Here is a 54,470-nt window from a genome sequence, read left to right as displayed (position 1 = left end):
CTTCTCCTATTTTTCCTGTCTTTTCCCACGCATTCTAAGAAAGATCAGACAATCAGAGATTATGGCAAGTTCATGATCAGTTGTGCAACGGCCACGGTGGTGGCTGTTGCGGAACTACCCTGATATTTTAGGTTTTGGTAATTATAAGATCTGGCTTCGGAGAACTTCAAAAATTCAGTGTAAAAGCATTCAGAGACTTCGAAAGTGCACTCGATAAGTGAACCACAGTCTCAATTGCTTCACTTTTTACCAGTTTTCCTTTAAATGTTTTGAGATACTTTTTAAGGTTGAAGCAGGTCGCTGCCATTAGCATCACCTTATGTGCTGCGGCTTTCCCTAAAACATTGATTTTACTTAATCCGTAATAATGGACCAGGCTTCCAAAGACCGGTTCTACCGTACTTTGCCGGACTTGTTTCATCCGTTTCCCGCCCCTGCTTAGTTGTCTCTCATAGGCTCGGTGATAATAATCTTCATAAGCTGTCGTAAAAATTCTTTTAAACAGGGACTTAGGCGTGCAGGATTCTTTTAGAACACAGGGAATGCAATCCTTCTTTGAAGCTCGGTAGTTTTTTATAGGCTTTCCGTCAGAGGTTCGATCGAAGCCCTTGAAAGGAATCGTCTTGCCCATGGTACAGGTAAAGGCATCTTCTTTCCTGTCATAGGTAACCCATTCCCTTTCTGGTTTATACTTGCCAAAAACAGGGATCCATGGTGTGACATTTCTCAGTTCCAGGAACTCGTAATTAAAACCATTTGAGTATCCTGCATCTGCTAGGAGCTCAGTCATGCGAAGGTCATTAGCCTTTAGTCGTTTTTGAACTTGCACAGTCATTGCTGGCAGATACTGACTGTCTCTTCCATCTGCAAAGTCGGCCTGTATATGGCTGATTATGCCTTGCCCTGTATCTACTGCCATACTGCAGTGATAGTTAAGTTTTCTTGCCTTGCCAGGCTTTACCGAAATACGAGCATCCGGATCATGCGGATTATAATGCGTTTTGTTACTGAATAACTGAGCTTTTTCATGAGAAGCGCCACTGGCACCAACCGGATTTTTACGTAGCTTATCATGAATATGTTTAACACGCTTCAAATGATGCTGCGGAGCAGTGATCAACCCTGCCGTGGAAGTTACAGCAGTGCTTGCTTGATTTTCGTTTTCGGTGTCTACGGCTTCAAAGTGCCTTTCGATCGATTGAAAAGGCCTCTTTACTTCAAGACTTTCCATTGAAGCATTCGCTTTAATGGGTGCCGAGTCCATGGCCTGCGTATGTCCACTGACCATGCCCTTATCAACGCACAAGGTAAAGACCTTGTTAAATAAGCTTTCGAAAACAGCTGTGGGGTACAACTGGCGCGTGCGACTGATTGTCGAATGCCAAGGTAGCTGCTCATCAATATCATAGCCTAAAAAGTAAAGAATGTCCATGCGCATTGAGCAGTGATCTACCAGTTTACGGTCAGAGGTTATGTTTTCCAGGTAACCTGTAAGCATAAGCTTAAAAAAGACCACTGGGTCAATGGACGGGTTTCCGGTGCTTCCATAAAGATCTCTGGTTTCTTTGTAAATGGAATTCAAATCCAGCGACTCTTTCAACTTTCGATAGAAATTATCCTTCGGAACCCGGTCAGATAATTGAAAGCTGGTGAACAGTTTTTCCGTGTAGTTTTTTCTTCCTTGCATTCCTGAAGTTACAAAAAAGCAACCTGTTTTGGAAGAAAATGAAGTTGTTTTTGTTCGAGTTCTGCAACGGCCACGGTGGTTTAAGTGAAATTTGGAAATCTCACCTAAATCTTGCCGTCTGCCGCTTAAAGGCATGTTTATAGTTCATTTCAAATTAGATAGCATACCTTAAGCTGTAATTTATCTCATGCGCGAAGCGTCTGCATCCAAACGGTCGTATGTAGCTCAGCAAATACTACCTTTAACTGGTCTTCACAGCTATAAAATTAAGATTTGATTGTGGTTCAAACGAAATTCCTAACTCCTGCAACGTCAGGAACGGAGTTTTTGCTTAACTGCACGAAGTCTGCCCTTCTGCCGCTTCTGTAGGTGCCAAGATGATGCGGTGGATGACATCATCACTGCGCTAGAAAGCGCGCCTGTTCTGTGCAACAACATACCCGGAATGTAAATGTCAATAATCTTACTATCTTGGCTAGTAACCACTGAGTTTTTCATAGGCTATTATTACAATGAGACCAATATTAACACTGGGGGTAGGGTTATGGGCGCTGTTGTTGAGTGTGTATGGACGTGGACAAGTTCCTGACTATCACTTTGGACCGGGTTTCGATCCCCGCGAATGTCTCGATATGCTCCGTTTAAACCAAGCTTTTGGAGACTCGGTCGGAGCTAACAGATTCTCTGATTATCGACCAGGGTATCAGTTCTTGCATCGTTCCCAGGCCTTTGGCTTGGATAACGTTTGGGATTTGTGGCTCCGTAAAGACTCGACCGTCGTTCTTATGCTGCGGGGGACCACCGGCAATGGTAAGTCACTGTTTGCCAATTTTTATTGTGCTATGATTCCGGCTCAGGGAAGCGTTGTGCTTCATAAATCCGATACTCTACACTATCAGCTAGCGACTGAACCTCGTGCCGCCGTTCACGCAGGCTGGTTATTAGGATTTGCTTTCCTGGCAAAGGACATTGCTCCCAGACTGGACTCTTTATATAACCGCGGGTATCATCGGTATATGGTGGCAGGACACAGCCAGGGAGGTGCACTCTGTTATTACGTCAGTGCCTGGCTTTGGCAACTTCGAAAACAGGCCCGTTATAGCGATTTGCAGATCAAAACGTACGCTACTGCACCTCCAAAGATGGGCAATATGTACTTTGCTTACGACTATGACAACCTCACCAGAGGCAATTGGACATTCAGTATAATTAATGCTGATGATGCGGTGCCCGAGATGCCACCGACTATTCAGCAAATGGAATCCGACATGAACCAACCCAATCCCTTGCTCGATCTGGGCAAGCTCTTCAAGAAGCTGCCCTTTATTCAGCGCTTGGTACTCACTCGTGCTTTCAACAAGATGCGTAAAGGGGCTATCAAATCATCGGAAGCCTATCAGCGGTATCTGGGTGGATATGCTCAGCGGTTTCTAAGACAGGCCGCCCCCGACCTGCAACTTCCCGACCCGGTTAACTCTACCTATTTTGTGCGGCCTGGCAACCCCATTGCTCTATTACCGAATAAAGCATATTATGCCTATTTCGAACCGATCAAAGACGGACCGTACTACCATCATGGTATGGATCCCTATGCGTTTTTAATTCGCCAATATTTTCATGTAGAATAAGTAACAGCTCCTTGCTCGTTAGAGTGGCGTCAATATCATAGACATCTAAAAGCAGTATCCCACTAATACGTCGATATTATTATCACGGTGAACCAGCGATTGATCGTAAGAAATGCCTAAGCGAAGGCCTTTATACGGATTGACAGTTAAGGAGTAAATGCTTCGAAGTTCCCATACCCGAAACTGATAGCTCAGCCATGCCCGGCGGAACAAACCAACATAAGTCCCTATATCGGCGTCAAGACCCCGTTCCAAACGGATCAGCGTAAAAGGTGCTATGGTTACCCGTTTGCTCAGATGAAAGGCATAGGCCAGCGAGAGATAGAACTCCCGCTGATTTGTCAGCAAATTCTCCCCATTATAGCGAACCGAGTAACCCAATAGATTTTTAGCGGACAGTCCTACCGCCAGGCTTCTTCCCTGATAGGCCAAGCCCAAATCTATATCTGGTGTCAGCCGGGTACTGTTTCGCGAGCGAAAAGCAGGCTGCCAGTTGTTCCAGCGAATGCAGTCCAGATTCAAAACGGCTCGTACCCCTAGTGATAGCGTCCTCGTACCGAATAAGGTAATTTGTTGGCTGTACCCCGCATAGATGGCCTGGCGATTGAAAAAGGAGTACGTGTCGTTCAGATAACCGACGTTGTATATTCCTTTCAACTTTTTAAGATGGCCCAGATAATTTGCAAATACGGTAACCGGTTTGTCCCAAACATCGTTATCTACAGACTTGTATTTCCCGTAGAGTAGTAGCGATTGGTTGGCCGTAGAGTCCGGCAAGCCGGCCGCCACGTTATAATAATTGAGGGCCTGGTTGGGGCCATACAAGTTCGGGCGGAGCGTATTTTGACCTTGAACGAGCATGGTTTGGGAACACCCAAGGAGCATAAGTAGCCATCGATTCATATCAGAGCTCGTTGAAGTCAGTCAGCGTTGTCAGTACAAATTTGCTAATTTCTGTGTCGTGCTTTCCACCCTTATATGTGTACAATTTGATATCGGCGCCCTCGTTCCTTAGCCCCTGGTATGCTTTGAGCGAATTGAAATACGGCACGACGTTGTCTGCGTCGCCATGATGTAAAAAGACTTTCCCCTTTGGCTGCCAGTTTTGATGAAATGAATTCTTTTGAAGTACCTGACCAAAGGCCTGGTCAGACCCGTCGGTGAGGCCCGCTAAAAACTGATGATTAAAGATTTTTTCGGGAACGGTCGAAGGTGGTAGTGCCGCTGAAATCTGATCGTAAACCGGATATGACCAAATTTGATCGGTCGATCGTTTCAGGCCTGTAAACCGATTCAAGGCGTAGAGCGACCAGGACGTAATCAGCACGACGGTCTGGGCACGGCTGCGCTGACCAAGAACGGAACGTATGTAATCGGTAAAATTATACGGGCCAGCCAGGCTAGAACTAGCTAGTACTGTAAACTCCCCGGCGTATTGTTCCTGCAAAAACCGATGGGCAGACAATGCTGCCCCACCCCCCTGAGACCATCCCGCCAACAGCAGGCGGTTATCTGCCGGGTAGCCTTTGCTGGTTAGGAAGGCCTTGGAGGCCAAAAGGCCATCCACATTGGATTTGAACATTTCTTCAAAGCACATGTAAGGATGTTCCTGATCTGTCGTCGATCCGTACCCGATATAGTCGGGTAGAAACACGGCGTATCCTGCCGATGCCCAAGTCAGTCCCATTGCTCTCACTTCATAAAAATCCTTTGCTTCCCCTTTATAGTGAGAAGGTATGGTTGATTTGTCGACCAAGGAAATTGGGGGCTGAGTACCGTGGAAATAAGCCAGCATACGTGGAGAGGCCACACCGTTAGGCAGTATAAGCAGACCTCTGGTGGCGATGGGCTCGCCCTTGTATTCGGTTTGGTAGGTCAGCACGTAACACGTCAGGTCATAACGGGCGACAGTCTGAATGGAAAACTCCGGAACATTAGCAATGACCTGCATTTTTGGTAGTACTTGTCCCGGGCTAACTTGAAGTATGCTCCCCCTGTTCTTGGTAGGAGCCGGATTGTCGCTGTCTGTTTTTGAACAAGCTACTATCCATACGAGTAGCCCAACCCAAATGGCTGCAGGTGTTTTCATCTCAAGACTTTTAAGGACTCGTGCTAACGAATCGTAATGATACGAGGCATACTCAAATTATCCGTTACTCCAAACGACCGGGTAGAAGAATTGCTATGTGGTAGCTTATCCGCGTACATACAATTATACGCTTTAAGACCAAATATTAAGTACTATACCTAATTTTTGATGAATGTATTTATGCTGCCGATTCACCGAACTGATTTTCGTGTCCATACTAAGAAGCTTGATCATAATTTCAACCGTCATACGCAGTCGTCCCAACTTTTCCAAGGTAGAAGCGCCACCCATGCACTCCTGTTTAAAGGCCGCGTCTTTGTCGGTGCTGCGCAGTTTCAACATTGTGATATTAGAGAAATTCGCCCTGAGAAATACACTCCTAAAAGGTTTTATAGAAAACACAATGAGAAAAGCTGCTACCGCAAACCCATACCTGAACCGATAATAACAATAAGGTTTTATGTGATGTACATCTTCATAACATTGGATCCAGTAAGAGAGATTATTTTTGAATATCAATAGACTTAATTATCATTATTATAAGTTCCGAAAAATGAATCATTTATGATCCCGAATTTTACCTCCGTAGAAAAAGCCGTTCGCTATCCTTCCGACCGCAGATCTTATCTAGGCTTAAAAAAAGAAGTGTGGTGCATAATAGGTTTGGCCCTATTGGGATCAATAGGAGTTGCATGGCTTCAATATGCTATCTGGGGGTTACCGGCCGATCCGGCGGTGACCAATTTGCCGCATCCAAACCCCGTTTCCGGCTTTCCCTGGTGGTTGCGGCTGAGCCACTGGGTCAATTTTTTTTTCCTCGTTACCATCATACGCAGCGGACTTTCAATCCTAGCGGATCACCCCAGGTTGTACTGGAATAACGGCAGCACCCCGGGGACCGAGTGGGCTAAATTTACACCCGTCGATATTCCGGCCAATAAGATATTTACTGCCAAAGAAGACGCCAGATACATCAGCCCGATCTGGGGACTCCCTGGGTATCGGCACACAGTTGGATTGGCGCGGTGCTGGCATTTCATCAATGTTCCATTTTTCCTGCTCAATGGAATTATTTTTGTTATACTTGTTTTCGCTACGGATCATTGGGTCAGGCTTGTGCCGGATTCCTTTCAGGTTCTGCCGGACGCATGGAGCATTTTTGTTCATTATGTAACATTGAATATGCCGATTGAGCCAAATGGGTTTTACCAATACAATGCCCTTCAACAACTCTCTTATTTTACCGTTGTATTTGTGCTGGCGCCCATCTCTATGCTCAGTGGCATGGCGATGTCGCCTGCCATTGCAAACCGGTTTCATTGGTTTCCCAAAATGTTCGGCAACAGGCAAGGAGCGCGTTCTGTCCACTTTCTTGTGATGGTTGCTTATGTCGCATTCACTATCGTGCATGTAGTGATGGTGGCTGCAACCGGGTTGGTAAGAAACATGAACCACATTGTGCACGGGACTGACAATGAAAATGACCTCTCCGGACTATATACCGGCATAGGAATCCTCACTTTTATGATCTTGTTTGCTGTTTCTGCACATTGGCTTTCGTGGAAACGCCCACGGCTTTTACAACGGGCAGAGCAGCTATTGAATGGTACATTGTGGGCGCTGACCATCAACCGATTAGAACCAAAACTTTTTCATAAAAAAGAAGACATATCGCCATATTTCTGGCCTAATGGTAAACTGCCGGAATCTGAGGAATGGCGGGCATTGGCGGCAGACAAATTTGAGAATTTTAAGCTGAAAGTCGGGGGACTGGTGGAAAATCCTGGTGAATTTTCATTGGCTGAACTTAAAGCATTGGGTAAAGAGGAAAATATCACCATGCACCATTGTATACAAGGCTGGTCGGGGATTGCAGAATGGGGCGGCTTGCCAATTAGTAAATTAATTGAGGTTGTGAAGCCTGACCCTTCCGTGAAAACCGTGGTTTTTTATTCTTTCGGAGAAGGATTGTACGGAGGAGTTTATTATGACACGCACACGCTGGATAATTGTATGAAGCAGGGTGCATTGCTTGCCTGGGAGATGAATTACAAGCCATTGCCTGAATTATATGGAGCGCCGATCCGTCTCCGCATTGAGAACCAGCTGGGCTACAAAATGGTCAAATGGATCGAACGCATTGACTTTGTAACGTCACATACCACTGTTGGTAAGGGCTATGGCGGAAAAAATGAGGATGACGAATATTTTGATCTTTTAGCCAGCACTTAATATTCTTCAATGAATTTACGGCACAGTACCAAGACTATGCTGCCTTCCTATTTCGCGATGGCGATGGCTACGGGCATTTTAGGTGTTGCGTTTTCATTGAAGGGTTGGGACCTCCTCGCTAAGGCTATGCTCTTTCTTAATCTGACGATCTTCACGTCTCTGGTTTTTGCCTTGGTATATCGCATTGCAGCTTATGAAAAAGATGTCATTGCGGATTTCCAAAGTTATCAGCGTGGGCCCGGTTTTCTGACGCTTGTAGCAGCCTGCTGCATTATTGCCAACCAACTGATCCTGGTGTTTCAACTATTGTCGGTCGCAAAAGTCCTGCTCGTTATTGCTGCTGGTTTATGGCTGTTTCTCGCTTACGGATTTCTCTTCTCCATAACTATAAAGGAAGAAAAACTGAGCCTGAAAGATGGCATCAACGGAGGCTGGCTGCTGCTCGTTGTTGCAATCCAGGCGATTTCCGTACTCACCGCGCTGGTAGCTGCGGGCAGCAATACATTTCTTTTCGTCTCTTTGTGCCTTTTTCTAGTGGGATGTGTGTTTTACTTATACATTATGTCCCTGATTATTTACCGAATTTCCTTTTTTATCCTTCATGCAGACGAACTGGGCGCGCCTTACTGGATCAATATGGGAGCCACAGCTATTACGACCTTGGCTGGTTCGATACTCATCACGCTTTCTGATCAATTTAATCTTCTAATTGAAATTCGTCCTTTTTTAAAAGGGTTCACTTTACTGTTCTGGTCCGCGGGAACCTGGTGGATTCCGTTGCTGATCATTCTGGGGATCTGGAAACATGCTGTCAAAGCAATTAAAACGCCGGTCACAGCCGAAGGCTACGATCCCAGCTATTGGTCACTCGTTTTCCCACTAGGCATGTATACCGTATCCACGATCAGATTAAACGAGGCTTTGCATTTACCGTTTTTGGAAATCATCATATCAGTTTTCATTTTCATCGCACTGTTTGCATGGTGCGCCGTAATGCTGGGCTTCATCCGACACCTTCTAAACCTGCTAGCTCCATCCAAGCGATAACATAGGGTATTTCTTTATCGCTCCATTAACTAGCATAGCCAATTATTTTACTAAGTCACTTCGCCCGACAAAGTAGCAATTAATTACTTTAACTGGCAGTCATTACGGATCGGCAAATAGGGGAAGTATAAGTGATCGCGTCAATCAGTAATAACCGATCTTCTGCATCATCATCAGCAAGATATATTTTTTAATCTTAGCCATATAGGGGTTCTTTTGGTAACTGGACAAAGAATAGCGCTAAGAGTTCTTCAGATGCACCCGGGTTGTTTTCAGGTACGTGTCCACATAATAGAGTTGGCATTATGATTCCAATGAATACTTTGAAAATCAACCTGCTTGAGAATATATTCTCCGGATAAATTTTTTAACCATTTAGCCTGGGCATTTCTGGCATCTTCCAAATTGTCATATGTATTGAAATCACTGCTACAAGTTTCGTTAGTGGGTCTACATTGCCGGATTGAAAAATACTTATACTGCTGTGCGATTTTTTTAAGATTACTGTCATCAAGTGGAATACTTTTGATTGAAGTGTAAAAAGCATGCGGTTTATTTGGAGCCCCCTTTTTAACTGATTCTTTCGATAGTCCCCAATAGTAATAATGTGTACTTGTTGATCTGAAAAGGTATAAAAGATCTTGTAAGCTGGAAAGGGGTGCAAGGTATTTCTCTTCAAAAGATGTAAAAACTTGTTCGTCAACACCGCTGTCAAGTATGCTCTTTTTGAAAAACTGATAGTTAGTAACTGGGTGTTGTGAACGCAGCACCGTACTGAGCCAATTCCATATTTGTTGTTTTCCTATCTGCTGCTCCAGAGCCGTTAATAGTAATGGAACATAGTTATAGCGATAATCCTGATTAATTTGACTTCCAATCGTTATGTTCTTAAGTGGCACAAAATCTTGCATCTTTTTACTGGCCCCAGCATAACGCTTAATCTGTCTGTCATAGTAGTCTTTACCTACAAGGTCCCTTATGGCTTGCAGGGAAAGATACTCTGTAATCCCTTCAAGGAATGCCCATTGCAAAGTTGAGTTTGGCGAGATTACAGAACCAAAGTAATAATGACCTAATTCATGTGCCATAAATGATAATCGCGAAGAATCAGACAACGCTAGATATTCCTGTGAAAGTACTCCAGTGTTCCTGGGCAAAAGACGCCGTTAATTCCTGCGCAAACTACGCCACCTAAAAGTGGCTAACGGCACTGAGCGAGAGTGATAATTTAAACTTAATGATTTTTTCTTTTTCTCAATGATTTTCCTGTTAAAGCAATTCTGTGAGCGGATGCTGAGAGTCGGTCCATGGTGGCATCTGCAAGCGTTGGCTCGTCTATAAAGTTATGCCAATTGTCCACAGGCAGTTGCGAAGTGATAATCGTAGAGCCATTTCCGTAACGGTCTTCCAATATGTCCAGCAGTGCGATCCTGGCATCGTTGCTTAGCTGTTTTAACCCAAAGTCATCCAGCACCTGTTATCAAGATATTCTCCCCCTTTTCGATGAACATTCCGTCTGACAATCTCAGGACCTGTTCCCTTGTAATTCCCCTTTCAGGTGTACACAGGATATCTTCCGGAAGGGCGTGATAACGAAGTTTGCTAGCTTTCAGATACTTTGACGTCCTGACGTGCTGCCGATATTCTATTTCAGCCTGCGTGATAATGGCGACCAGGGAATGGACATCGACCAGCTCGTGGACGGGCAATGAAAGAACGGCCTCATAGCGTTTTGCCATACCGGCCAGTTTGAGCGACCTTAACAGATCTAAGGTGTTTTGTGTATTCATTTTGAACAGGTTATAGTGATTATTCTTTGTAGGTAGCTGGTCCTCTCAGGTTAGAGTGTTCAGGATACGGTATTCTTTGCTGTCCAGATCCTGGATCAGGTCCATGTTATGGTCCAGGATGTTTTTTACAGCGATGTAACTGAACTTATAACCTGTTAAAGCCCGCTTGCAGGCATTCTCCATCCGGACGGCCCCATAGGACTTAATCAGTCTTAGCAGGCCCAGGCAAGAGGAGTACGATTGATCGATAATTCGTTTGCTATCCATGACTTTTTTGAAGAACTCGTAGGTGCTGGGGCCGTTCTCGCTGGCTTTTCTCAGGTAATATTCCGGGTCCCAGCCCTGTTGTCTGGACACAACCTGGTGGGCCTGTGGCATATGCTCTTTCAGGGTAGTATATCCGTGGCTCCGGTAATTCCTGCTGTGCAGGGCAATCCGCTGATTATCATGGCGGCCGCCGCGCGGTAAATCTCAACCGTATCTTCGCAGTAAGCGATCCGCACTTCTTTGCCGATGTAGCGGAAGGGGACGCTGTAAAGTGCCAGTCTTCTCCGATGACCACATGGTAGTTCTTCTGGACTTTGGCTTTGGTGTAGTGCCGGACTTGATAGGGCGATTCCGGTAAAGGTTGAAGATGCGGGGCTTCCTGGCTAGTAAATAATTCCAGACGGCTGAATGTCTTTTTCTGGAAGTTCATCTGATGGTGTAGTGCCAACTTCTCTTTAATGGCTGCATTCAGGCTGGCCAGATTATGGAAGGTGTCATTGCGTAAGTGGGCGTAAATGCGGCGGTAGGTGATTTTAATAAAGTTCTCTACCGCGGCCTTATCTTTGGGTTTATGTGGCCTGGCTGCATACAGGGCAATATGATTGTGGTTGGCCCATTGTTCAAGCATGTCGGTAAATGCAGGTTCGTAACGAGAGCTACGCGATACCCACTGCTTCATGTTATCAGACTTTGCTCCCAGTGGTACACCTCCAAAATAGGCCAGCGCGTTGTTTAAGGCCTTTACGACCTGGGCCAGTTTCATGTTCGGCAATGCTTCCACATATCCGTATCCGCTAAAAGGCAGCACCGCCACGAAGACAGGGCATGCGATGAGCTCACCGCTTGCAGTATCCACATAGTATAGCTGGTCACCAGCAAAATCCACCTGCATCACCTTTCCTGGATGGTGCTCAAAATGCATGGAGGCCTGGGCGATTTTGAGGTGATCCTGCAAAAGTTTACAAAACCTGGAATACTGAAGGCCACCCGGATTTTCCCTGATATATTCCTTCCAAAGGAGTAATCGGGTAACGCCGGTATGTTTTAATTCATGGGCAAAATAGTCGACCTGACCGTAGAAATGGACTTTCCTGGGGTCAGTATCTTCCGGTACATCTGTCTTTTCCTGATTGATCAAGTATTCCAGCTGCTGGTCCTTGACTAACAGAAGCTCTCGGAACCCTAAACCTGTTTGCAGGAATTTCTGCTGGTAAAGCCCAATGGTCTTCCTTGATATTTTTACTTCTTTTTCGATGTTGCGAATTGATACCCCTCGTTTCAGAAAAATGAGTATCTGCCGTAATTTATGCATGCTCAGAGGTCTATTGGCCATTCCATAAGCGGTTAGGTAACACGTACCTAAACTTATGAGAATGGGCGGTTAAACTCTCTGCTCAGTGGCGTACTTTGCCAAGGAATAAGTGGCGTACTTTCAAGAGGAATCCATGCTTTTACGGGATCTCTAACATGGAACCCAACACAAAAAACCTATCAAAATCCGGCAACTTTCATCAGATCGGTGGCGTACTTTGCGCAGGAATAATTGGCGTCATTTCAGAGGAATCGTGGAGTGCTTTGGAGAGGAATATCCATAAATTAACAGATCTTTCAACTTGCATATAATGTAGATGGCAACTGACGACAATAATAATATATTTTTCAAAAGACCCTGGGTAGTAAATTATATTATAGGTCAGATATTACTGAATTGATTGGAACCACATCCATGTCATCCCTACAGGCGTTGCGATGGCTAGAGGTTTAGCGGCGCCAGGGGATAGGGCAACTTGAACAATCAACCCATACCAGCAGCAAAGTGACTGATTATCGGAGTTTTCACGTCGAAGTTGCGATAGCAGTGAAAATATTTTGTACTTACTCATAAAGGATGTTAGGTCAAATTCCTTTTACGACAAAAGACGCATTTTATATTGAAAGGGCCTCAGCAGGCGGGTTGCCTGCAATGTTGTGACAAATTGACTTTTTTAATTAAGCAATCTTTAAATTAATGAGTACGCAGAAGATGAGTATACAGTTGGAATGGCAAAAATTCAGCCACTTATTTAAGCGAGAAGAGATTTCGGCAAAAAGTATTTTGCTAGACGAGGGAGAAATTGCTAAAAACATCTATTTCATAGAGAAAGGTTGCCTTAGACTTTCTTTCAATAATGACGGGAAAGATATTACTTTTCAATTTTTCTTTGAGGGTGAGGGCATTTCATCGGCTGAGAGTTTTAGATACGATCAACCCAGCCTATATTCCATTGAGAGCCTAGAACCATCTGTGGTACATACCCTTACCAAAACAAACTATTTCACAATTATTGAAAATTCGCCACTGATTAAGCTGAACCTAGAAGAACAGACCATTCAACGGCTTCTATACATCGAAAGACTCTTTCTGTCAAGAATAAAAAACAGCCCACAACAACGATATATGGAATTATTAGCGCAATACCCAAAAATCCTTCAAAGAGTGCCCCAGCACTATATAGCGTCTTTTTTGGGTATAACATCCGTTTCTTTAAGCCGAATAAGGAACAGGCGATAGCGATTATTAACAATTGTTATCGTGGGACAAATGCGTGATGGCGAATTTTGTTTAACATCCATTAACAATAAAATTCTCAGACCATGCAAAAGTTCACAATTCAAATTCCGGATAGCGATATTGCTTATCTTTATCATAGGCTTGCAAACACCCGCTGGCCTAATTCAGCGATTGACAATAGCTGGGAGAATGGTGTGCCATTAGACTATTTAATAACACTAGTAGATTATTGGCTCAATAAGTTTGATTGGAAGAAACAAGAGGCAATCCTAAATCAATTTCCTCAATTTATCTCGGAAATTGATGGACAAAATATTCATTATCTGCATATCAAATCCCCAAGGGCAAATGCTACACCACTAATGCTGGTTCATGGTTGGCCGGGTTCATTTGCGGATTTTATCAAGGTTATTGAGCCGCTTACCAATCCGGAAAGTGATGACCAAATCGCATTTGATTTGATTATACCTTCCATTCCTGGCTTTGGTTTTTCAACACCGGTAAAAGATAAAGGTTGGAACATGGTTAGGATTGCAAGTGCATTCACAACATTGATGAAGGAGCTTGGTTATGAGAAATTTGCTGTTCATGGTGGCGATATGGGCGCTGGCATTGTTGGTATCATGTCGGGCGTGGCGGCCTACAACTTGATTGGTACCCATATCAATTCAGATTTTTTTGCAGTTGCAGGGCTTGGAATGTTCCCTTCTGATAATTCATTTTTTACAAATGAGGAAACCCTGAGTTTAGAACGAATGAAACAATACAAAAAAGATGGAACGGCATATTTGGAAATTCAGTCCACAAGACCGCACACTATCGGCCTTGCGTTATCAGATAGCCCAGTCGGGCAATTGGCGTGGATAATTGAAAAATATAAAGAATGGTCTGATCAGGACAAAACTTTGCCGGAAGACGCTATCGATATCGATCAAATTTTAACGAATGTCTCCCTATACTGGTTCAACCATATAGGAGCATCAAGCGCAGCGATTCTCGCAGAAAATATGACTATGGCTTTCGATTGGGGCGGTGATAATTCGCAAGACTCAAATCAATGGACCGCTCCCAAAGTTCAATCGGCGATAGCGTGTTTTGGGAAGAAAGAAGATGAATCTTTATTGAAAAAATTAACTTCATTTATGGGCGAACCGGATAGATGGACTTTTTATGATGAAGGGTGCCATTTTCCGGCCATGGAAGTACCTGCCTTGCTGGTAAGTGATATTAGAGATTTTTTTCAAAATAGATGAATAGAGAAGAAATCATACAGCTGCGCTTATTTAATCACGGTTTATTAACGAATCGTTTTGAAAGTCCTGGTGAAGTTGTAGCTCATTTTGGAGCAGTGCAGGCCCAAGATTATTCAATGGCACTCTGGGCGCTGGGTTTGCGTACGGAATCTTCTAAGCGAAGTGTGATTGAAAAGCTCATTAACTCAGGCGAAATTATTCGGACCCATGTTTTGCGACCGACATGGCATTTGGTGCATCAAACAAATATCCGTTGGATGCTGGAACTTTCAGCACCTCATGTGAAAAAAGCAACGCAATATGTTGATAAGAAAGAAGGGCTGACAGATGAACTATTCTTAAAAACATGGAAAATAATTGAGCAAAAATTCAGAGAGGTTGCTCATCTTACCAAAGACGATATAATGACTTGCCTATCGATGGAAGGTATGACGGTCGGTAACTTGCTGGCAACGCAGATCATTATCAGAGCAGAGTTGGAAATGCTTTTATGTAACGGAGCAAGAACCGGAACGTATGCTCTGTTTGAACAACGAGTACCCAGGGCCGGCCAAATTTCAAAACCCGAAGCCATAACCAAACTTGCTCAGTTATACTTTGGATCACGAGGCCCTGCGACTCTAAAAGATTTTGCTTGGTGGAGTGGTTTGAGTATGAGTGATTCGAAAATAGGGGTTGCTGAACTGGGTGAGCAGCTAGTATATTTTGAATTGAATGATTTAAAATATTATCATTTCGAGATTGAAGCTAAGATTCCCCCAAAAAATACTTTCGCTTTATTACCGTGTTATGATGAGTACACAGTTGGATATTCAGAAGGAAGGGATATCGCTTTACCGATTGGTTTGGATAATTCAAAAATTGCGAATGGTATTTTTAAACCTATAATCTTATCAGGGAATGAAATTGTTGGGACTTGGAGAAAAAGCAAAAAGAGCCCGTTTGTGGAAATTCAGGGATTTTCAGACAATAAAGAAATTTTGACCTCGAATATGAAAAAATATACTGAAAAGATTAACAAATTCTATGAGTAGGTCAGCATATTGCCATTATATAATGATATAAAGTGAAATACATTCGGCTTGGCGATAACCCTTAAAATAGATGGGAGCATCTTTGATGTAGTACTTCCGACAACCTATTCCAGTAGCATACGCTATACTGTTATTGACAAACGCTTGACCAATCCATTTTTTTGAAACTGCTTCAAACGGGTTAACGGTTAAAACCTCAAAACTGAGGTGCAGTTTTTTTTACTCACTGGCCTATCATATTAAGCCTATCAATACTCACTATACTACACAGCAAATTCCTTCACGAGCTTAGAAACTGCACTAGAAAATTTGACTATTTGGGCGCGAAATTTTCGCTTGCTGACTATTTTTGTGACTCCGGACGGTTCATATTGACTTGTTGCCGATGTTCCAGGTTTTTTAAAATGTCTTTCCGTTCCAGCAAAGCTGGGCGCAGTCGTTTAGCAGACATATCTTCCCACTGGTCGCCGTTATGCTTGTGACCTGGCTGCGTAGCATTTCCATAGCTTAGCGAAACTTGCGCGCGGACCTTCGCCCCAAACTCTGTGACGGCCACATAAGTATCACCGGAAGTGGCGCGGTTTCTGGCCGGTTGCTGACGGTCCGGCGTAAAGTAAATCGTGCGGTAGATGCCATATTGCTCTGAGCCGCCGTTGGCCGGGTAATTCTTGTCATCCGGCCCAAAGCGGTTTACTTCGCCCCAGGCAACGTCCAGCCTTCTGTATTTTTCCTGGACCTTTTTAGCTGCCTTACCAAGCAGCTCAACCGCCTGCTTTGGATTTTTTAGTCCCCGCGGCGTGCTGACAGGTTGCTTCGGGTCCCAGCCGGTTGCCGCCATTCCAGGATTGAATTGATCAAACCAAGCCGTAAAAAGAACGGCACCCTTGCTATCTGCATTCGTTGTCCGATCCCACGAGCTGAGTACCCTGCCGGCGGCCGCAGTCAACGAATCCGGGTGCTGGTCTACGGCTTTCAGTAAATCATCCAGGAACCGGTCCGCTGCTTCCAGGCCCGTATTCATCTTATAGTTAATCAATTCGTCAAAAGTAATAGCGGCATCATCCTTAATCAGATTGATCGAGCGTTGGGGACGCAGTCGCAGCGGAAGGCCAATGGGCGACATGTAACTTGCATATCTTGCCGGATCGATAAGGGCAGGATAGGTACAGCTCCAAGGCACATCATTTGCATTCTGGACAAAACCGGTTGGCGGGTTGAATAGCTTGGGCAGATCATCGTAGCCGTGGGTTTGCGTCCAGATCAATTTGGAAGAAGAGCCGTCAATGGCGCCTTGCCAAAATAGCCAGTCGCCCTCACTGCGCTTTGGAATACTTCCCGCAAATAAATAAAAAATATTGCCCGCCTTATCCGCATAAATGACATTGAACATGGGCAACTGCATCTGTTTGAGCGCAGTTTCAAACTCCTTCCAATCTCTGGCGGCAGCCATGGCATGATGCTGGGCGGCCAACCCAGCATTGTCCAGTCCGGCAAACCGCATGGCGTAGGTCTTGCCATCCTTGCTGTTCATCACCGGGCCATGTTTGCTGTAACGACAGGTGATGGCTTGTTCTTTCAGGCTTCCATCCGGCTGCCTTACTTTCAGTAGTATGTGCTTGGTTTCAAATGCTTGTTTGATGCCATCCAGCATATATCCATCGTCTTTCAGGGTGAGCGCATAACGGTCGGCTGCATCGATGGTGTTGACTGTATGAGTCCAGCCCAGATTGTTGTTGAAAGCAATGTTCAGCACCGGCTGACCAACCAGCGATGCACCGTATGCCATGAAATCAGGCCCATTAAGATGTGCTTCGAAAAACAGGAACAACCCGTCCCAGGGTAAATGAGGATTGGCAACCAGCATTGCCTTTTTGGATGCAGACTTTGATGGTGCAATGGCATAGGCATTTGAACCGGGAGGGCTTACCTGCGCCCTTCCCGCCTCACCTGCCCCTAGAAATTCAAGGCAAATGACCCGGCTAATATGCGCAAGGACATCGGTGCCTGTGACGGGCAAGACCTGGGCGAATTCGTTGCCGATGGATTGGGGGTTTGCCTTCGCATAGGCATTCAAACCGTTAACAAACGCTTCTAAATACCGGCGGTAGGTGACATCCTGCTGAGCGTAATGCGTCTTCGCACGCTCGGGTACGCCAAAAAGTGTCACAATCTTATCCGAGTCGAGGAATGCCGGCCCCCAGTACTCAGCAGCGCGGCCGCGCGCCTGGCCGTAAAGCCGCAACAGCAAATCTGCATGGTTCGCCATCTGCGCATAACCAAACCCATAATACATGGCTTCCAGGCTTTGTCCATAAATATGCGGCACACCATCATTATCCCACAAAATCTCCGCATTTGTGCCATTGCCCGGATGCTCTCTCTTGCTGGCAGGCTGCGCATTGACAATAGTATTGAGGGTTAGAAAAAATATAGTGATGATCCTTTTCATAAATGTAAGACTACCAAATGAGTATAATTGCTAATATATAAAGTAAAATTATATATCATAAATTTGCTGACAGATATTCTGATAATATTCGGTTAAAGCCTAAGCAGAAACGATACTTCTATGGGTAGAAAAGCCAATCACAAATAACGTCGGGTTTTTGAAAAGCCCTTGCATATCCGGATGACGATGATGAGCAACATCTTAATCTAATGTGATCCCTCAAGATTTCTGAATGAGTATGGCAGTGGTCGAACATAAGTATGATCAGTTTAGGTTGTCGGGGTGATACATGTAAGGTCGGTGCAGTAAGGCAGCTCTTAGCTACTTTTAGCAGTTTCAGCAATCTGAGAGCTTATTTTAGTATGTTTATGTGCTTGACAACGTTAATCGTACTATTGTCAGCTACTAGGTGGAGCCACCCTTGTATCCAATACACAACAATGTTTCCCCTTCATCAACTTGTGGATCTGGTTAATACGAATAAAGAAAGCCCTTGATCGGCTAATGAATTTAGCCCACAACAACTCATTTCATCAGATAGTGAAGTTGGACAAGTCCGGTATCAAAATGCTTGGCTGATTGGAGCTTAACAATTTGCTCTGGACGGAAGTCTTTGAATAGCCTTATACCATCGCCAACAAGGATAGGGATGACTGATAATATCATTTCATCAAACAGCTGATCTTTCAGCAGCCGATTGACGATCTCGGAGCCGCCATCGCAAAAGATATTCTTCCCTTGCCCTGCCTTCAAATCTCGTATTAGAGAGGGCAAGTCACCGTTGTAAAAGGTGATGTTTCCGTCTTTGGGCATGTTCTGGCTTGTGATCACATAGCAGTCTTTGTCACGATGCGGAAAGTCGAAACCCGAGTTTTTAACCCAATCATACGTTTTCCGACCAAGGATCACTGTGTCAACACTCGTTACAAATTCTTTGTAACCATAGTCTTCACCTTCTTTGTGGACAATGCTTAAAAAGTTCAGGTCATCCCCGGGTTTTGCAATGTATCCGTCCAGGGAGCATGAGATATAAAGTATTAGCTTACGCATAGGTTTTCTTGATTGCCGCAACACTCCATTAATGTCAATGCCCAAGGTTTAAATATTACACCATATGTCCAGTGCTCTCCATTTGATTCGATAGCTTGGGCGGTGGGGTGGTTCCGGTAAAACTCGACAGGTCCTTGTTTTACTTTACTGAAGACTTTGTCTCCAATCTTAAATTCATCTCCCAGTGAAAACAACAGTTCGGCATTAAGCATCGGAGCTGCGATTTCAATGAGTGAATATTGCTCCGCGTAATTTGAGAACAGGCAATCAATTTGATCTTCGAGCCCGGAATCTGGTAAAATGGTAAATGATAGCATTGTGATCGTAACATTGTTGATTCACTTTAAAACTAAAAACTCAGCCAATCATTTGCTTTCAAATGTAATAACGGGAAAGGCTTTCCGCTGGCGTCGAGCGGAGAACGGCCGACAACTTTGAAGCCCATTTTGATGTAAAATTTTAGGGCTTCCAGATTGTCCTCATTGACATCAACCTGGCAGGCCAGGAGCTGCTGAACAGCAAATCGGCATAGTGCCTGGCCGATGCCTTTTCCAAACTCCTCCGGTTGCACGAAAAGCATTTCAATCCTACCTTCTGCAACTCCAACAAAGCCTGTAATCTCGCCGGATGCATGGCGAATGCCAAAAAGACTAAGAATGGGTAAGTATTCACTAAGAACCAATGGTTTGTAAAATTGGATATCCGCCTCTGAAAGAAAGTGATGGCTCGCGCGCACCGACGCCTCCCATAAGGAGGTTATTTCGGTAAAGTCTTTTTCGGACAGTGATATAATCTGGGATTGCATGTTATTTACCTGAATGATTTATCTGTATAGGTGCTTAGTATGGACTTACCGCATTCATAATAAGCCGCTATTTTCCAACAAATGTCCGTACAGCATTGGTAAATTCCTTGGTTTCAGTAATAAACGGTTCATGCCAGGATTGCTCAAATGTCACCTTGGTTACCTGTGTGTTTTTCAAGAGTTCCTTGCTTTCCAACCCAATCTCAAGGGGCACAATCCCGTCTTTGACACCCCAGAAAAGGCCGACTGGAATTCGGACGTTTTGCAGCAGAGTCCCCTTTTCAAATGTCCGGCTTTCGATGTCGCCGTAATAACCATAGGCTTTGCTGTGGGTGAACTGCGCGAGTGCCGTATTAGGCGAACCAAATGCGTAATTGATTACATATTTCATGTCCGAATACAGCGAAACCGGGTTGCCGTCCAGCTTGTGCATCCAGCGGTAAATGCCTTCCCAATCCACAGTTCCGGTATTTTGCAGGGTGACCGGATTAGCCGTCAGAAAATCTTCGGCCTCTTTGTTGCCTTTTTCTTTGGCCCGTTTCAATGCCCACTCCCGCACCTGAAAAAGCCAGCGATAGTAGGAAAACATTCCATTGACCATCATCGCGCCGGCAACCTGCTGTTGATTATCGCCTGTGGTCAGATATTGCCAGGCAAGTTCAACACCAAAGCTGTGTGCAAGCAGATATACCTGCGCGTTGGGATATTGCTTTTTTAATAATTTTACAATCAGCTCCATATCCTCCCCAAATTGTGCGTAACGCAATGTCGCAGGATCAACTTTGCCCGAAGATGCACCGGCCACACGCTGGTCCCAATACGCCATCATTATATCTTCTTCCAATTCTTTCAGGTAATATCGATAACACATCGCGCAGTCACCAGGGCCGCCATGTACGAAGAGCACGATCTTATTGGGCTGTTTGTTTCCTTTGACCCAGATGGGCATATTAGCACCTTTATGGCGAAGGAAAAGCGTGGCATCTTCGCGTGGCTGCGCATCCTTTTCTTTGCAACTGATCAGCCCGATAGTCGAGCAGATCATGAATAGTTTTATAAGTAGTCTCATTATTTTTTGAGTGGTATTAATGTTCCGGCTTCAAGGGCGAAGCGCATCAGGTTAGAAGTGTTATAAGGCCGCTGCTGCATCAGATTCAGCTTTACATACCATGCAAGCGACACTTTTTTACGAACTGATAAATCGTGGCCGAGGCCAAGCGATACAGTGGGCATAAATGCATTTCCGCCTGCAAAACGCACCCGGTCAAAATCACCGTCCGTGGTGGCTTCGTAGGTTCTTCCTTCCAGGAAATATCGAAAGTAGGCCGGGGAAAGTGAAAATTCATAGAGCGCACCTTTCTTTCCGATCCGGCGAAAACCTATCTCCGGCGATACGGTCAGACCAATGTGATTCTGAGGATGTCTGTATCCGGCAACACCCAGCGAACCATAAAGTATTCGTTTTGCATTGCGGGCAGATATTGACGTTACGATAGGCTTTTCATAAGCCGCTCGAAGACCGTAATGTGAAACCGTCTCGCCAAAATAGGCCAATCGCAGGGATTGGGCATGGAGGAATTGTGAGCACGTACAAAGCAGTACGAGCCATATAATATTGTATTTCATGATATTAATTCGTTACAACAATGATTAGAGCTCACGATTCATTCCATACGTTTTTAAAGCGCTTTTGTATCGCGTCTCTTCCGTGGTCTTGGGGCACGGCAAATATCTGGGAGCAAGAATTTGGTTTGCAGATTCAACCTTGATTCTAATGATGGTAGAAAATGGAAAAAGCCCTTGCGTCAATTTAAAAAGTGCTTTCCACCAGCATAGTACGCTTTTATTTATCGATTTTTGAATGGTTTCAGTTAACATTGATTCTTCACTAAGTGTGTTTGCCTAATCTATTAGAATGTCAAATTCCCCGCTGAACGAAGCGCTGTCGGGATTGCATTGCTCCTGGCCATTGGTATCAATTAATGCCCCTGAAAACGTGCCCATAGCATGTTTACCTGCCTCGTATTTAAGGATTTTTATCTCTCCTTTCGTAGAGCGGTAGCCGGATTTGTCTGGGCAAATCTGCGCAAAATAGTTATTGAAGACAGTCCCGGCTGTCTTGTACTCAACCTGGCTCACCTGCGTGTAGTTGTTAATGTCCTGTTTGTAAGGATAAATCCCCGCCTGTGAGCCGTAAGCAGTTAATGAAAGGTAATCAGACCCGTCAGAGCCCGCGGTGATCCCAATGCTTTCGATGGATCCAAGTTTTCCTTCGGAAATGCTGGCGTCATTGTAGGTTTTGGTTTTTCCGTTAAAGGTTAATTTAAGCGTACTTTTCCCGGATGTAGATTCTGACGTATTCTGACAGGCAAGCAGGGCCACCAGCAGGCTTGCGCAGGTGAGGGTTTCCTTTAAATTCATGGCTAAATATATGTTTACTGATAAGACTACATTGGAAATGCAGCGAAGTACATTTTCCAATGGCACAAAGGTGGGAAATGAGGATTCATGAAAAAATGCAAAAATCTTTAAATGCATATATCGGACCACGAAATGTCAGTACTGTACACCGAATTGTAGAGCCAACCGGAATAGTAAGAACCTTGCATTACTAGTCTTAACCGCATTTAAAAGTCGATCGCCTTAAAGAAATCTTTGAGTTTTGCCGGGTCCAGTTTCCCGTCTATACGAACGCTGCTGCAAAAGTCTGGTCCAAAAGGTTGAACTGCTTCAATGGCATGTCTGACGTTCTCTTTATTTATTCCGCCCGCAAGAAATAGAGGTATTTCTATTGATTGCTCAACGCTGCTGATGCAACAAATTTTTACTCTTGGTCTTTTCATATCATTTTAAAAAGAGCAACCAATAACTCCTGTCGCCACATCCGCCAGGTAATTCGTTGATTGTCCCACTTCGTCCGATTCTGTTTCTTCAAACAACTGTCAAGGGCACAACTTTGCAGCATAATTACGATTGACAACCAGAAATTCAGCTAGTTATGCAGCCTCCATTGAAACAAACGAGACTATCGAAGATCTGGCCTGTCATTCGATAACAATCAATTTTTCGTTTTACTTAAACATCTTTTTTGGCCATGAAAAACAATTCTTTTATTAAAGTCGCGTGCATTGCAATGCTATTTCCGGCAGTGTTTTCTTGTGAGGAGGCAGATTTGAGCCTTCCAACCCGCAAGGAGAATTTTAGTGACAAGCAGTGGGAAATAGACGCATGGGACCTTGAAACGCCCCTGGATATTGATGATGACGGACGAGCAGAAACTGATCTGATGGATCTTTTGGAAACTTGCGACGAAGATAACCTGATTACATTTGCCAAAAACGGCAAGGTGCTGGAAGATGCTGGCCTGGATCTTTGTGAGGATGATCAGCCCGGTGAAATTCACACCTACAACTGGGACTTTGATAAAAAAGATCAGGCTATTATCATCAGAGATCCCCTTACAAACAAGAAGACCGATGAATGGGAAGTTGTTTTCCAGACGGATAACAGGCTCTGGATCAAGTTTAACCTTCTTCCCGATCACAGCAAAAATTCGTTGGTCAAGACTATAGTCAAGCTCAATAAAAGATAGGTGGTACTTCATCTAAATGTAAAAAGCCTTCGGATTGAATTAACCGAAGGCCTTGTTATACCTGGAATTGTTCTTAAAATTATAAACCCTTGTAACTGTAAGTTGTTTCCAGACTTCCGCTGGATCCTCGTTCTGCTTTACGGGACGGATAACCGTTTACCAGAATAGCCTGGAAATATGCAGCTATGAAATATCGGAAAGCAGCAAATCCCGATAGAATGAGACATTCAGTTAGTTAATTGGGACATTTGATGATTAATGTGGCTGTCATTTTTGCCGTAGGCACGAAAACGGTCTATAAAATCCCAATTCATTCGCTTCTTCTCCCAACCTGTCGTAAAGCGATTTTAGCAATGTTGTTTTGATACTATTTTTGTAAAAAAATAGAGACCATGAAAATGCCGAAGTACATTGCTAATGAATATCAGCTGATGCTCGGCATTTTAGCTCCTTATTCAGTTCTGCTAAACTTCTTTATTTTTTTAAATTCTTATTTCACCCATTTACCCTTGCTTTTGGGGGCTACCTGCCTGACGCTGGCCATAAAAGTGGTGGCCTGGCAGTTGCACACACTCGTTGCCATGGTGTTGTCAAAACAATTTCCGAAAGACGGTGAGACAATGAAGCGGATTTTCATTTCATTGCTCTGCTTTTTTCCGCTCACTGCGCTGGTAAATACTTTCATTTTCTGGGTTTATGGTCAAATGTATTTGGCTGTATCTGAAATCGGTTCAGCAAACTACATTTGGGCATTGGTGTCGGGCTTGGGTTTGAATCTGTTATCGACTTTTTTACATGAAGGTGTTTCCAATTTTGAAAAATGGAAAGCTACACTGACTGAGACCGAACAGTTGAAAACAGCTTATGCCAAAAGCCGTCTGGAAGGATTGAAAACGCAGGTGAACCCGCATTTTCTTTTCAACAGCATCAATACATTATCGAGCCTGATTACCGAAGACCCTGAAAAGGCTGAGACCTTCCTGGATGAAATGTGTAAGGTGTACCGTTACCTGCTTAAAGGTGATAAGGAAGCTTTTGTGCCATTACAAACTGAACTTCAATTTATCAGGTCATGGTTTTATATTCTGAAAGTCCGATATGGTTCTGCCATCAGTTTTGACATTCAGGTAACAGCAGATGCAATGGAAAAGCGTATCCCGCCGCTTACGGTGCAGCTTTTGGTGGAACATATCCTGGGGCGCAATAAGATCAGCAAACTCAAACCGCTCAACATTCGCGTGATATCTGCCGGATCCGGGCTGCAAATACATCATACTGTCGCATTAAAGATCGATAATCAGCAAGAGCAGGTAGAAACTAACCTGGATAATGTGATTAACAAATTCAGATTGCTTGATCTTGAACCGGTTAAGATCATCAGGAACTCAGAGTTCCAAATCATTGAAATACCACTTAATTGAATGCATTTACAGCAATAGAACATGGAAAATTTAAACCAACAGTGTGCCGTCGGTTTTATCGAAGACATCTGGAACATGGGAAGGTTTGAAAAGTTGAGTAATTACCTACATGCTGACTTCCGCGACCATTCTCTACCAAAATTTTGCCAAAACAGATTTGGGCTCATTCTGTATTTAAAGGCCGTAAAAAAAGAGCTTAGGCACCACACGTCGATCGAAGAGTTGACCTGCGAAGGTGAGCTGGTGGTAATCCGTTTCAGCCTGCTTTCCTCTCGCAGGGATTCACAGCAGGATGAGAAAAGTGTCGTCCGTGGATACCGTTACCTACGTATGCGGGAGAATAAAATTATTGATCATTGGGAGATGATACAGTCCATCAAGCCATGCGCTCCCAGCGATGCGTCACTTGCCCTGGCAAGCTGACTTTTGATCGGGACTTTCGGGCAACCCATCTGCATTTGTCCCATTTGATCGGATTCAGGTTGTCAAACGATCAAGAATATTCCAACTTTGAGCATGCTTATTATTAACGCAACTTTTAGATAAATTAGCATTACATAAAAACAGCAGATGGCCGGTTATAAACCTTCCTTTCTTGAATGGCTCACATTGCTGGTGATGTTTCCCATCATCATTACAACGGCAGGTTATCAATTATACGGGCAAAGGTATTTTGCTGAATTAGAAGTTTATGCAGTTTCAACGCTCATTATTGGCGTGATTTCGATCTGTTTCTGGTATCTGTATTTCAGTATGATCCAGCGCCTGGCGGGCTACTTTACAACATTAAGTGATATCTGGAAACGTATTATATCACTTATCATGCTGGACATTGTAGTGGTAAAGGTGAACATGGCGATGGTTTTTTATGGTTTTGATGCATTTGAGATTTTCGGTTACAACTTCAACCAGGAACATTTCGTCTTCTGCTCGATCATCGGGATCATTGTAACAGTAATTGGGATTACGCTTTGTGAGACAGACTATATTTTCAAGAGATGGAAAGAAAGCCTGGCAGTGAAGGAAATAGCCGAAATGCAGTTTCACGAACAGGAATTCGAAAACCTGATCCGGCAGATCAATCCGCATTTTTTGTTCAATAATTTAAATGCACTGTCATCGCTGATTACGACAGATCCTGAAAAGGCGGAATACTTTCTTGATGAGTTGAGCAAAGTTTACCGCTATCTGATGCGCAACAACCAGGAAGCACTCTCGACATTGGGGCACGAAATGCAGTTTATACAATCCTATATGGCGCTGCTCGACATCAGGTACAGCGAAGCGGTAATCCTGCGTATTGCTGATATTGCCCCATTTGTGGACCGGCTTTTGCCTTCGCTATCATTGCAGCTGCTGATAGAAAACGCAGTCAAACACAATATGGCAAGAAAAGGGCAGCCGCTTATTATTTCGATTTCGGTTGACAGCCAGCAGCGATTGGTCGTTGAAAATAATTTGAAAAAAAAACCAGGCATCATTTCGTCCAATAAAGTGGGGCTGTCCAACATTGCGGTCAAATATAAAATGCTTAGCCAGCCTGGATTGGTGATTGAGAAGGATGACCATTTTTTTCGTGTACGGCTTAGCCTGCTTGACCGCGCTGATATGGAAGCAAATCAGGATGTACTGGGCAGCTTGGCAACTTATTAACAACCTATTAACCGAATAAATGCATATGAAAGTGCTCATCATCGAAGACGAAGATCTGGCAGTGGCCAAATTGAAACGCTCCCTATTGAGTATCAAAAAGGATATCGAAATTGTGGGCGTTACCGACAGCGTGGAATCTTCTGTGACGTGGCTGGAAACGAATCCTGCGCCAGATATTATTCTGGCCGACATTGAACTTGTCGATGGCCAAAGCTTTGAAATATTTAACCGGACAGAAGTGACAAGCACGGTCATTTTTACAACTTCCTATGATGAATATGCGTTGAAGGCATTCAAGGTAAATAGCGTGGATTATCTTTTGAAACCCGTTCAGAAAGAGGAACTCGAAGTTGCATTAAATAAATTTTCCAATTGGATCGAAAAGCCCAAGACTTCTCAAAGCGGCGATCCGATTGTAGTCAATGTTGAGAACCTGGCAGCACAATTGCAAGAGCGGCTTAATGTAAAAGACTACAGGAAACGGTTTTTGGTCAAAAGTGTTCAAAAACTGGTTTCGGTCAATGTAGATGAAATCGCCTATTTCTATTCTGACGATAAACTTAATTTTTTCAGGACGTATAGCAACAAGCGGTATGTTGTTGATTATACCATGGATGAGCTGGAAACAATGCTGAAACCACAGGATTTTTACCGGATCAGCAGATCGTTTTTCGTAGCACCGGATTCGCTCGAACAAATCAGTGATTACTTTGGCCACCGACTTGTGCTGAAATTAAAACCCGAACATGATAAAGAAGTGATTGTGAGCAGGGAGAAAGTGTCTGATTTTAAGCACTGGCTGGGAAAATAGGCGTTCGGTTTATTTAAAATTTTTTAATCTTTTGTTGTTGACGAGCATACCAACAAGGGTGGCATTCCTATAAATAAAACAAAAAAATAAAAGTGAAAGCACTGAAAATGACCGGCAGAATCCTTGCCGGCGTAATGATCCTTATTGGCCTGGCCATGGCTTATGTGAAAATTGCATTGCCCGACACTGGCCCTGCGCCGGACATTAAGATCGAGAAAACGCCCGCCAGAATTGAACGCGGAAAGTATCTGGCCAACCATGTAGCGGTTTGTATGGACTGCCACAGCACACGTGACTGGTCAAGGTATGCCGGTCCGATGGCAAGCGGCGGCTTTGGCGCTGGCGGCGAGGCCTTTACTCAGGAAATGGGTTTTCCAGGCAAATTTTTTGCGCCCAACATTACGCCCTATGCACTCGGCAGCTGGACCGACGGAGAGATTTTCCAAGCAATCACGACCGGTGTCAATAAGAATGGAAAAGCGCTGTTTCCGGTGATGGCTTACCACCGTTTTGGTCAAATGGATAAGGAAGACGTGTACTCGATCATCGCCTATATCCGGGAACTGCCGTCAGTTCAAAAGGACATACCAAAGTCTGAACCTGATTTTCCCGTCAACTTTATCATTAACACCATGCCGCATAAGGCCGCCTTCACCAAGCTTCCAACCCAGAATGACCAGGTGGCTTATGGCAAATATCTGGTCAATGCGACTGGCTGCGTGGATTGCCACAGCAAGACGGATAAGGGCAGCGTAATCCCAGGGACCGAATTCGGTGGGGGGATGGAATTCAGTAGCCCCAATGGCATTTTGCGCTCGCCCAACATTACGCTACACAAGGAAACAGGCATTGGGAAATGGACCAAGGAAATGTTCGTGAGCCGGTTTAAGGCCTATGCCGATAGTAATTACGTGCCGCAAAAGTTGAGTCCGGGCGATATAAACACCCCAATGCCCTGGACTATGTATGCGGGTATGAAAGAAAAAGACCTTGAAGCTATTTTCACCTATTTAAGCACCATAAAACCAATTGATAACTATGTAATTAGAGCAGAAAGTAACCCTGGAAAATAAGTAATGATACCTATCCGGAAATGGCGTCATTTAAAATTTTAATTCAAAAACAGTCATGAGATATAACATTTTTAATTCCATTCACAAAGCGCTCAAAGCGATCTCCTATCAAACCGCACTGGATATCCAGCACACTAACTTCGTCGATAATGATGCGACTAAAAACATCATTGATAAGCTCACCCAAACACTGGCGCTTTTGGACCTGCACATCGAGCATGAGGGTGGTTACATTCACCCACTAGTCGAGAAATATAACATTGATATCGACCGTCGTTTTCGCGAGCAACATATTGAAAGCAAGTTCCTGGCGCAGCGTGTGCGGTTGGCTGTCGACGATCTTAAATATGCAGCTAATCAGGAGAATCAGATTAAAAGAGGAAAGGCAGTGTCGGAGGCATTTGAAACGGTTCTGGCTTTCAACCTCACGCTTTTCAATAAGGAGGAACAGGTCATGAATGAGATATTATGGACCAATTACCGGGATGAAGAAATTATAGACGTTGAGCAGCAAATAATCGCCAGCGTACCACAGGACATACTCGAATTTGAAGCAAGGTGGATGTTCCGGTCGCTCAATAATTTCGAAATTCGCGAATGGCTGCAAGGTGTAAAGCACTCAGCACCTGACTATCTGTTCCAATCGCTGATTGCTATGGCAGAGATGGAGTTGCCCGCCCGGCGTTTTGAAGAACTGCTTCATTCACTTTCGCTGGCAGGAGCAAATGCTTACTAAGCCGGTTTGCTGAATAACATCAGCTGCAACAGCCGGAAACATTTAATCAAATTTTATAGCCGTAAAAATAAATCAAATGAAAAAAACAATCATCGCTGCCCTGGCAGCGGCAGCTATCGCTTTGTCTTCGTGTAGTGAAAATGATCACGATATCAATCAGGATCCGGTTCTGCTAAAAGGCGGAAAAGTAAAGGTAGCAGACGGGGAGGCCTGGACTTACATCGAAACGACTTTCGATCATAAGCCACTCAAAGCGGGAATTGTGCTTACCGAAGCTGCCATCCCTGAGATGCACACGGGCGGGCGGGTGAAACACGGCGGCCACGGCGATGCACCCGAGAGTATCATTTACACATTACAATTGCCGGAAAACAAAAGCGCCACTGTTTTTGATCACGTCACCATGGACTGGAACCCACATGGCCATCCTCCGGAAAACGTCTATACCAAGGCGCATTTCGATTTTCATTTTTACATGGAATCCGAGGCTGAGCTAAATAAAATACCGCCATTTGAAGTTGACTCAACAGGGCACAAAACCTATCCTGCGCCGGATTATCTGCCCAAAACCTACATCCCCATACCAGGCGGTGTTCCAAAAATGGGTGTGCATTGGGCGGATATCACCTCGCCGGAACTGAACCCGCAAAATCCTGCTCCGTTTACACAAACCTTCATTTACGGCACCTACAATGGTAAAGTGAATTTTTACGAACCTATGGTTACAGGTGAATATCTAAAGGCGCTGACAGGGAAGTTTGAGCGTAGCATTCCGCAACCGGCCAAATATGCCCGGACTGGTTATTACCCAACCAAAATGAGTGTGACCAAGATCCCCGGTGGTTACCAGGTTGAATTGTCAGAATTCATTTACAGGCAACAATCATGAAAATAGCGATTTCAGGAGCAGGGATTGCAGGCCTGACCGCAGCCATTGCTTTTCAAAAGGCAGGTTACGAAACCACGATTTTTGAAGCGGCCCCGCACCTCAAACCGGTCGGGGCCGGGCTGGGGCTTGCGCCTAATGCGATAAAAGCGCTGGATGTACTCGGTATCGCTGATGGCATTATCCCGCTGGGCCGCAAGCTTCCGTATTTCAGGATTTTGGATCGAACAGGGCAGATTATTTCTGAAAATGACAGTAAGATAATCAGTGAGAAATTCGGCCTGGACAATTTCAGCATTCACCGTCACACGCTTCATGAAGCATTGCTTGCCCACATTGATCCGGCTTCAATCATCAAAGGCAAAAAGGCCATCGGCATAGAGCGCGTTGGGAAAAAGATCACATTGGATTTTGCCGATAGTACTGCTTACCAGGCCGATTATCTGATTGTGGCCGATGGTATCAATTCCTTGTTACGAAGTAAAATCGCTGCGGATGATGTCAAACGCTACGCTGGGTATACTTGCTGGCGCGGCGTTGTCGAGGATGCTGGTTCACTGGCACACGGTGCTTCCGAGACCTGGGATACGTCGGGCCGGTTTGGCATCGTTCCGCTCAATGATGGGAAGATTTACTGGTTTGCATGCGTAAGGTCGATTGCTAATAATCCGGTGTTCAATGCATTCGGTGCGCAGGACCTTGCAAAATGGTTTAGCAAATTTCATCATCCCATTCCCGAAATACTAAGCAAGGCATCTCATCAAGCATTGATACACATTGATATATACGACCTTGCGCCGCTTGCTCATTATGCACATGGCAACATTTTGCTCGTGGGTGACGCAGCGCACGCGACTACACCTAATATGGGACAGGGTGCCTGCCAGGCGATTGAAGATGCGGCGACATTGCTGACGGAATTAAAGAAAGACCAGCCACTTGAAAAAGTGTTTGCAGAATTTGAAAGCAAGCGAATGGAAAGGACCCAATATGTGATCCGCCAATCGCGCATGATCGGGAAAATTGCGCAGACTGATAACCCGCTGCTGGCCAAACTGCGCAATGCACTTTTGCGCATGAGCCCTGCATCGTCCAGGGAAAAGCAGTTTGAAAAACTCTACAATGTGACGTTCTGATATGATAAACAAAGTTAGGGACAGTCAACTGGCTGCTGGCTTTGCCCTTCTCATCATTATTTTCGTTGCCCTTGCTTTCAACAGCGACCCGTTTTTTTTGTGGGTATATGAACGGCACCAGAACCAGGCAAGCTGGTTTATCCGGCCGCTTTTTCTGGTCCCGTTCTGCTACTTTGCTTACATGCACAGCTTGGCAGGGATCATGGGGACTATTTTCTTGCTATTGACCAGCATGTTTTGGTTCGCCGCTCCAAGTGACGTCCCGGATAATATCAAACAGTTCCTGCAATTTGAAAAAGACTGGCTGCAAGAGAACTGGACTTTCGCGAAAGTTTTTCTTGCCTCACTAGTGCCTTTATCCTTTATGCTTTTAGCGTTGGCATTCTGGAAAAGAAGTCTTTACTCCGGGCTTTCAGTGCTGGTGTTGATGGCAACAGGTAAAATCGTCTGGGCTGTTGACGGCGCAGGAAATGCCGGAACTTCAATTATTTTCCCCGCAACTATCGGGCTTCTCATTTGTTGTCTGCTGGTGCTTTTTGGTTTTCAAAAGCTCAATAATCGACATTAATTTCAACTTAAACCATGACAAAAATACTACAATTGACAATGCTCATAATCCTGGGCATTCACAATACGCTATGCGCCCAGGCGCCAACGGAACCGACCAAATCGCTTATTTTATCCAATGTAACCGGCACCTCGGTGAAGATCGAATTGCAGGCGGGCGGTGGTGCCAGCAGGATTATCCTGGCCAGAAAGGAGAATTTGGGGTGCATGATTCGGGTGAGAACACTACGCCGGTGACCGACCTGGAAGCTGGTACGGCTTATTACTTCCGGATTTACTCTTACGATGTGGATGCGGCTGGTTATGCCTATTATTTGAAAGATCAATACTTTGCAGGCCAGGTCAATACGGTCGAAAGACCGACGCAGAATTCGCAGGTAACACTCACTGATGTTACCGGTTCATCGGCTACATTTGTTTTCAATAGTCTGGGAGGTAAAAACCGGATCATCCTCATGCGCCAGGACGGACCAGTAACTGTGCAGCCCACCGATTTTGTGCGCTATGCTGGTGGAAACAAAGATTTCGGAAAAGGTAGCCAGCTCGGGGCAGGTAATTATATCATTTGAAGCTCCACCAATGGCAATGCTTTTACAGTCACCAATCTAAAAGCCGGAATGACTTATTATGCGCAAATCTCTGATTTTAACGGCTATTACGCGCCGGTTTATCACGCGCCCGGCGAGGTAGTTAAAATCCAGATTCCACTTGAACCAGACAAGCCAGCATCTGAGCTTGGCGTTCAGCAGGTGGAAGGTACGAGCCTGCGTGCTGTTTGGAAACAAGGTAGCGGCGCACGGCGCCTTGTAGTGGCCAGAAAGGGCACTCCGGTGAGCGCTCTGCCCGCAGATGGCCAGGTGTATCAGGCCAATGCTACATTTGGGCAAGGACAAGCATTGGATGATGGGCAGTTTGTCGTGTAACCAGCTGCGCAGCTACAAATACACGGATTACGGATCCAGACAGACCGCCTATTACAGGTTGAAGCAAGTCGATCAGGATGGAACGTTCACTTACAGCAGGGTCGTGAGTATAGCCGCAGAAAAGGAAGCGGTAACACTGTATCCTAATCCGGTAATTGACAAATTTTACCTTGGCCATAACAACGGCAAAACAAAAATCAGCATTTACAACCTCACAGGTCTGTTAGTCAAAACTTCAACAGTTATAAGTGCGGAGCCGGTGGATGTGTCTGGTCTTAATCCGGGCACTTATGTGGTCATTTCTGAAATGGATAGTATTGAATTCACCCATCGCATCATTAAGCACTGATATTTCATTGTAGTCCAGTAAAGGGAAGAGCGGCTTCGTTCTTCCCTTTCTTTGTGGTTATGCTGCTTCAATATTACTGTCAAACTAGCATACGGATTGCTTTATATAACTAAAAAAACAGGCGCTATGTTAATCATAACGCCTGTTTGTGGATAAATCATTAAGCCAACATTTAGGAAGATTACTTTACCTTCAACATGCGGTCGCCAATATGGCTTCGATATAGATCTGGCAGGAAAAACTCGAAGTTACCTACTTCCTCAATATTGTGTTTTAGCCAGGCAAATCCCATGTCATCCGTAAAGATCCATGAACGGATGATAGGGTTAATGATAAATCTCCCAAACCAGCTCTCATATCCAACGATCATCAACGAGCGGTAAGCACAATGGCAATCACCTGCGGGCTCAAACCAATGTTCAAGGCTAAATATCTCCAACCCAAATATCCTTTTTACAAGCCTAATGCCGGTGTCGTCGAGCTTAGTGACCATTTCAACGCTATCTACGGCAAAATCCGGGTTTCTGCCAAACGCTTCCACGATGCGGAAATAGGAACCTACGCCAACACTTCTGTCCTTGCGCACATTTTTGCTTAATTCCCAATGAATGTGGTCCAGCGGGTGCCACACGCGGTATTTTGAGTAAGTTCTGCCTTTATACTCCATGTCTCCTCCAATATTTCTAAACCACCATTCGAGCATGCGGGGCGTGATACCTTCCAAGGTTTCGTGCTCGATGGTCAGGTGCAGAACGCCATTTTCGGTGATCGAAAAGTCAGTCTGTGCGGAATTCAGTGTTTTCATTTCCCATCCGAAATCCAAGGGATTCTCCAACTTCATAATTTTTCAAACATTAGAGTTACTAATAACGACCATTGGCATACGCAAGAGCGTTTAAAAACCCTTCATCGTCCTGGCCACAATGACATTAACCTTATTTCTAAGCTCATCAAGATCATGCAGCAGCCACTGTCCTTTGCTTTTTGCAAGCTTTCCATTAAGAACAATTGAGTCAATATTACTTTCACTTAAATAGTAGAAGGCAGGATTTGAAGCGAAAGCATCGTTGCGCAGATCTTCCCATTTAATTAATGAAAAACAGGCTTTTGCCCCTACCTGAATGCGAGCAGAGGTGTTCATGCCGCTAAATTGGTTGGCATTTTCCATGGAATCAAAAAAGAATTGATTCGTATTGTACGGCATCTGCACTGGAAACTCCATTTTTTCAATTATACGGTTGTTGACGATTGCGCGGTAGCTTTGCAGCAATAGCCGCTGTTGGAACATAAGGCTGTCCGTAGAAGATGTCGGAATGTCTATCCCCACCGACCACTTCAGGCCAGGGATGTCTGCAATAAAGCCGGCTGCGGGTTCTCCCAAACCAGTCTGCATTTCGGCTTCCGGTGTCATCGTTACAAGGCATCCTGCCTCACCGATCAGCTTGAATTCGTCTTTGGATAGCGTGCAACAATGCACCAAATTTAGGTCACTGCTCAATAGTTGTTGTGCGCCAAGCTGCATGACCGGTTTGGCGATCTTGCCCAAAATGGAGCTGCCGATGTGCATAGATGCGGGGATACCCAGCGCTTTTGCTTGCTGGATATCCATTTTATTTACCTCCATTGTTGCAAATTCGGGCCCTCTAATGCCCATACCAAGGCGAACATTGGCAAAACAGTTTTTGTAAATGGCTGCCAAGCGCTCGATATCCTGATCATGGGGGGCGGTGCTGTGATTCCAGTATTTGTCCCGCTCGTGAGCAGATGTAGAATGGAAAAATAGTACATTCAGTCCCGAATCTGCCGCTGCCTGGATAGCTGCGTCGGCGTGTTCAGGCGAATTCATGATGTGCGACCAGTCAAAAACATTGGTAATCCCTGCTTGAGCACATTGGATGTAGCCGTACAAATTGATCAGATATAATTCTTGTGCGCTAATTTGTGCACCGATACCTCCAACAACCCGGTTGAGATATTCCATGAGCATCATGTCTGCTGCTACACTTTTGAAAGGAGCTTGCCACACGTGCCGGTGTGCATCGGTGAGTCCAGGAAGCGCAATCATGCCGGCACAGTCGATGACAGTTTCACTATCTGCTGCATCAAGGTTTTTAGCAATTTGAAGGATCAATCCCTCATCTGAAATACGAATGTCCGAAGTTTTGCCTATTGGATTTCCGTCGAAAATGTGAGTGTTTTTAACGATCATAGCTTTTTTAAAAGCAAAGATTTAAAAACAGAACAAGGCGAGCAATCTGATTCAGATCAATTGGGATAAAAGAGAGCCGAACTGAGTCAGCATGGGTTTGCAAAAAGAAACTGTAAATAAAACTTTACATAAAGTAATCTTCTGTTTACTTTTAAGGGACATTTAAACATTCAAAAAATGAAACTACTACTGCCTACTCACTACCGTGCAAAAGGTTTGCTGGCTGTATCTATTGGATTAACAGGCATGCTGATCGCGACTAATAATGGCTTAGTCAACTTTTATCGAATCCTTCAACCCGAGCGGGCAATGAACGACGGGTCATATCCATACCCTGCAAATTTTTGGGATATTAATGCAACATTCCTAAGTGGTGCAGTGTGCTTAGTTGTCGTTGGGATTATTGCCTTATTTCTAGCGAAGGAACCAGATGAATTTTTCTATAAAGTCCGGTTAGAGTCTATCCAGTTTGCCATCTATGTTCAGTTCATTGTCATGCTGGCTTTATTTGCTTTCTTTTACTTTACACCTGGTTATCAACTCATTAATACATGGGTAAGTATTTTAGGGCTTGGGCTAAGCAGTTTCTTTGTCACCTACGTTCTGCGATATTATTATGCTGTCTTCTTCCAGTCAGACCGAAATTGAAAGCTCGAAACCAACGGTTGGATAATACGCTGCGTGTAGAACGTGCAATTGTCCGGATGACTCAGGGCGAATTGGCAGAAAAGGTTGATGTCTCTCGCCAAGCGATTAATGCTATTGAAACAGGAAAATTCATGCCGTCAGCCATTCTGGCGATAAAGCTGGCCAGAGTATTTGGTAAAACGGTTGAAGACATATTTATCCTAATAGATGGGACTGATCCTTTGGAGCAAATAATATGAAAAAAGCTATATGCTATCATTATGAAAGCAATGCTTTTGGCGCAATATCATGCTGAGCTTGATGTGCAGGAAGACGCTATTATAAAACCTTATATGCTAATATACATGATGTTACCATTTATTGTACACAATAATTCGTAACATACGCCAATCCCATGCCGAGGAAATACGCAAATAGCTATGCCAAGTAGGCAACTATGCAAATAGCTTAACAACAACTTAAACTTCTGGATACACCCTGGAAACACACGTGCAGTAGCTTTATGGATTAATCTCAATTGATCCATGGCTGTATGAAAGGCAACACTACAATTAACCGCAGGAAATTTTTAGAACGCTCGGTGCTAGGAGCAGGAGGCGTTATTTTATCAACCGTCCTGATCGGCAGCTGCACCGATCACAATATTCCAGGTCCCAACGACCCCGATCAGAATGGCAGCTTTGATTATAATGTCGCTAGTTTTGATCCGACCAGCAGCCAGATCATTCTCTGGACAAGGGTTACCCCCGCAAACGCATCTTCGCAAAAAGTTACCCTCACCTATGATCTTGCCAGCGATGCGGGTTTTGCCCAGATCATTAAAACAGAAATGGTGGATGCTTCCATGGATGATGATTTTACGATCAGCGTGGATATCAGCGGCTTGAAATCGAACACCAAATATTACTACCGGTTTTCGATCACAAATACGAATGTAGTCTCGCCGACAGGTGAAACCAAAACGCTGGGGAAGGCTGGCGAGATGGATGAGGTAAAGCTTGCCGTTTGTTCGTGCTCAAATTATCCAGCCGGGCTATTTAATGTTTACGGGGCCATTGCAGCCTCGGATGCGGATGTTGTTTTGCATTTGGGAGATTACATTTATGAATACGGCGCAGGTAAGTACGGTTCCAATCCCGACACCATTGCGCAAGGACGCCTTCACAAGCCTGAGAATGAAATCCTATCCCTGGACGATTACCGCACGCGTTTCAAACAATACCGAAGCGATCCCCAGCTGCAACTGGCGCATCAGAAAAAGCCATTCATCTGCGTTTGGGACGATCACGAAGTGGCCAATGATGCATACAAGGAAGGCGCCCAAAATCACAACCAGAACGAAGGAAGCTTTCAGGATAGAAAACAGCGGGCCATCAAGGCCTATCACGAATACATTGGTGTGCGGACGCTGGTAGACGAGAAGATTTACAGGAGTTTCTCATTTGGTAACATTATGGACCTGCATATGCTCGACACACGCATCATCGGGCGGGACAAGCAGCTTTCCTACGCCAATTATTTTACCCAAACCGGACTGGACGCCGCTGCTTTCCAAAAAGACTGGGTCAATCCAAACCGCACAATACTGGGAAAAGAGCAGCTCAACTGGCTTGGTTCTGCCATAGGTTCCGGCAAAGGTGCGTGGCAGGTGTTGGGACAACAGGTTTTGATGGGGAAAATGTATGTTCCCGCTGAGTTGCTGCTAGCCATTGTTCAAATCGTGGGTGAAGTGGATGCAACGGGCTCGGCAAGTCCAGCCACATTCAAAATGTTCCAGACTTTAATGATTGAGCTTACCCAATTAAAAGCGCGTCTGCTGGCCAGCGATCCAACATTAACACCGCAGCAGAAAGCGCGGGTGCAAACGGTACTGCCGTATAATCTGGATGCATGGGATGGGTATCCGGTTGAGCGGGAAACGGTGTATGCGATGGCAAAAGGCAAAAAGCTCATTGCATTAGCCGGAGATTCACACAATGGCTGGTATTCCCATTTGAACGCCAATGATAAATCCCAGGCAGGCCGGGAACTGGCAGCCCCGTCGGTTACTTCACCTGGTTTTGAAGAATATTTGGGCGCCGATCCAGCTTCGCTGGGCGGTTTTGAGCAGGCGCTGGCCTTGCTTGTGGACGACCTGCAATATCTGGATGCATCGAGAAGGGGATATGTAATGGCCAAATTCAGCACCAGTCAAATTGTAAGCGAATGGCGCTATGTTGCCAGCATTACTTCGCCCACAATTGCTACTACGGTTGGGCATTCTGAAACCATTACAGCGTGATTTGCCTCGCTGAAACTTACATCAACAAATAGATCCAATAATTATGAAACCTATTTTATCCCGCAAGCATATCGGTTTATTTCTGCGCTCGGCCTGGATCTTTGTCGTGGCTCCGGGTGCATTTGCACAAACCTCGCCACCGGCACAAATTCTGCCATTTACGTATACGGAAATTTCTGGTGGCACACTCCCGGAAGGCGTGGCTGCGCACCGGTTTGGGACTTCCAGCGCGGCTATCCCAACGAGCAGGACGACCAGCCCGGCTACTGGCGACCTGCCTTATTTAACCAACAGCACTTCGGGTGGATGGCTTAGTGCGGGGACGAATGGGGAGAATGGGATTGCGATGCTGGCTTCCGGCTCAAATGCTGCCGGTGCCATTGTCATTTCAATTAATACAACCGGAAAAACCAACATTCAGGTCGAATGGACGACGCGCACGATCCAGCAGCAAGCTAGCCGGGACAACAGCCTGGCGTTGCAATACCGGATTGGAGACAGTGGCAACTTTTCAGACCTGGGGACTGCGTCCGAAGTTTATTCATCAGCAGGCAATGCAGCCGGGCATGCGGCCTCCTTTTCGTTGATGCTTCCCGCTGCTCTGGAAAATCAGGACCTGGTGCAGCTGAGATGGGTTTACTGGGAATCCTCTGTCGGACTGACGGGTAGCCGTGACCGCATTGCATTAGACGATGTTTCCATCGGGGAGACCGTATCCGGACCGGATGTCACCCCGCCCGTGATCAGCTCGCTTTCTCCGCCAGACAATGCAACCAATGTGCAGTTAACAAGCAATCTGGTGTTGACTTTGTCCGAAAACGTTGTAAAAAAGACTGGGGCATTTACCATTACCAATGCGACTGATAACACCACGCAGTCAGTCGACATTCAATCGGCTAATGTTAGTGTAAACGGTGCGGTCGTTACCATCTCGGGCGTTACTTTACTGAACAGCAAGTCTTACGCAGTGACCTTACCTGCGGGAGCACTGAGTGATGAAGCGGGCAATGACTTTTCGGGAATAACGGATGTTACTGCCTGGACTTTCACCACCAGTGCGCCTGCTGGCACGGCGACCAGAATCCATGCTATTCAGGGAAGCGGGCAGTTGGCGGCACTAACAGGAGAATACACCATTGAAGGCGTGGTGACGCGCACTTTCATTGGTCCGAATGGCTTGAATGGTTTTTACGTGCAGGAAGAAGATGCTGATGCGGACTCAGACGAGGCCACATCGGAAGGCATCTTCGTTTATAATGTTGCAGCTGACCCGGTTGGTTTGGTCACGCCAAACACAGGAGATAAGGTTAATCTAACGGGTACGGTTCTCGATTTTATAGGCACCACCGGCGGGGTTACCACGCGTTTGACGGAAATCAAAACATTAACGGGCTTTACAAACCTTGGCCCGGCCGCATTGCCGGCTCCTGTTGCAGTGAAATTGCCAGTGACAAATGTGGCAGATCTCGAACGCTACGAAGGCATGCTGACCGAGCTAAGTGCCACAACCGGGAACCTTACGGTCACTGAATTTTTCGAGCTGGGACGTTATGGACAGGTTTTACTTTCAGTTGAAGGTGATGGTAACCAGCCAGGAACCGACGCACGGCTTGACCAGTTTACACAGTTCAATGCGCCTGACGCAGCCGGTTATAGTGCTTATTTGTCACAACTTGCCAAAAGACAAATCTTGCTCGATGACGGAAGCACCCGGCAAAACCCGGACCCGATTATCTTCGGTCGTGGCGGAAATGCGCTCAGCGCGTCCAACACTTTGCGCGGAGGGGATCAGGTTGCCAGCATCATCGGCATTCTCGATGAGCGCCTGGAAGGATATCGCATTCAGACCGCCACCGGAGTCGATTTTCAATCCTCGAATGCCCGTTCCAACACGCCACCTGCACTAACGGGCGGCGCAGTGGCCGGATCGTCATCTCTTAAAATTGGGAGTGCGAATGTGCTGAATTATTTTGTAAACCTTGACGGAAGTGGCGATGCATACCGGGGCGCTAACACAGCAGAAGAATTTCAACGTCAAAAAACCAAGATCATCAAGGCGCTGATCCGGTCTGGCGCAGATGTGATCGGATTGATGGAGATCCAGCACAATGGGACGACACCAACGTCGGCGCTGGAAGACCTGGTTAATGGACTGAATGCCGATCCGGAAAGTACCGCTGATTATGCATTTGTGAACCCATCAGGGGCAAACGCTCCCATCTCAACAGACGCGATTACGGTCGGCATGATCTATAAAACCAGTCAGGTAACACCTGCGGGAAATGCTGCCACATTAACCACCAGTGCAGCATTTGACCTGGTAGGTCGCAGGCCGTTGGCTCAGACTTTTACGCAAAACTCAAATGGAGAGGTGTTTACTATTGTTGTAAATCATTTCAAATCCAAAGGATCAAGCTCAGGCGGAGCCGGTGACGCAGACGCTGGTGACGGACAAGGCTTTTCAAATGGTACGCGAAGCAGACAAGCAACCGATCTGGCTGCCTGGCTGGCATCGAAACCAACTGGCACCACAGACCCGGATTATTTGATTTTGGGGGATTTAAATGCATATGCCAAGGAAGATCCCCTCACAATCTTGGCAGCGGCAGGCTATCAAAATCTGCTTCCCGAAACGTCCTATTCTTATGTTTTTGACGGGCAAATCGGCTCGCTCGACCATGCACTGGCCAGCAATTCACTGAGCAAACAAGTGACCGGCGCAGCCAAATGGCACATTAATGCAGACGAGCCCAATGTACTGGATTACAATACGGAGTTCAAATCAGCGGCCCAGGTAAGCAGCTTGTATGGCGCCGACCAATTCCGGTCTGCTGACCATGATCCTGTTCTGATCGGTTTGTCATTGGATAAAGCATTGCCGGTTAGCTACATTTCCTTCGAAGGGACTTCTGCCGGGCAATCTAATAAACTAACCTGGAAGACTGCAAGTGAAGAAGATAATATGGGATTTGAAGTGTTGAAAAGCCTGGATGGAAAACATTTCGAAAAGATAGGTTTTGTATTAGGTAACGCGACTACAAAGCAGCGTAGTGAATACAGTTTCTCGGATGTGAATGTGCAACCAGGACAAACGTATTATTATAAGCTCAAACAAAATGATTTCAAGGGCTCATTCGAATTGTCGCGGATCATTGCAGTAAAATCAGATCTTGATCAAGCACAGTATAAGATCTATCCAAATCCAAACCAGGGGATTTTTACATTATCTGCTTCAAATGTCAATATTCATTCCATTCGGATGTTCGGCATCACTGGCCAGCAGATTGCCGTGAATGCAACAAGGGGCGAACAGGCGCATGAATTATTGTTGAACACAAAAACAATGTTGGTGCCGGGCTTGTATTATGTTGAATTTGTTACAGCTGGTCAGGGCAAGCAGCATGTTAAATTCGTTGTCAGGTAGCCAAAATACAGTCGACATATCTATCAAAAAAAGCTGTGCGGCCCGATTTGCCGCACAGCTTTTTTTGCTGAATCTGAGGCAGCAAATTATTTCAATTCACTACCAAAGCGGTTGTTTGAGCTTCACAAAATAGATGGTGTTGCGATCCACTGCCCCGGTTGATGCAAGGATTTTTGACATATAAGAACCTGCACCAACAACGCCAAAATCATCATCATTGGCAACGGCAATGGTGGTGGAATTAATGATGGCGATGCCTTCGGCCTTATCATGTGGGTACAAGGTTGAAAGATCAGTCATCAGATCGGCTAAAACCTGCTAAATAGGGCAGCAGCAGCAAAGCTCAGGCATGAGCATAAAAATTTCTTCATTTTTAAAAAGTTTAGTTTTGGTAAAACTACGCGCCGGTATTTTATCGAAACATTAACTTGATTGCTTGAAAATTACCTTTCTGTTATCAATGATAGTGCACATATTCATTGGAAAAAGACCCATCATCAAAAAGATCGATGATGGCATATCCTGGGCTCGTCTGCTTGTATTTTCCCATCCAATAATTGCCTGAGACGGCTCCATTGCAGCAGTAAGCGATATCATTGTAAATCACCCGGTCCAAAAGATGTATGTGCCCACTGATGGCTAGCTTTACATTTTTATGCCGGTGGAAAAGCTTGACGATCTGGGCAGAATCAGTATGCATCCAGCTGCCGGGAACAACCCATTGATTATCCTTTAAATTATCACCATCGAAGAATACACTTGCTGACAATATGGGGATATGTGAAGCAACCAGAATCGGCGTGTGGGTAGGGGTGTTATTTAAATCTTCTTTCAGCCAATCCATTTGCGCTTCATCAAGCCTGCCATAATAACCTGTCCCTTCCGGTCGCATGTGAATGCTGTCAAGCAATATAATGTGCCATCCGTTTTGGTTGAAGCTGCGGTAATTCCGGGTCATCTCTAACTCATCCATAGCCCACTTTTTCCCGTCTGTAAAGGAAGTGGTGTCAGGGCACCAGATATCATGGTTTCCAAGACAGGATGCCATCGCTATGCTATTTTCGGAAGTGGTAATGTTGCGGTAAAGCGCCCATTCTCTGGCAGCTTTCTCTCTTGAAATGCCGCTAGAGCCCATCACCGAATCGCCTGTGTTGAGAATTAAGTCTGGCTTTACTTCCAGTTTTTGAAGATGATGGAGACATTTTTCAAAACCTTTGCCTGCCCAAAGGTGGGGCTGAACGTGAATGTCGGTCAAGTGAGCGATCCGTAATACGCGCTTTGGAGTCACTGAGAAGGCGTTGGAAGCCCCAGAGATTGAACATCCGCCAACGGCCATTCCAAGCGTTTTTAAGAGGTTTCTTCTAAGCATGAAGCTAAATGTGCGTTTAGCAAATATGCTTTTTAAATGTGAACCTTATATTATTGGAGGGTTATTAAATTGTGTGCAAACGATCTTCCGGTTAGGGCATAGTAAGTGTTTGTCAGGGCAATTGTCCTGCCCAGCGGATACCTCCCATGATGTGCCGCATTGCATCCGGGTCACTGAAAGTCTGTTCGTTGTGGCCTAGCGCTGTGTAAAACATTTTTCCGCGCCGCATCTGATGCGTCCATGATATCGGGTGATCACCATTCATTTTACGCCATATCGAAAAATAGGAGTTTTCATTTAGGCTTAACAGGACTTGAAATCCTGGCTTACCGCGTACATTCTGTTGAAAATTGTACCATTCATCCGCCTTGCGCCACTTTTTCGGAAGGCCTTGGTTTATCGGATGCGTGACAGCCTCGGTAATCAGTTCAGCTTCCGGCTTATGAGGAATAAAAGTATGATCACGAAACAATGTTCCAAGCAATTCTTTATACCATGGCCAATGGTGTTCCGTGTCTGATGCAGAATGAATACCTGCATATCCGCCGCCATTTTCGATGTATTTTTCGAAATCTATCCTTTGCTGATTGTTAAAGATTTCTCCTGTTGTGGAAAGAAAAACCACCACTTTAAACCGCTTTAAATGTGTCGAATCTATATATGCAACATCTTCGGTTGCATAAACTTGCCAGCCCCTATTGGTACATTCCTTTGTAATCGCCGCTATTGCTGGCCTGATTGAACTATGCCGAAAGCCATTGGTTTTGCTAAAAATGAGAACGCCGCTGGAAGCTGGACTCAAACCGGGTAATGGGTCAGAAGTTTGCGCAGCGTCCGTTTCAGACAGAAAAAGCCCTGTCCTTTGAATAGTGTAAAACAACATCCCAATGGCTATAAGGCAAACTGCAAGAGAAAGATATAAATGCCATCCCGGACCTTCACCTGAGTTATTTGGATTTGATGCCATCATTAGTCTGATACAACGGTGATCGTTGGGTGGCTTGAAAATTCATCCATGACCAGATCAAAATAGGTCTTTCACTCCGAGCTTTCCAGCGCTTTTAACTTTTCTGAAAATAACGCTTTGTTAAAAAGGCGAACCAGGTCGTAATTTATCCAGGTAATAGCACCTGGTTTCTTCATAACCCAACGAAAGCCTACTAATTTCATGTCCAGCCAGGTGATTTCTAGCGTTATGAAGCATGTGCGCTTGTTCTAGCCCGCAGCAGGCGGCTGGACCCCTCTGGCCAGATTCTTTTTTTCCGGCAACAACTGGTTTAGCAACTTTTCAACAAGTGGGATAAAAGGAAGGAATAGCAAAACCCCGGCAAAGTTGAAAATCATGTGGGCGTTGGCAATCTTTTGCTGCATGCCAGCGCTTTTGGACAGCCATTCTATCAAGATAACAAACTGGGAAAAAACTGCTAAGCCAACGGCAATGCAGATGATATTGAAGAACAAGTGGAACAGCCCGGTTTTGATGGCCTGACGATCAGACCGGATCGTAGCCATCAGTGTGTCAGAGCATGTGCCCAATTCTGCGCCGAGCATAACTGCGATTGCGCCTGGCAAATGGATCAGCTCTTTCTTGGCCAAGGTAATCACCATGCCCACCGTTGCAGAAGAAGACTGAATGACCAGCGTAACCAATGCGCCGATCATTGTGCCGCGAAACGGGCTATCAAGCTTTTCCATCCAGGATAAAAATTGCTCATGGTCTTTCAGTGGTTCAACAGCACGCTCCATGGTATAGAGCCCAAAGAATAGAATGCCAAAGAAAAGCACCACACGCGCAGTCTTGGAAATCTTCTCGTTTTTTGAAACAAAGCTAAATACAAGTCCCAGAAAAATGGGGATAGGGGAGTACTGGCCTATGTCCAGGGCAATCAACTGGCTGGAAAATGTTGTTCCTATGTTGGCTCCCATGACGATTCCAAGCGACTGACGAAAGGTCAATGCGCCTGCATTAACCAGGACGATGGTCATAATTATAACAGCTGACGAAGAGTCGAGCAGAATGGTTGCGATCGTTCCGGTAATGACGGAAGTGACAAGGTTTTTGGTGAAAAGGTCCAGCCATTTGTTGGCTTTATGCCCAATAAGCTCCCTGAGTGTATCAGAAAGATTGTTGATCGCAAACAGGAACAGGCCCAGCCCGCCAAGTACCATTAAGAAAATCTCCATATGTGGTTTTCTTGCAAAATAGCATATGTGATATTAAGGGTATATTAAATAAATCGTCAGTAAGGGCTCCATATTACCATTTCTTAATTTTGCCGCGCGTACGCTGCCAACCACTAACTTGGCAGCGCAATCTCATTCAGTCCTTTGCAGGGTCTGGTCTTCCGGATGCGGAGCTTTCCGTAGCAAAAACAACTTGCTGTTACCTATCAACAAGGTCTGATTGCAAAGCGAGGGCAGGCTTGCCTTGCCACAAATTGGTTATTTCGATAACCACCTGGAAGTATTCGCTGCAAATGCGCCCACTTCCTTGTTGCAGATTGTACGGCGGACTGCAATAGTCCGCCATTTTGATATAGACCAGGCATTAAAATAGTAAGATTGATTTACTAAGACGTTGTAAGGGACACTCAACATTTATGGCAAAAATATTTATTACGGGCTCTGTGGATGGGCTTGGGCAGTTGGCTGCAAATGCACTCGTCCACCAGGGGCATACATGTATCACAAATGGGGTTTGAACAAATTGATAAATTCGTGCTGGTTGAGTGCCTCTGCTATGGCTCATCTATTGTGCTTTCATAAGTTTGAAGCCGTCCCAAATCTGATTTGAGACGGCCCCAGTAGATAACAACAGCACAGAAATCCGGTCAGGCGTTAAAACCGCCGTCAATGGTCAGCGCGGAGCCTGTAATGAAATTTCCTTCTTCACTTGCCAAAAAAGACACCAGACCTGCAATATCCTCACCGGTCCCATATTTCGGAATGGCCATTCTGCTCCGTACGAAATTGGCATGTTCCGTATTGGAAGGGTTCATATCGGTATCAATCGGTCCGGGCTGGACTAAATTTACCGTAATGCCTTTTGGACCCAGGTCACGCGCCAAACCCCGGGTGAATCCCTGCAAGGCTGATTTGCTCATGGTGTACAAAGTTGTCTGCGGGCTCAATGAATTGTCGGCCATATTGCTCCCGATGGTGATAATGCGGCCACCGGCTGACATGTGTTTTGCTACCGCATGCGCAGCCAGGTAGACGGCACGCACATTGATGGACATAATGCGCTCATAGTCCTCAAGCGTATGGTCTTCGAATGCCTTTCCAATATAGATGCCCGCATTGCTCACGAGTATATCAATATGACCAAACTTCGCGATGGTGGCATTTACTGTATCCGTAATCTGTTGGCTGTCGGAACTATCTGCTTGAATGGCTACTGCATTTCCGCCTGCTTCCTTGATTTCGGCCACCACTGCTTGAGCCTTCTCAGTTGCATGCGAAAAGGTGAACAGGACTGTTGCACCTTCGAGGGCTAATTTTTTGCTGATTGCTGCTCCGATACCACGGCTGCCACCAGTTACCAGCGCTATTTTATTCTCTAACTTTTTCATTTGATTTAGTGATTCATTAACGCATCAAATTTCTGCCAAATACCTTACATTTGTATAGTACTTATGAATTTGTTAGGTACTTACAAAAATGTAAGAAATGAGAACTCCACGAATGCTTTTAATGAAAAGCAAATTATTGATAGCTGTGGTATGGCCTATGCCTTAGGCCTAATCGGGGGTAGGTGGAAACCTGCGATCCTATGCAGACTTTCCAACAAGATCATGCGTTATGGTGAACTTAACCGCGATATTGAAGGCATCTCCGAGCGGATGCTGGTGGCGCAATTGCGCGAATTAGAAAATGACGGGATCGTAGAGCGTCAGGCATACCCCGAAGTGCCACCGAGGGTGGAGTATAGCCTTACCGCACTTGGCGAAACCCTAAGGCCGGTCCTTGCCTCCATGTCCGACTGGGGTAATATGCACCGGGAGCGGGTAGCTGCTCATATACAAAATGATTAGACAATGCGGGCGTGACAAGCTCACGCCCCTTTTAGAGCGGATCGCTGGCGTTTCTAGATCATTTTAATCATTAATAGGCCTATTGGAAGCCGTGGGTGGCAGGCCATTACTTTTAATTAGGAATGGGAGGTTAGAATGCTAAAAAGCCGCTTACCAGTTCAATGACTTTTTTCGGTTGTTCTTCGAACATATAGTGTCCGCTATCCAATATGCCTTCGACTTTTACATTCGTGGCTACGTAAGGTAAACCCATTTTCATGTAGTTGTAGCTTACATTGCTGCCGATCCCCAACACGGGCATTTCAAGGGGATGATAATGTTTAGCGTCTTCTATATCCTGTGTAAATGTCTGGTACCAGGCATTGGACGCCCGGATACTTGCCGCCTCGTTGTATGCGGAAGCATAGACAGCCCGGTCAAGCGTGCCCATTTTGCTGCCATCGACATAATGGAGCTCTACGCCATTCACGTTTGCATGGTGATGGGTAAAGCCAGGAAAGTGCTTTATTAATTCTTCTTCTGTATATTGATTTGGAGAGATCACTGTGTTTTCCATTGAGCAAGTAGGTTTTAATTTTCAATGCTCAAATGTAAAGTGTCAGGACAGCGTCAAATCTATCATTTGGTAGATTCGGTAATCATCGGACATTTTTTCTGATCCGGCTCAATGCATTCGGTGTAATCCCGAGGACTTCGGCGAGCTGTTTGACTGGTATTTTTTGTAAAAACTCAGGGTTATTCATAAATTCCAAATAACGCTGCTCGGCGGAAAGAGTTTGGAAATTCAGGATCTGGTCGATCGTCCTGACCGAAGTTGCCTCCCAGATTTTGCGGCCAAACTCTTGCCAGACGCTCACGTGGGCATATAAGAAATCCATATCCTTTTTGTCAATGACAAGCAGCCTGGTTTCTTCGATGGTCTCAATGTTAAAGCGGGATGGCTTTTGTGGGTTAAGGCTGGAAATCTCTGTAAAAAACTCATCCTTAAAACAAATCCAGGTCGTTCTTTCCTCCTCGTTCAGATGATAAAAGAAGCGGACCCCTCCTGATACGATAAAAAAATACTGATTGGCGATTTGACCTTTCCGCAAAATCAGCTTTCCCTTAGGAACTAACCTTTCGTTACACCGGGAAAGCACCAGTTGAAGATCCAGGTCATCAATCCATATCATTGCTTTCAAAAAGTTAACGAATTCTTCCATTTTAATACGGTTAAGATTTAGTCATCGGCAAGATTAATGGCCGAATTGCCGGACGCAGCTACACCTGTCCCCAAGTGAACAACGATTTGTCCGTTTTTGAACAAATAGTCAAATCGCAAACCGGTAACGCCTGGCTCTTTTGACGGTAGGCTACCAGAGCCTTAAAGCAGTACTAATGAATCCGGTAGACTCTTTAAAAAATGAGTAAGGTGTTAAAACGACGCCTTAAGGAATTTCCCTTGAGGCAATAATTTCTAACAGGTTGTCACATTGCGCCTGCAGTCCGGTCTGCGTTAATTCGTCATCGAGTTGCTTTAATACGTTGATCTTGTGATTTACGTTTGGAATGCAGTAGGCGCTTTGCTCGTTTTTCTTTGTTCCCAGGGCCGTAAGCGTCAGCAGCAGGGCAGCAAGGGCTTTGTCGCCACCCGTATTGAGCGGAGAAGAGCTGATGGCGGCCACGGGTTTCTCATTCAGATCGCCCGTTGCCACAGTCCAGTCGAGTGCATTCTTCAATGTGCCCGGAATGCCAAATGCATATTCAGGTGTGCAGATAACAATGCCATCGGCATTGTGAATGGCAGTTTTAAATTCGATAATACCTTCATTTTCTGAAAGTCCGGGACTGAAATGTGGGATTTTATCCAAACCATCAAATATTTGGTAATCTACATTTTCAGGGAAACATTTTGCCAGGGTTTTCAGGACGAGCGTATTGGTCGAGTCTGAACGCAAGCTGCCTGAAATACCTAATATACGAAGTCGTTTCATCATTGAGTATTCTAAATGTTTTTGTTGTTTGGTTGCATTACATCTGAATATTTCCAGGAAGTTAGTTATTTATCGAGTGCAGTGCTGTTGTGGAAACGGATACAGTAAGAATTGATCGGCCTAAAACACGCATTGCCCGCTCCCATGAAATGTAATACATTGAGCTAAATCAACACAGAACTGTTGATTGAAAACCTGTTTTGATAAGGTTTTATCATCGATATTGCAATTGTTTTAGTCTCTGGGAAAAATGACGGATAGTATCCAATTTGAAGCAGTTCAGCCGATCCCGGCATTGGAACCGTTGGTGGAAAGCTTTTGGAGACTGGCGAATGAAACTGATGATAAGAAGCCTGCGGTCATCCTGCCGGATGGTCGGTTGGATGTCAGCTTTACTTCGACAAATCACCAGCATATCCTTTTACATGGTCTGGAAACCCAGCCTTCACAAGTTGAGATAGCGCCCGGATTCAGCATGTTTTGCATAAGCTTGCGCCCACTGGCGGCCGAGTATTTTTTTAAAAGTTTTTTACCGATTCTGCCTGATAGCATAAGCTTGCTTCCGGCAAACTATTTCAATGATACCCTGGATCATTTCGAGAACCTCGGACACTTTTCTGGCCTTTTGACAGAGGTCCTATCAAAAATGCTCAAAACGGAAATGGATCCACGAAAGAAAAGGCTATTTGATTTGATATATAGCTCGCACGGAGGCATGAGCGTAAGAGAGCTTTCGGAAAATGTCGGATGGAGCGCCAGGCAAATGAACCGCTACTACCGGGATACTTTTGGTATGTCACTGAAAACCTATTGCAGCGTGTTGCGTTTCAGGTCTTCTTTCGGGCATATCAAATCAGGCAAACTTTTCCCAAAAGAAAATTTCGCAGATCAATCGCATTTTATCCGCGATATTCGAAAATTTGCTGGTGTGGTACCCAAAGAACTGGCCAAAAACAACAACGACCGATTTATACAATTTTCCACGCTTCCACCCAGCTAGTTTTGTCTTATAATTAATGAGACAAACAATGATAACAGAAAATAAGACAATTGCAGTGGTGGGCGGCGGGCCGGGCGGTTTAACGCTGGCTCGACTCCTTCAAATGGGTGGCTCTCAGGTGAAAGTGTATGAGCGGGACTTCAATAAGGATGTGCGTGTTCAGGGTGCTACACTCGACCTTCATGAAGAATCAGGGTTGGAAGCCTTACGAAGGGCGGGTCTGATGGATGCGTTTTACGCCAGTTACCGGCCCCACGCCGGCAAGCTCCGGGTTACCGATCAGCACGCAAGTATGCAATTTGACGACCACGACTCGAACGAGCTGACTGAAAATCGTCCCGAAATTGATCGTGGGCCTTTGAGAGATATATTAATTGAATCGCTGGCAGATGAGACCATCGTATGGGACAGCCATTTTTTATCTATGCAGAAAAGAGGCGAGGGGTGGCTTTTGCATTTCAGCAACGGCAGCAGCGCTTACGCTGATGTCGTCATAGCAGCTGACGGCGCTAATTCACGGGTACGTCCATATATTACAGACATTAAGCCACTTTACTCAGGCATAACTATCATGGAAGGAAACCTGTATAATGCAGATGCCAACGCGCCGACGTTATGTAAGCTGACCAAAGGGGGAAAAGTGTTTGCTTTGGGCAATGAACAATCCTTAATATTAAGCGCCAAGGGCGATGGCAGCCTGTCTTTTTACACAGGCTTGAAAGTAGCAGAAGAATGGGTCGACAAATGTGGGATTTCTTTTGCAAACAAAGAACAGGTCCTGAACTGGTTTAAAGATGCCTTCGGATTATGGAGCGACGTATGGCAGGAATTGTTTGCCAGCGATGAGCTTTGGTTTGTTCCACGTCCACAGTATCATTATCCCACCAATCAGCATTGGGAGCCGCTTCCTAACCTGACGATGATCGGTGATGCGGCACACCGGATGCCTCCATATGCAGGAGAAGGTGTAAATATGGCCATGCAGGACGCAATGGAACTGGCAACACAACTGCTATCAGATGAGCATGCTACCATCATCGAGGCGATAACGACGTTTGAAAAGCAAATGTCCAGGCGCGCGGCGGAGGTAACGAAAATGTCACTTGACTCAACAGAGATGCTGCATTCCAAAGGTGCTCTAAATAAATTACTGGACATGTTTGACGCTATAAGCATGATCTTACGGAAAAATAACGGCAGTAGACAATGATAAGTATTACTCTGATAACACCTTATAGCAACGAGCACACGGAAGCATTGCGTCAAGTTTTTTTAAGATCGCGACGCCATGCGTTTTACTGGGTAAACCCTTCGGAATTTCAACTTAGTGATTTTGATCAGTCCATTATCGGCGAGAATCTGTTGGTGGCAGTCCATCAGAGCAGGCCTGTGGGCTTTGTTTCGTGGTGGGCACCCGGTAATTTTATCCATCATCTTTTTGTTGACCCTGACTTTCATGGGCAAGGCATAGGAACTGCTTTGTTGGATTCCTGTTTGAAAGTGATTGGCAGGCCGGCAGCACTCAAATGTCTGACTGCCAACCAAAGCGCAATGGATTTTTACCTACGTAAGAAATGGACGGTCGTTGAAAAAGGTGACAGCGCAGAAGGGGAGTTTTTACTGCTCAGCGTAGATGATTAGATCGCCGTCGTGAATATGTAGCCGTAGCACGGAAATTGGTTGCAGAACAACCTTTTTATTAGCATTTTTGAGACTATTTACGAAATTCGGTCCTACAACTTGGGAGAATACTGAGTGGCAACCCTATCTTTGGATGAAGGGTTAATCCGAGTAGCTAATAAGAATTCTAAACTATGCTTCCAAGCGATGATGTGGTGTTAAAACACCTGGGTGAAGCTGTTCTCACGGCCAGCAATGACGGACAGATTATTTCTTCCAACTACGCTGCAACTAAGCTTACCGGGTATACCGACAAAGAGTTAAAAGCTCTGTCATTAGCCAATTTGTCCGGGCAGGAGCCAGACACGATAAAGTTGCAATACGAGCTTAATCAGGCATTACAGAAGAATGGCTTTTATATCGAAGGGTGGGGGTTTAGAAAGGATGCCAGCCGGTATTGGGCTGAGACCTCATACTGGCCGATTTTTGATGACCAGGACTGCCATTGGGGTTTTTCTGTATTGATAAAAGATATTACCCAGAAGAAACAGGAGCAAATCGCGCTGTTGGAAAGCGAAGAAAGGTACCGGTTGATTGTTGAGGCGGTGCGGGATTATTCTATTTTTATGCTCGATACGCAGGGGCGCATTGTAACCTGGAACGAGGGCGGCCGCCTGGTGCATGGTTATTCAGGTCCGGAAGTGCTGGGACGTTACTTTTCTTTTTTTTACACGCACGACGACCTGCTAGCAAAAAAGCCGGAAACCGAGCTGGAAGTTGCCAAAACAACTGGTACCTACCGCGAGGAGGGGTGGCGGGTCAGAAAAGACGGCTCATTATTCTGGGCAAGTGTGGTACTGACGGCCCTATACGATGCGCATAACAAACACATAGGCTATTCGAAAGTGGTCCGTGATCTGACAGACAAGATGATGGCCGAAGAATCTTTGCGCCAAAGTGAGATCCGTTACCGCTCGCTTGTTGAGCAGGTGGGGGACTATGGGATTTTCATGCTTGATACCAAAGGCCGAATTGTTAGCTGGAACGAAGGGGCTAAACGAATCAAGGGCTACGCGGCCGAAGAGATAATCGGAAAGTACTTTTCCGTTTTTTATCCGGAAGAAGAAATCATCGGAGGCAAACCTATGAGAGAGTTGCAAATCGCGCGTGCTTCGGGTAAATATGAAGAGGAAGGCTGGCGTTTACGCAAAGATGGAAGCCGTTTCTGGGCAAATATTGTTATTACTGCCCTGTACGACCCAGAAGGCCGGCATACCGGTTTTTCAAAGGTGACCCGCGACCTGACTGAACGTAAGCTGGCTGAGCAGGCTTTACAGCAAAGCACAAATCAATATCGCCAACTAGCCGCAGACCTTTCCGAAAGCAATGACCGGTTGTCAGTCGTTAACAAGGAACTCGAAGAATTTACAGCCGTAGTGTCCCACGATTTAAAGGAGCCAGTTCGGACGATCAAAAGTCATTTGCTTCTAATGAAACAAAACCTGCAGCAGGAAAATTTTGAGACCATTCCCATCAGTCTGGCCAAAAGCTTGAGGGGTGTGCAACGGATGCAGGAATTGATTGAAAACTTGTTGTATTATAGTCAGATCAGCAATGTAAATTTACAGAAACAGAAACTTGAAGCCGGCGATGTCATTGCCGAGGCAGTGCAAAATTTGGACGACGCTATCCAAAAGAGTGGCGCCGAGCTTATTATACATCAACAAGTTGACTACTTGTACGGAGATAGGGTACAGCTTGTACAGCTTTTACAGAACCTTTTAAGTAATGCTATAAAATTCACCGAAAAAGAAAAACCTGAGGTTATTATCAGTGCATTCAGCCAGGATGACAACATAGAGCTGATCGTGCAGGATAACGGTATAGGGATACCAAATGAACACCTCGAAAAAGTGTTCGGTGTATTCAGGCGGCTGCATTTTGCCAGCAAATATCCAGGCAACGGAGTTGGCCTAGCCATCTGTAAAAAAGTGGTAGAACGCCATAACGGCAAGATTTGGGTCAAGTCAAAGCCTGGCCAGGGAACGAGTTTTCATGTAATTATCCCGCAGGGTTGGCCTGCAACAACTCAGGAAAATGAAGCGGTTTAAAATAGCTATTGTAGAAGACGATGAAGATGAACGGTTTTTTATGGTTGATGCCTTTAAGTCATCTGCCGGCTTTGAAGTGGTGGGTGAGTTTGGAAACGGCGACCAATTGATGGCATGGCTTGGTAAGCAGGCGCAGCCCAGTGCCGAATTGGTGATCACAGACCTGAACATGCCCGGTAAGAACGGGTATGATATCATCTCTGAGGTGCACTCAAAATACAGCGGCATTGACGTGGTTGCTACCTCAACTTCTTCGGTTGACGCCACCCGAAATAAATGCCTTGCCATGGGCGCACGACAATTCCTTGTAAAGCCCGACGTTTTCATTCATTATCAGGACTATGTAGAAAAGTTATATGAGCTTCTAAGTCCGGCAAAGTCGAGTAATTGATTTTATCTGGAAAGAATAAACAAAGTTAAAACAGCAAAGAGGCTGTCTCAAAAGAGGCAGTCTTTTTTCGTTTTTATCGGTTGTAAAGTTTTTCTGAATTGATTATCTTTAGGTATAAGCAATTCAGAAAAAAATGGGTCGCCGCCAGCCTAATTTTAAGCCCTATCACCAGCAGCAGTTGATGCTGCTCCCTCCCAGTCTAGAAGAATTGATCCCCAAGGGGCATGTTGTGCGTGTGGTAGACGATGTGATCAATAAGATTAATTTAGAGCCGCTCAATGCTGCCTACTACCTCACCGGTCCTGCAAGTTATCATCCCCAAATGCTCTTAAAAGTGCTCGTATTTGGCTATATGAGCAACATCTATTCTAGCAGGAAGCT

General features: G+C 45.2%; 58 protein-coding genes. 31 read left to right on the top strand and 27 right to left on the bottom strand.

The window, feature by feature from the left end:
* Nucleotides 1-166 precede the first annotated feature (166 nt).
* The gene (locus G395_RS0124865) at nt 167-1,822 is read right to left on the bottom strand and encodes an IS1182 family transposase (RefSeq protein ID WP_157486809.1); all 1,656 of its coding nucleotides are present in this window, start codon (nt 1,820-1,822) and stop codon (nt 167-169) included.
* A gap of 377 nt (nt 1,823-2,199) precedes the next feature.
* Here G395_RS0124865 and G395_RS30350 point away from each other — a divergent pair, with 377 nt between their 5' ends.
* Nucleotides 2,200-3,315: a lipase family protein gene (locus G395_RS30350; protein WP_051350386.1), complete on the top strand. Its 1,116-nt coding sequence runs from the start codon at nt 2,200-2,202 to the stop codon at nt 3,313-3,315.
* 45 nt (nt 3,316-3,360) lie between these two features.
* Here G395_RS30350 and G395_RS0124855 read toward each other — a convergent pair whose 3' ends face one another.
* On the bottom strand, nt 3,361-4,200 hold the full coding sequence (locus G395_RS0124855) for a type IX secretion system membrane protein PorP/SprF (RefSeq protein WP_169720078.1): 840 nt from the start codon (nt 4,198-4,200) through the stop codon (nt 3,361-3,363).
* Nucleotides 4,201-4,219: 19 nt separating this feature from the next.
* Nucleotides 4,220-5,002 (bottom strand): alpha/beta hydrolase family protein, encoded by a 783-nt coding sequence (locus tag G395_RS0124850; protein WP_169720077.1) that lies wholly within the window; start codon nt 5,000-5,002, stop codon nt 4,220-4,222.
* Nucleotides 5,003-5,092: 90 nt separating this feature from the next.
* Between G395_RS0124850 and G395_RS32455 the strand changes: the two genes are divergently transcribed.
* The 3 genes from G395_RS32455 to G395_RS0124835 all read left to right on the top strand — a co-directional run bounded on the left by G395_RS32455 (nt 5,093) and on the right by G395_RS0124835 (nt 8,683).
* The gene (locus G395_RS32455) at nt 5,093-5,275 is read left to right on the top strand and encodes a hypothetical protein (RefSeq protein ID WP_169720076.1); all 183 of its coding nucleotides are present in this window, start codon (nt 5,093-5,095) and stop codon (nt 5,273-5,275) included.
* 693 nt (nt 5,276-5,968) lie between these two features.
* Nucleotides 5,969-7,636 carry a molybdopterin-dependent oxidoreductase gene (locus G395_RS0124840; RefSeq protein WP_035361983.1) on the top strand — a complete coding sequence of 556 codons (1,668 nt, stop codon included), beginning with the start codon at nt 5,969-5,971 and terminating at the stop codon, nt 7,634-7,636.
* 9 nt (nt 7,637-7,645) lie between these two features.
* Nucleotides 7,646-8,683 (top strand): tellurite resistance/C4-dicarboxylate transporter family protein, encoded by a 1,038-nt coding sequence (locus tag G395_RS0124835; RefSeq protein ID WP_026632520.1) that lies wholly within the window; start codon nt 7,646-7,648, stop codon nt 8,681-8,683.
* 272 nt (nt 8,684-8,955) lie between these two features.
* Here the strand turns inward: G395_RS0124835 and G395_RS30340 are convergent, their stop codons facing one another.
* The 5 genes from G395_RS30340 to istA all read right to left on the bottom strand — a co-directional run bounded on the left by G395_RS30340 (nt 8,956) and on the right by istA (nt 12,073).
* The gene (locus G395_RS30340; RefSeq protein ID WP_051350385.1) at nt 8,956-9,771 is read right to left on the bottom strand and encodes a gluzincin family metallopeptidase; all 816 of its coding nucleotides are present in this window, start codon (nt 9,769-9,771) and stop codon (nt 8,956-8,958) included.
* Between the two features lie 146 nt (nt 9,772-9,917).
* A complete protein-coding gene (locus G395_RS32840; RefSeq protein WP_051350384.1) occupies nt 9,918-10,157 on the bottom strand; it encodes an ATP-binding protein in 240 nt (79 codons plus the stop codon).
* On the bottom strand, nt 10,147-10,473 hold the full coding sequence (locus tag G395_RS32835) for an ATP-binding protein (protein ID WP_051350383.1): 327 nt from the start codon (nt 10,471-10,473) through the stop codon (nt 10,147-10,149). Before G395_RS32835 ends, G395_RS32840 begins: the two co-directional genes overlap by 11 nt.
* 45 nt (nt 10,474-10,518) lie before the next feature.
* A complete protein-coding gene (locus G395_RS32600; RefSeq protein ID WP_051350382.1) occupies nt 10,519-10,851 on the bottom strand; it encodes a hypothetical protein in 333 nt (110 codons plus the stop codon).
* 67 nt (nt 10,852-10,918) lie between these two features.
* Nucleotides 10,919-12,073 (bottom strand): IS21 family transposase, encoded by a 1,155-nt coding sequence (gene istA, locus G395_RS30330; RefSeq protein ID WP_051350381.1) that lies wholly within the window; start codon nt 12,071-12,073, stop codon nt 10,919-10,921.
* Nucleotides 12,074-12,748: 675 nt separating this feature from the next.
* On the opposite strand from istA, the gene G395_RS0124815 reads away from it, so the two are divergent.
* From G395_RS0124815 to G395_RS30325, 3 genes are all read left to right on the top strand, one after another.
* Nucleotides 12,749-13,291 (top strand): Crp/Fnr family transcriptional regulator, encoded by a 543-nt coding sequence (locus G395_RS0124815; protein ID WP_084439843.1) that lies wholly within the window; start codon nt 12,749-12,751, stop codon nt 13,289-13,291.
* A gap of 83 nt (nt 13,292-13,374) precedes the next feature.
* The gene (locus G395_RS0124810; RefSeq protein WP_026632518.1) at nt 13,375-14,544 is read left to right on the top strand and encodes an epoxide hydrolase family protein; all 1,170 of its coding nucleotides are present in this window, start codon (nt 13,375-13,377) and stop codon (nt 14,542-14,544) included.
* Nucleotides 14,541-15,578 carry a winged helix DNA-binding domain-containing protein gene (locus tag G395_RS30325; protein ID WP_051350380.1) on the top strand — a complete coding sequence of 346 codons (1,038 nt, stop codon included), beginning with the start codon at nt 14,541-14,543 and terminating at the stop codon, nt 15,576-15,578. The genes G395_RS0124810 and G395_RS30325 overlap by 4 nt, the downstream gene beginning before the upstream one ends.
* A 343-nt stretch (nt 15,579-15,921) precedes the next feature.
* On the opposite strand, the gene G395_RS30320 is transcribed toward G395_RS30325, so the two are convergent.
* The 8 genes from G395_RS30320 to trpF all read right to left on the bottom strand — a co-directional run bounded on the left by G395_RS30320 (nt 15,922) and on the right by trpF (nt 22,725).
* Nucleotides 15,922-18,027: a penicillin acylase family protein gene (locus tag G395_RS30320; RefSeq protein ID WP_035361982.1), complete on the bottom strand. Its 2,106-nt coding sequence runs from the start codon at nt 18,025-18,027 to the stop codon at nt 15,922-15,924.
* A gap of 525 nt (nt 18,028-18,552) precedes the next feature.
* The gene (locus G395_RS0124795) at nt 18,553-19,077 is read right to left on the bottom strand and encodes a dihydrofolate reductase family protein (protein WP_026632517.1); all 525 of its coding nucleotides are present in this window, start codon (nt 19,075-19,077) and stop codon (nt 18,553-18,555) included.
* Nucleotides 19,065-19,394 (bottom strand): hypothetical protein, encoded by a 330-nt coding sequence (locus tag G395_RS0124790; protein ID WP_026632516.1) that lies wholly within the window; start codon nt 19,392-19,394, stop codon nt 19,065-19,067. Before G395_RS0124790 ends, G395_RS0124795 begins: the two co-directional genes overlap by 13 nt.
* Before the next feature lie 32 nt (nt 19,395-19,426).
* On the bottom strand, nt 19,427-19,882 hold the full coding sequence (locus G395_RS0124785) for a GNAT family N-acetyltransferase (protein WP_026632515.1): 456 nt from the start codon (nt 19,880-19,882) through the stop codon (nt 19,427-19,429).
* 67 nt (nt 19,883-19,949) lie between these two features.
* Nucleotides 19,950-20,951, bottom strand: a complete 1,002-nt coding sequence (locus tag G395_RS0124780; RefSeq protein ID WP_026632514.1) for an alpha/beta fold hydrolase — start codon at nt 20,949-20,951, stop codon at nt 19,950-19,952.
* Nucleotides 20,951-21,508 (bottom strand): hypothetical protein, encoded by a 558-nt coding sequence (locus G395_RS0124775; RefSeq protein WP_026632513.1) that lies wholly within the window; start codon nt 21,506-21,508, stop codon nt 20,951-20,953. Before G395_RS0124775 ends, G395_RS0124780 begins: the two co-directional genes overlap by 1 nt.
* A gap of 276 nt (nt 21,509-21,784) precedes the next feature.
* Nucleotides 21,785-22,303, bottom strand: coding sequence for a hypothetical protein (locus tag G395_RS0124765; RefSeq protein ID WP_157486808.1), 519 nt, complete (start codon nt 22,301-22,303; stop codon nt 21,785-21,787).
* Between the two features lie 206 nt (nt 22,304-22,509).
* Nucleotides 22,510-22,725 (bottom strand): phosphoribosylanthranilate isomerase, encoded by a 216-nt coding sequence (trpF, locus tag G395_RS30315; protein WP_051350379.1) that lies wholly within the window; start codon nt 22,723-22,725, stop codon nt 22,510-22,512.
* Between the two features lie 251 nt (nt 22,726-22,976).
* On the opposite strand from trpF, the gene G395_RS0124750 reads away from it, so the two are divergent.
* The 13 genes from G395_RS0124750 to G395_RS0124690 all read left to right on the top strand — a co-directional run bounded on the left by G395_RS0124750 (nt 22,977) and on the right by G395_RS0124690 (nt 33,029).
* On the top strand, nt 22,977-23,474 hold the full coding sequence (locus tag G395_RS0124750; RefSeq protein ID WP_026632510.1) for a hypothetical protein: 498 nt from the start codon (nt 22,977-22,979) through the stop codon (nt 23,472-23,474).
* A gap of 392 nt (nt 23,475-23,866) precedes the next feature.
* A complete protein-coding gene (locus G395_RS0124745) occupies nt 23,867-24,895 on the top strand; it encodes a sensor histidine kinase (protein WP_026632509.1) in 1,029 nt (342 codons plus the stop codon).
* 21 nt (nt 24,896-24,916) lie between these two features.
* Nucleotides 24,917-25,318: an ester cyclase gene (locus G395_RS0124740; protein WP_026632508.1), complete on the top strand. Its 402-nt coding sequence runs from the start codon at nt 24,917-24,919 to the stop codon at nt 25,316-25,318.
* A 147-nt stretch (nt 25,319-25,465) separates the two neighbouring features.
* A complete protein-coding gene (locus G395_RS31335; RefSeq protein ID WP_051350378.1) occupies nt 25,466-26,548 on the top strand; it encodes a sensor histidine kinase in 1,083 nt (360 codons plus the stop codon).
* 25 nt (nt 26,549-26,573) lie between these two features.
* The gene (locus G395_RS0124730) at nt 26,574-27,359 is read left to right on the top strand and encodes a LytR/AlgR family response regulator transcription factor (RefSeq protein ID WP_026632507.1); all 786 of its coding nucleotides are present in this window, start codon (nt 26,574-26,576) and stop codon (nt 27,357-27,359) included.
* Nucleotides 27,360-27,451: 92 nt separating this feature from the next.
* Nucleotides 27,452-28,432, top strand: coding sequence for a c-type cytochrome (locus G395_RS0124725; RefSeq protein ID WP_026632506.1), 981 nt, complete (start codon nt 27,452-27,454; stop codon nt 28,430-28,432).
* Nucleotides 28,433-28,487: 55 nt separating this feature from the next.
* Entirely contained in the window at nt 28,488-29,168 is a 681-nt protein-coding gene (locus tag G395_RS0124720; protein WP_026632505.1) for a hemerythrin domain-containing protein, read from the top strand.
* Nucleotides 29,169-29,244: 76 nt separating this feature from the next.
* Nucleotides 29,245-30,057: a DUF5602 domain-containing protein gene (locus G395_RS30305; protein WP_051350377.1), complete on the top strand. Its 813-nt coding sequence runs from the start codon at nt 29,245-29,247 to the stop codon at nt 30,055-30,057.
* Entirely contained in the window at nt 30,054-31,190 is a 1,137-nt protein-coding gene (locus tag G395_RS0124710; protein ID WP_026632504.1) for an FAD-dependent monooxygenase, read from the top strand. Before G395_RS30305 ends, G395_RS0124710 begins: the two co-directional genes overlap by 4 nt.
* A gap of 1 nt (nt 31,191) precedes the next feature.
* A complete protein-coding gene (locus G395_RS0124705; protein ID WP_026632503.1) occupies nt 31,192-31,758 on the top strand; it encodes a hypothetical protein in 567 nt (188 codons plus the stop codon).
* A gap of 70 nt (nt 31,759-31,828) precedes the next feature.
* Nucleotides 31,829-32,326: a hypothetical protein gene (locus G395_RS0124700; protein WP_026632502.1), complete on the top strand. Its 498-nt coding sequence runs from the start codon at nt 31,829-31,831 to the stop codon at nt 32,324-32,326.
* Between the two features lie 48 nt (nt 32,327-32,374).
* Entirely contained in the window at nt 32,375-32,680 is a 306-nt protein-coding gene (locus tag G395_RS0124695; protein WP_026632501.1) for a hypothetical protein, read from the top strand.
* The gene (locus G395_RS0124690; protein ID WP_169720075.1) at nt 32,628-33,029 is read left to right on the top strand and encodes a T9SS type A sorting domain-containing protein; all 402 of its coding nucleotides are present in this window, start codon (nt 32,628-32,630) and stop codon (nt 33,027-33,029) included. The genes G395_RS0124695 and G395_RS0124690 overlap by 53 nt, the downstream gene beginning before the upstream one ends.
* A gap of 181 nt (nt 33,030-33,210) precedes the next feature.
* Here G395_RS0124690 and G395_RS0124685 read toward each other — a convergent pair whose 3' ends face one another.
* Together G395_RS0124685 and G395_RS30300 are read right to left on the bottom strand one after the other, a co-directional pair.
* On the bottom strand, nt 33,211-33,870 hold the full coding sequence (locus tag G395_RS0124685) for a DAPG hydrolase family protein (protein WP_026632499.1): 660 nt from the start codon (nt 33,868-33,870) through the stop codon (nt 33,211-33,213).
* Between the two features lie 54 nt (nt 33,871-33,924).
* Complete coding sequence (locus G395_RS30300) at nt 33,925-35,238, bottom strand: amidohydrolase family protein (RefSeq protein WP_026632498.1); 1,314 nt, start codon at nt 35,236-35,238, stop codon at nt 33,925-33,927.
* 177 nt (nt 35,239-35,415) lie between these two features.
* Between G395_RS30300 and G395_RS0124675 the strand changes: the two genes are divergently transcribed.
* The 4 genes from G395_RS0124675 to G395_RS30295 all read left to right on the top strand — a co-directional run bounded on the left by G395_RS0124675 (nt 35,416) and on the right by G395_RS30295 (nt 41,591).
* Nucleotides 35,416-35,886 (top strand): hypothetical protein, encoded by a 471-nt coding sequence (locus G395_RS0124675; protein WP_026632497.1) that lies wholly within the window; start codon nt 35,416-35,418, stop codon nt 35,884-35,886.
* A 17-nt stretch (nt 35,887-35,903) separates the two neighbouring features.
* Nucleotides 35,904-36,125: a helix-turn-helix transcriptional regulator gene (locus G395_RS32595; RefSeq protein ID WP_026632496.1), complete on the top strand. Its 222-nt coding sequence runs from the start codon at nt 35,904-35,906 to the stop codon at nt 36,123-36,125.
* Nucleotides 36,126-36,418: 293 nt separating this feature from the next.
* Complete coding sequence (locus tag G395_RS0124660; protein ID WP_026632495.1) at nt 36,419-38,167, top strand: alkaline phosphatase D family protein; 1,749 nt, start codon at nt 36,419-36,421, stop codon at nt 38,165-38,167.
* 43 nt (nt 38,168-38,210) lie between these two features.
* A complete protein-coding gene (locus tag G395_RS30295) occupies nt 38,211-41,591 on the top strand; it encodes an ExeM/NucH family extracellular endonuclease (RefSeq protein ID WP_051350376.1) in 3,381 nt (1,126 codons plus the stop codon).
* Between the two features lie 99 nt (nt 41,592-41,690).
* Here the strand turns inward: G395_RS30295 and G395_RS0124650 are convergent, their stop codons facing one another.
* The 6 genes from G395_RS0124650 to G395_RS0124625 form a co-directional block, all read right to left on the bottom strand.
* Nucleotides 41,691-41,891 (bottom strand): hypothetical protein, encoded by a 201-nt coding sequence (locus G395_RS0124650; RefSeq protein ID WP_026632494.1) that lies wholly within the window; start codon nt 41,889-41,891, stop codon nt 41,691-41,693.
* 157 nt (nt 41,892-42,048) lie between these two features.
* A complete protein-coding gene (locus tag G395_RS0124645) occupies nt 42,049-42,960 on the bottom strand; it encodes a metallophosphoesterase family protein (protein ID WP_026632493.1) in 912 nt (303 codons plus the stop codon).
* A 112-nt stretch (nt 42,961-43,072) separates the two neighbouring features.
* Entirely contained in the window at nt 43,073-43,930 is an 858-nt protein-coding gene (locus G395_RS0124640; protein WP_051350375.1) for a ThuA domain-containing protein, read from the bottom strand.
* A 68-nt stretch (nt 43,931-43,998) separates the two neighbouring features.
* The gene (locus tag G395_RS32940) at nt 43,999-44,130 is read right to left on the bottom strand and encodes a hypothetical protein (protein WP_262485407.1); all 132 of its coding nucleotides are present in this window, start codon (nt 44,128-44,130) and stop codon (nt 43,999-44,001) included.
* A 45-nt stretch (nt 44,131-44,175) separates the two neighbouring features.
* Complete coding sequence (locus G395_RS30290; protein ID WP_051350374.1) at nt 44,176-45,144, bottom strand: Na/Pi cotransporter family protein; 969 nt, start codon at nt 45,142-45,144, stop codon at nt 44,176-44,178.
* Between the two features lie 647 nt (nt 45,145-45,791).
* The gene (locus tag G395_RS0124625; protein WP_026632491.1) at nt 45,792-46,532 is read right to left on the bottom strand and encodes an SDR family NAD(P)-dependent oxidoreductase; all 741 of its coding nucleotides are present in this window, start codon (nt 46,530-46,532) and stop codon (nt 45,792-45,794) included.
* Between the two features lie 63 nt (nt 46,533-46,595).
* Here G395_RS0124625 and G395_RS0124620 point away from each other — a divergent pair, with 63 nt between their 5' ends.
* Nucleotides 46,596-46,994 (top strand): winged helix-turn-helix transcriptional regulator, encoded by a 399-nt coding sequence (locus G395_RS0124620; protein WP_026632490.1) that lies wholly within the window; start codon nt 46,596-46,598, stop codon nt 46,992-46,994.
* A gap of 130 nt (nt 46,995-47,124) precedes the next feature.
* On the opposite strand, the gene G395_RS30285 is transcribed toward G395_RS0124620, so the two are convergent.
* The 3 genes from G395_RS30285 to G395_RS0124605 all read right to left on the bottom strand — a co-directional run bounded on the left by G395_RS30285 (nt 47,125) and on the right by G395_RS0124605 (nt 48,970).
* A complete protein-coding gene (locus G395_RS30285) occupies nt 47,125-47,550 on the bottom strand; it encodes a hypothetical protein (protein ID WP_211237799.1) in 426 nt (141 codons plus the stop codon).
* 82 nt (nt 47,551-47,632) lie between these two features.
* The gene (locus G395_RS0124610; RefSeq protein ID WP_026632489.1) at nt 47,633-48,196 is read right to left on the bottom strand and encodes a Crp/Fnr family transcriptional regulator; all 564 of its coding nucleotides are present in this window, start codon (nt 48,194-48,196) and stop codon (nt 47,633-47,635) included.
* Nucleotides 48,197-48,421: 225 nt separating this feature from the next.
* Nucleotides 48,422-48,970 (bottom strand): NADPH-dependent FMN reductase, encoded by a 549-nt coding sequence (locus tag G395_RS0124605; protein ID WP_026632488.1) that lies wholly within the window; start codon nt 48,968-48,970, stop codon nt 48,422-48,424.
* A gap of 247 nt (nt 48,971-49,217) precedes the next feature.
* On the opposite strand from G395_RS0124605, the gene G395_RS0124600 reads away from it, so the two are divergent.
* The 6 genes from G395_RS0124600 to G395_RS32590 form a co-directional block, all read left to right on the top strand.
* Complete coding sequence (locus G395_RS0124600) at nt 49,218-49,967, top strand: helix-turn-helix domain-containing protein (protein ID WP_026632487.1); 750 nt, start codon at nt 49,218-49,220, stop codon at nt 49,965-49,967.
* A 28-nt stretch (nt 49,968-49,995) separates the two neighbouring features.
* Nucleotides 49,996-51,177 carry an FAD-dependent oxidoreductase gene (locus G395_RS30280; RefSeq protein WP_051350373.1) on the top strand — a complete coding sequence of 394 codons (1,182 nt, stop codon included), beginning with the start codon at nt 49,996-49,998 and terminating at the stop codon, nt 51,175-51,177.
* Nucleotides 51,174-51,608, top strand: a complete 435-nt coding sequence (locus tag G395_RS0124590) for a GNAT family N-acetyltransferase (RefSeq protein ID WP_035361981.1) — start codon at nt 51,174-51,176, stop codon at nt 51,606-51,608. The genes G395_RS30280 and G395_RS0124590 overlap by 4 nt, the downstream gene beginning before the upstream one ends.
* A gap of 173 nt (nt 51,609-51,781) precedes the next feature.
* The gene (locus tag G395_RS0124585; protein ID WP_084439839.1) at nt 51,782-53,698 is read left to right on the top strand and encodes a PAS domain-containing sensor histidine kinase; all 1,917 of its coding nucleotides are present in this window, start codon (nt 51,782-51,784) and stop codon (nt 53,696-53,698) included.
* A complete protein-coding gene (locus tag G395_RS0124580; protein WP_026632484.1) occupies nt 53,685-54,089 on the top strand; it encodes a response regulator in 405 nt (134 codons plus the stop codon). Before G395_RS0124585 ends, G395_RS0124580 begins: the two co-directional genes overlap by 14 nt.
* A gap of 133 nt (nt 54,090-54,222) precedes the next feature.
* Nucleotides 54,223-54,470, top strand: a 248-nt coding sequence (locus G395_RS32590) for a transposase (RefSeq protein ID WP_035361980.1), incomplete at its 3' end; no start/stop codon positions are given.

Origin of the sequence: Dyadobacter alkalitolerans DSM 23607, from assembly GCF_000428845.1 — a bacterium.
In the GTDB taxonomy this organism is placed as follows: Bacteria; Bacteroidota; Bacteroidia; order Cytophagales; family Spirosomataceae; genus Dyadobacter; species Dyadobacter alkalitolerans.
This window is presented reverse-complemented; position numbering and strand designations above follow the sequence as displayed.

What these genes read in the sequence shown, in the direction of transcription:
- G395_RS0124640 (WP_051350375.1), bottom strand. Translation starts at nt 43,930, where the DNA reads ATGATGGCATCAAATCCAAATAACTCAGGTGAAGGTCCGGGATGGCAT.
- G395_RS31335 (WP_051350378.1), top strand. Translation starts at nt 25,466, where the DNA reads ATGGCCGGTTATAAACCTTCCTTTCTTGAATGGCTCACATTGCTGGTG.
- G395_RS0124765 (WP_157486808.1), bottom strand. Translation starts at nt 22,303, where the DNA reads ATGAATTTAAAGGAAACCCTCACCTGCGCAAGCCTGCTGGTGGCCCTG.
- G395_RS0124645 (WP_026632493.1), bottom strand. Translation starts at nt 42,960, where the DNA reads ATGCTTAGAAGAAACCTCTTAAAAACGCTTGGAATGGCCGTTGGCGGA.
- G395_RS0124730 (WP_026632507.1), top strand. Translation starts at nt 26,574, where the DNA reads ATGAAAGTGCTCATCATCGAAGACGAAGATCTGGCAGTGGCCAAATTG.
- G395_RS32600 (WP_051350382.1), bottom strand. Translation starts at nt 10,851, where the DNA reads ATGCCACAGGCCCACCAGGTTGTGTCCAGACAACAGGGCTGGGACCCG.
- G395_RS0124675 (WP_026632497.1), top strand. Translation starts at nt 35,416, where the DNA reads ATGAAACTACTACTGCCTACTCACTACCGTGCAAAAGGTTTGCTGGCT.
- G395_RS0124620 (WP_026632490.1), top strand. Translation starts at nt 46,596, where the DNA reads ATGAATTTGTTAGGTACTTACAAAAATGTAAGAAATGAGAACTCCACG.
- G395_RS0124610 (WP_026632489.1), bottom strand. Translation starts at nt 48,196, where the DNA reads ATGGAAGAATTCGTTAACTTTTTGAAAGCAATGATATGGATTGATGAC.
- G395_RS0124850 (WP_169720077.1), bottom strand. Translation starts at nt 5,002, where the DNA reads ATGGGACTGACTTGGGCATCGGCAGGATACGCCGTGTTTCTACCCGAC.
- G395_RS0124625 (WP_026632491.1), bottom strand. Translation starts at nt 46,532, where the DNA reads ATGAAAAAGTTAGAGAATAAAATAGCGCTGGTAACTGGTGGCAGCCGT.
- G395_RS0124780 (WP_026632514.1), bottom strand. Translation starts at nt 20,951, where the DNA reads ATGAGACTACTTATAAAACTATTCATGATCTGCTCGACTATCGGGCTG.
- G395_RS0124580 (WP_026632484.1), top strand. Translation starts at nt 53,685, where the DNA reads ATGAAGCGGTTTAAAATAGCTATTGTAGAAGACGATGAAGATGAACGG.
- G395_RS0124855 (WP_169720078.1), bottom strand. Translation starts at nt 4,200, where the DNA reads ATGCTCCTTGGGTGTTCCCAAACCATGCTCGTTCAAGGTCAAAATACG.
- G395_RS0124840 (WP_035361983.1), top strand. Translation starts at nt 5,969, where the DNA reads ATGATCCCGAATTTTACCTCCGTAGAAAAAGCCGTTCGCTATCCTTCC.
- G395_RS30350 (WP_051350386.1), top strand. Translation starts at nt 2,200, where the DNA reads ATGAGACCAATATTAACACTGGGGGTAGGGTTATGGGCGCTGTTGTTG.
- G395_RS0124810 (WP_026632518.1), top strand. Translation starts at nt 13,375, where the DNA reads ATGCAAAAGTTCACAATTCAAATTCCGGATAGCGATATTGCTTATCTT.
- G395_RS0124700 (WP_026632502.1), top strand. Translation starts at nt 31,829, where the DNA reads ATGCGCCCAGGCGCCAACGGAACCGACCAAATCGCTTATTTTATCCAA.
- G395_RS0124605 (WP_026632488.1), bottom strand. Translation starts at nt 48,970, where the DNA reads ATGATGAAACGACTTCGTATATTAGGTATTTCAGGCAGCTTGCGTTCA.
- G395_RS30305 (WP_051350377.1), top strand. Translation starts at nt 29,245, where the DNA reads ATGAAAAAAACAATCATCGCTGCCCTGGCAGCGGCAGCTATCGCTTTG.
- G395_RS0124865 (WP_157486809.1), bottom strand. Translation starts at nt 1,822, where the DNA reads ATGCCTTTAAGCGGCAGACGGCAAGATTTAGGTGAGATTTCCAAATTT.
- G395_RS30320 (WP_035361982.1), bottom strand. Translation starts at nt 18,027, where the DNA reads ATGAAAAGGATCATCACTATATTTTTTCTAACCCTCAATACTATTGTC.
- G395_RS0124705 (WP_026632503.1), top strand. Translation starts at nt 31,192, where the DNA reads ATGATAAACAAAGTTAGGGACAGTCAACTGGCTGCTGGCTTTGCCCTT.
- G395_RS32835 (WP_051350383.1), bottom strand. Translation starts at nt 10,473, where the DNA reads ATGAATACACAAAACACCTTAGATCTGTTAAGGTCGCTCAAACTGGCC.
- G395_RS30300 (WP_026632498.1), bottom strand. Translation starts at nt 35,238, where the DNA reads ATGATCGTTAAAAACACTCACATTTTCGACGGAAATCCAATAGGCAAA.
- G395_RS0124690 (WP_169720075.1), top strand. Translation starts at nt 32,628, where the DNA reads ATGCTACATTTGGGCAAGGACAAGCATTGGATGATGGGCAGTTTGTCG.
- G395_RS0124590 (WP_035361981.1), top strand. Translation starts at nt 51,174, where the DNA reads ATGATAAGTATTACTCTGATAACACCTTATAGCAACGAGCACACGGAA.
- G395_RS0124745 (WP_026632509.1), top strand. Translation starts at nt 23,867, where the DNA reads ATGAAAATGCCGAAGTACATTGCTAATGAATATCAGCTGATGCTCGGC.
- G395_RS0124740 (WP_026632508.1), top strand. Translation starts at nt 24,917, where the DNA reads ATGGAAAATTTAAACCAACAGTGTGCCGTCGGTTTTATCGAAGACATC.
- G395_RS30285 (WP_211237799.1), bottom strand. Translation starts at nt 47,550, where the DNA reads ATGGAAAACACAGTGATCTCTCCAAATCAATATACAGAAGAAGAATTA.
- G395_RS30280 (WP_051350373.1), top strand. Translation starts at nt 49,996, where the DNA reads ATGATAACAGAAAATAAGACAATTGCAGTGGTGGGCGGCGGGCCGGGC.
- G395_RS0124695 (WP_026632501.1), top strand. Translation starts at nt 32,375, where the DNA reads ATGACTTATTATGCGCAAATCTCTGATTTTAACGGCTATTACGCGCCG.
- G395_RS0124785 (WP_026632515.1), bottom strand. Translation starts at nt 19,882, where the DNA reads ATGCAATCCCAGATTATATCACTGTCCGAAAAAGACTTTACCGAAATA.
- G395_RS30325 (WP_051350380.1), top strand. Translation starts at nt 14,541, where the DNA reads ATGAATAGAGAAGAAATCATACAGCTGCGCTTATTTAATCACGGTTTA.
- G395_RS0124795 (WP_026632517.1), bottom strand. Translation starts at nt 19,077, where the DNA reads ATGCGTAAGCTAATACTTTATATCTCATGCTCCCTGGACGGATACATT.
- G395_RS0124835 (WP_026632520.1), top strand. Translation starts at nt 7,646, where the DNA reads ATGAATTTACGGCACAGTACCAAGACTATGCTGCCTTCCTATTTCGCG.
- G395_RS30290 (WP_051350374.1), bottom strand. Translation starts at nt 45,144, where the DNA reads ATGGAGATTTTCTTAATGGTACTTGGCGGGCTGGGCCTGTTCCTGTTT.
- G395_RS0124790 (WP_026632516.1), bottom strand. Translation starts at nt 19,394, where the DNA reads ATGCTATCATTTACCATTTTACCAGATTCCGGGCTCGAAGATCAAATT.
- istA (WP_051350381.1), bottom strand. Translation starts at nt 12,073, where the DNA reads ATGGCCAATAGACCTCTGAGCATGCATAAATTACGGCAGATACTCATT.
- G395_RS32940 (WP_262485407.1), bottom strand. Translation starts at nt 44,130, where the DNA reads ATGAAATTAGTAGGCTTTCGTTGGGTTATGAAGAAACCAGGTGCTATT.
- G395_RS0124600 (WP_026632487.1), top strand. Translation starts at nt 49,218, where the DNA reads ATGACGGATAGTATCCAATTTGAAGCAGTTCAGCCGATCCCGGCATTG.
- G395_RS0124775 (WP_026632513.1), bottom strand. Translation starts at nt 21,508, where the DNA reads ATGAAATACAATATTATATGGCTCGTACTGCTTTGTACGTGCTCACAA.
- G395_RS30295 (WP_051350376.1), top strand. Translation starts at nt 38,211, where the DNA reads ATGAAACCTATTTTATCCCGCAAGCATATCGGTTTATTTCTGCGCTCG.
- G395_RS0124660 (WP_026632495.1), top strand. Translation starts at nt 36,419, where the DNA reads ATGAAAGGCAACACTACAATTAACCGCAGGAAATTTTTAGAACGCTCG.
- G395_RS0124685 (WP_026632499.1), bottom strand. Translation starts at nt 33,870, where the DNA reads ATGAAGTTGGAGAATCCCTTGGATTTCGGATGGGAAATGAAAACACTG.
- G395_RS0124815 (WP_084439843.1), top strand. Translation starts at nt 12,749, where the DNA reads ATGAGTACGCAGAAGATGAGTATACAGTTGGAATGGCAAAAATTCAGC.
- trpF (WP_051350379.1), bottom strand. Translation starts at nt 22,725, where the DNA reads ATGAAAAGACCAAGAGTAAAAATTTGTTGCATCAGCAGCGTTGAGCAA.
- G395_RS0124650 (WP_026632494.1), bottom strand. Translation starts at nt 41,891, where the DNA reads ATGACTGATCTTTCAACCTTGTACCCACATGATAAGGCCGAAGGCATC.
- G395_RS30340 (WP_051350385.1), bottom strand. Translation starts at nt 9,771, where the DNA reads ATGGCACATGAATTAGGTCATTATTACTTTGGTTCTGTAATCTCGCCA.
- G395_RS0124720 (WP_026632505.1), top strand. Translation starts at nt 28,488, where the DNA reads ATGAGATATAACATTTTTAATTCCATTCACAAAGCGCTCAAAGCGATC.
- G395_RS0124710 (WP_026632504.1), top strand. Translation starts at nt 30,054, where the DNA reads ATGAAAATAGCGATTTCAGGAGCAGGGATTGCAGGCCTGACCGCAGCC.
- G395_RS0124585 (WP_084439839.1), top strand. Translation starts at nt 51,782, where the DNA reads ATGCTTCCAAGCGATGATGTGGTGTTAAAACACCTGGGTGAAGCTGTT.
- G395_RS0124750 (WP_026632510.1), top strand. Translation starts at nt 22,977, where the DNA reads ATGAAAAACAATTCTTTTATTAAAGTCGCGTGCATTGCAATGCTATTT.